Origin of the sequence: Pseudomonas spartinae (genome assembly GCF_965197125.1) — a bacterium.
Taxonomy (GTDB): Bacteria; Pseudomonadota; Gammaproteobacteria; order Pseudomonadales; family Pseudomonadaceae; genus Aquipseudomonas; species Aquipseudomonas composti_A.
The window spans coordinates 447,948-502,282 of sequence record NZ_CBDAMB010000003.1; the positions used below are offsets into that span (position 1 = coordinate 447,948).

Consider the following 54,335-nt stretch of genomic DNA (forward strand, 5'->3'; position numbering starts at 1 on the left):
TCGAGATCATCAGCCGCTACATCGACCGCAACCAGCCAATCGAGCAGTTGCATTTCGGTGGTGGCACACCGACCTTCCTCAGCCACGATGAACTGCGTCGGCTGATGCAGCACCTGCGCCAGCATTTCAAGCTGCTGGACGACGACTCTGGCGACTACAGCATCGAGATCGACCCGCGCGAAGCCGACTGGTCGACCATGGGCCTGTTGCGTGAGCTGGGCTTCAATCGCGTCAGCCTCGGCGTACAGGACCTCGACCCCGAGGTACAGCGCGCGGTCAACCGCTTGCAGACCCTGGAAGAAACCCGCGCCATCGTCGAGGCCGCTCGCACCCTGCAGTTCCGCTCGGTGAACATCGACCTGATCTACGGCCTGCCCAAACAGACGCCGGAACGCTTCGCCCGCACCGTGGCCGAGATCATCGCCCTGCAGCCGGATCGCCTGTCGCTGTTCAACTACGCGCACTTGCCGGAACGCTTCATGCCGCAACGGCGTATCAGCGCCGATGATCTGCCGACTCCGGCAGACAAACTGAGCATGCTGCAGAGCAGCATCGAGCAACTGACCCGCGCCGGGTATCGCTACATCGGCATGGACCATTTCGCCCTGCCCGACGATGAACTGGCCATTGCCCAGGAAGAAGGCACCCTGCAACGCAACTTCCAGGGCTACACCACCCACGGCCATTGCGACCTGATCGGCCTGGGCGTCTCCGCCATCAGCCAGGTCGGCGATCTGTACAGCCAGAACGACAGCGATATCACCAGCTATCAGCAGACCCTGGGCAACGGCCAGTTGGCAACGCGCCGCGGCTTGCACTGCAATGCCGACGACCGCCTGCGCCGCGCCGTGATCCAGCAGTTGATCTGTCATTTCGAACTGCGCTTCGCCGACATCGAGCGCGCGCATGGCGTGGTGCTGCGCGATTACTTTGCCGCCCTCTGGCCCGAACTCGAGCAACTCGCCCGTGACGGCCTGATCGTGCTCGACGAACAGGGCATCCAGGTGCGCCCGGCCGGGCGCCTGCTGGTGCGCTCGCTGTGCATGCTGTTCGACCGTTATCTCAACGATCAGGTACGCCAGCGCTTCTCTCGGGTGATCTGAAAAAACGGGCGTCGCCGCCGGCGGCGGGAAACCCCGCCGCCGGGCGACGCCTCACCCCATAGCCAGCGTGGCAGCGGTCTGCATCTGCTCACTCGACAGACCGTTCTCGCGCATTACTTTGATCAGGTTGGCATTGGCCGAGCTCAGTGCGCTGTTGAGCGACGCAAGCTCGGTTTGCAGCCCTTCCAGCTGCTGGCGCTTGGTTTCCGCATCGAGACTCTGATCGCTCATGATCGCCTCGACCTGCGCCTGTTTCTCGACGATCTGCGCACGCAGTTCACGGATCATCTTGAGCAGGTCCTTGATCGCCTGAGGCAAATCGCTGTTGTCGATGTCCTCGTTCTTTTCAGGCTTGGCCGACATGCTCTTGCCCAGTTCGGAGAGGCTCACTCGCAACCCCTCGCGCACCTCCTCCGGGCTCCGCTCACCTGCGGTAAATTGTCGCTGAACGCCCTGAACCAGATTATTCAGTGGCCCCGTGGATGGTATGCGCATCGCGCTGCTCCCTGCTTTGGACTATGGTTCTACCTTCTTGATCGGCACCTCAAGGCCAAACTTGAGCATTCGGTCAGTCCTGATATGGCTGGCCGCCACCCGAGCCCTGCGGTACCCTTACGAACATTGCGTGTATATCCCCGGGAAGCCCAACGATGTCCGAGAGCATCAAGCTGCACAAGCAGCATCAAGCCCATTGCAAGGATTGCAGCCTGGCTGCCCTGTGCCTGCCCATCTCCCTGAACATGGAGGACATGGACGCGCTTGACGACATCGTCAAACGCGGTCGCCCGCTGAAAAAGGGCGAGTTCCTGTTCCGTCAGGGCGATACCTTCGGCTCGGTGTTCGCCGTACGCTCCGGCGCGCTGAAGACCTTCAGCCTCAGCGATGGTGGGGAGGAACAGATCACCGGTTTCCACCTGCCCAGCGAACTGGTCGGCCTGTCTGGTGTGGACGGCGAGCGCTACCCGGTTTCCGCGCAGGCGCTGGAGACCACCTCGGTCTGCGAAATCCCCTTCGAGCGTCTCGACGATCTGGCCCTGCAGCTGCCACAGCTGCGTCGCCAGTTGATGCGCATCATGAGCCGCGAGATCCGCGACGATCAACAGATGATGCTGCTGTTGTCGAAGAAGACCGCCGACGAACGCATCGCCACCTTCCTGGTCAACCTCTCCGCCCGCTTCCGCGCACGCGGCTTCTCGGCCAACCAGTTCCGCCTGGCCATGTCGCGCAACGAAATTGGTAACTATTTGGGCCTTGCGGTAGAGACGGTGTCTCGCGTATTTACCCGTTTCCAACAGAACAAACTGCTCGAAGCCGAAGGCAAGGAAGTGCACATTCTCGACCCGATCGAGCTATGCGCCCTGGCCGGCGGCAATCTCGACGTTTGAGTTCGCAGGTCATTCGCGGGCTCAATGCATTAGGACCCCACGATGATCTTTGACGAATTCAGCATCAAGACCCTGATCCGCCCGGTACCGGACTTCCCCAAACCGGGCGTCATCTTTCGCGACATCACCCCGTTGTTCCAGTCACCGCGCGCCTTGCGCATGGTCGCCGACAGTTTCATCCAGCGTTACGTGGAAGCCGAGTTCAGCCATATCGGTGCCATGGACGCACGCGGTTTTCTCATCGGCTCGATCATCGCCTATGAACTGAACAAGCCCCTGGTGCTGTTCCGCAAGCAGGGCAAGCTGCCGGCGGACGTCCTCAGCGAGGGCTACCAGACCGAGTACGGCGAAGCCTTTCTCGAAGTCCACAGCGACAGCCTCTGCGAAGGCGACTCGGTACTGATCTTCGATGACCTGATCGCCACCGGCGGTACCCTGATCGCCGCAGCCAATCTGGTTCGGCGCATGCGCGCGAGCATCTTCGAGGCAGCCGCGATCATCGACCTGCCGGAGCTGGGCGGCTCGCAGAAACTGCAGGACGCCGGCATCCCCACCTTCACCCTGACCGCCTTCGCCCTCGACGATCGCTGAGCAGACACGCCCGCCGACCGGTCAGCCGCAGGCGGGCTCCTGATTCAGCCGGGCGCGCCCGGCATCACCGACAAGCGTAAATCAGACCCCATGCAAGAACTCCAACTGAACCCATCCAGCGATTGGCGTCAGCGCCTGGGCGCCGTCATGGACGGCACGTCCGTACAACGCCTGATCACCCTGCTGATCATCGTCAACGCCGCCATTCTCGGGCTGCAGACCTCACCCGCGATCATGAACGAATGGGGCAAGCCGCTGCTGCTGCTGGACGGTCTGATCCTCGCCTGCTTCGTGATCGAATTGGCGCTGCGCTTCACCGCGCGAGGCGTCAGCCTGCTGCGCGACCCCTGGGCCATATTCGACTGCGTGGTCGTCGGCATCGCCCTGGTACCGGCCAGCGGCCCATTCGCCGTGCTGCGTGCGTTGCGCGTGCTGCGTGTCCTGCGGCTGGTGTCGATCAACCCGAGCATGCGCAAGGTGGTGCAGGCGCTGCTCGCCTCGCTGCCAGGCATGGGCAGCATCGTCATGCTGATGGGGCTGGTGTTCTACGTCGCCGCGGTGATGGCCACCCAGCTGTTCGGCGCGAGCTTTCCAGAGTGGTTCGGTAACATCGGCGCCAGCCTGTACACCCTGTTCCAGGTGATGACACTGGAAAGCTGGTCGATGGGCATCGTGCGTCCGGTGATGGAGCAGCATCCGCTGGCCTGGCTGTTCTTCGTGCCCTACATCCTCATCGCCACCTTCATGATGCTCAACCTGTTCATCGCGGTCATCGTCAACGCGATGCAGAGTACCCACGAGCCCAACGCCGAGGAACTGGCCGCCGCCGCACGCGAACAGGCGATTCTCGACGAGCTGCGTGCACTGCGCAGCGAAGTGGCCGAACTCCGCCGCAGCGCGCCGTAAACCCCGCCACTGACCCAGCCCGTAGCCTCTAGCGCTGCGGGTTGTCGCCCTCCCCCCAACAACACCCGCCTTAAGTTGGCAGCGCACAACGCGCTCACGTCCGATAGTTACATCGTTCAATGACACAGTTGGTCTGTCGAGATTAGCCACCCACGACCCCGAATGCTGTCAGCCGGAGTCGCACAACAATCGGGAGCACCAACTCCCCAGAAGAGGACTCGAACGATGAGCGCCAGCGCCACCCTGCCCCAGCCGAAATCCAGCTTTCCGGTCCGCCGCATGGACTTCAGTTTCAGCGAGACACCAAAATACTGGTTCTACGACGACCCCTTCATGAGCCAGTTCATGAACAACCTGTCGTCGCTGTTTCCCTACGGCGAGAAGTTCTTCGTCGACAGCGTGCGCGCCGTACGTGACCAAGTCACCGAGCCGCAACTGAAGAAGGACATCAGCGCCTTCATCGGCCAGGAAGCCATGCACTCCAAGGAGCACGCGGCGTACAACGACTACGCCAATGCCCACGATATCGATCTGGAACGCCTGGAGCTGCGGATCAAGGTGCTGCTGGAATGGACGACTCGCTTCAGCACCAAGAAGCACCGCCTGGCGGCCACCTGTGCCCTCGAGCACTTCACCGCGACCATGGCCGAGCAACTGCTCAAGCGCGAAGACCTCACCACGCAGATGAACGACCCCAAGCTGTATCAGCTGTGGATGTGGCACGCGATCGAGGAGAACGAGCACAAGGCCGTCTGCTATGACGTCTACCAGCAGGTCTACGGCGGCTACTTCACCCGTGTGCTGGTGATGATGCTGACCACCCTGATGTTTCTCGGCGTGATCGGCTGGTTCCAGATCCATCTGCTGCGCAAGGATGGCCAGCTGTTCAACTGGCGCAGCTGGGGCTTCGGTCTGAAGAAGCTGTTCGGCCCGCGCAACGGTTTCTTCACCAAGCTGATCGGCCCGTATCTGGATTACTACCGCCCGGGCTTCCATCCCAAGGACCACGATACCGAGACGCTGGAAAACCGCTGGCGCGAGCGCCTCGGCTTCAGCAACTGATCTCAGGGCGGCGCAAGCCGCCCTTTTCGCTCAAGTAGATTGCCCAGATGCAACTGTAGGAACGGCTTCAGCCGCGAAAGGCATCGCGGCTGAAGCCGTTCCTACACAAGCGCCCATGCCTGCACATCCCGCAGCACCGCAAGACGCCCTCAGCCCAACCGCAGCTGCCCCATGCTCTGCAGCACGCTGGCACCGGTGAAGAGCATGACGATCTGCTCCTCGGCCAGTGCACAGATCGCCTCGCGCCGCTGTGGCTGGCCGATGTAGTCCAGCGACTGCTCGAACAGGCTGCGGCTGATCAGCCCTGAAACCTGGCGCACCGCAGCCGCGCTGACGATGCCCGGCAACAGCTTGAACTCGACGATGTCTGCGGCCATGTCATCGGCGAAATCGTCCATCACCTGGCGCAGGGCCTCGCGCAGCACCGGCGAGGCCCCATGCAGTTCGCGCACGCCGAGGATGAATGCTTCGGGGTGCTCGGCGACGAAGTCGAAGAACAGCTGCACCGTCTCATGGCAGACCCGCCGCCCACGCCCCAGGTCGATACCGAGCAACTTGGGCAGCATCGGCCCTTCATCCTTCACGGCACGCTGCGCAGCCTCGCGGCGCAGATCACGTAACGGCTGACGCAGCAAGGTGGTGATCTCGCCGATCACGGTCAGACCGAGGTCGTCGACATCACGGAAATGCCGGTAGAAGGTGTTGGGGTTGAGCCCGGCCTCGCGCGCCAACTCCCGCAATCCCAGGCTGCTGAGGCTGCGACTGGTTGAGGTGAGACGTAACGCCGCCTCCATCAACAGGCGCTTGCCAGGCGCTGAACCGGCCTTGTCGCGTACCTGCGCGTCGTCGTTTTGCATCCTTACCCCTACCTAAAGTTGGCTTGTTGATCGGGTGGCTTGCCGATGAGTATACACATGTCTACCTTGGTAGACAGATGTAGACACCTACAAGAACGACAAGCAGGAGTTCGGCCATGAATGCGCCCGTGTCACCCCCTACCGCTGCCCGCCATTGCAAGATCGCCATCCTCGGCAGCGGCTTTTCCGGCCTCGGCATGGCCATTCGTCTCAAGCAACAGGGCGAGCAGGACTTCCTGCTGTTCGAGAAAGAGGCAGGCGTCGGCGGCACCTGGCGGGTGAACAACTACCCGGGCTGCGGCTGCGACGTGCAATCGCACCTGTACTCCTTCTCCTTCGAGCCGAACCCGAACTGGACGCGCATGTTCGCCAAGCAACCGGAAATCAAGGCTTACCTGGAAGGTTGCTGGGAGAAGTACCGCCTGCAGGACAAGACCCTGCTGGGCACCGAAGTGGTACAGATACGCTGGGATGAGCACGCCGAGCTGTGGCACCTGCAGGACAGCGCTGGTAACCGCTACAGCGCGCAGTTCGTGGTCTCCGGCATGGGCGCCCTGTCCACGCCTTCGATCCCCAAGCTCAAGGGCCTGGAGAACTTCACTGGCGAGGTGTTCCATTCGCAGCAGTGGAATCACGACTATGACCTGAGCGGCAAACGCGTGGCCGTGATCGGCACCGGCGCCTCGGCCATTCAGTTCGTGCCGCAGATCCAGAAGCAGGTCGAGCATCTCGACCTCTACCAGCGCACCGCGCCGTGGATCATGCCCAAGCCGGATCGCGCCATTCGCGACGGCGAGCGCACCCGTTTCAAGCGTTTCCCGCTGGCGCAGAAACTCTGGCGCGGCGCGCTGTACGGCATCCTCGAAAGCCGGGTCATCGCCTTCGCCTTCGCCCCGCGCCTGCTGCGTATGGCTCAGGGCATCGCCAAGCAGCACATCAAGAAGCAGATCAAGGACCCGGTGCTGCGCGCCAAGGTGACCCCGGACTACACCATGGGCTGCAAGCGCGTGCTGATCTCCAACGATTACTACCCGGCGCTGACCCAGGCCAATGTCGAGGTGATCACCGATGGTGTCGCCGAGATCCTGCCACACGGCGTGCGCACAGCCGACGGTCAGCAGCGCGACGTCGACGCGATCATCTTCGGCACCGGCTTCACCCCCAGCGACCCGTTGCCGCGCGGCACCGTGTTCGGCCGTGGCGGCGTCGACCTGCTCGACACCTGGCCCGAAGGCCCGGAAGCCTACAAGGGCACCATGACCGCCGGCTTCCCCAACCTGTTCTTCCTCATGGGGCCGAATACCGGGCTGGGCCACAACTCCATGGTCTACATGATCGAGTCGCAGATCACCTACGTACTCGGTGCCCTCAAGCAGCTCGAAGAGGGCCGCCTGCAGAGCCTGGAGCCCAAGCGCGAGGCGCAGGACAGCTTCAACAGGAAGATCCAGGGCACCCTCGGCAACACCGTATGGAATGCCGGCGGCTGCATGAGCTGGTACCTGCACCCGGTCAGCGGGCGTAACTGTACGGTGTGGCCGGGCTTCACCTGGCGCTACCGGATGCTGACCCGCAATTTCGATTCGCACGCTTATCACTTCAGCCGCCAACACGCCGCTCACCCGGCACAGAGCAACGCCATCGCCCTCGATGTGCAGGAGGCCACCGCATGAAATCCTTCGAGAACAAAGTAGCCGCCATCACTGGCGCCGGCTCCGGTATCGGCCGCGCCCTCGCCTACCACCTGGCGCGCCAGGGCTGCCATCTGGCGCTGTCCGACGTCAATGTCGAGGGCCTCAAGGAAACCGCCGAACAGGCGCGCAAACTCGGCGTCACCGTCAGCCAGCAGCGTGTCGACGTCGCCGACCGCGCCGCCGTCGAGGCCTGGGCCGAGCAGGTCGTCAGCGAATTCGGCCGGGTCAATGCTATCTTCAACAATGCCGGCGTGGCTCAGGGCGGCACGGTCGAAGGCAACGACTACGCCGACTACGAGTGGATCATGAACATCAACTTCTGGGGTGTGGTCAACGGCACCAAGGCCTTCCTGCCCTACCTCAAGACCGCAGGCCAAGGCCACGTGATCAACGTGTCCAGCGTCTTCGGTCTGTTCTCCCAACCCGGCATGAGCGCCTACAACGCCAGCAAGTTCGCCGTGCGCGGTTTTACCGAGTCGCTGCGCCAGGAACTGGACATGGCCGCGTGCGGGGTTTCCGCCAGTTGCGTACACCCCGGCGGTATTCGCACCAACATCGCCAAGACCGCACGGATGAACGACAGCCTGGCCAAGGTCACCGGCCAGGCCGCCGAGCAGGCACGCCAGCAATTCAACGACCAGTTGCTACGTACCACGCCAGAGCAGGCGGCCAAGGTCATCGTAGGTGGCGTGCTGGCCAACAAGCGACGCATCCTCATCGGCGCTGACGCTCGCACCCTGGACTGGATGCAGCGCAGCATGCCGGCGCTGTATCAACGCCTGGTGACCCTGTCCATGCGCCTGGCCGCCCGCTTTGCCGCAAAGCCAAGAAGCACCGACAAGGTACGTGAAGCGACCGAGTGAAATAGCAGCGGGCGCCCCACAGAGCCGGCGATTGCCGGCTCTGTGCGTTCGTCGGGCAACGCTCACAGTTACAGCATCTGGACTAAGGTAAGGGGACAGACGCACCACTCATCCACACGGCGCCGCTACCGGCTCCCAGCTGGAACCTCGCTGTAGCGTCGACACCGAGGGCGGCGCCTCGATCTACGAGGTGGCCTCATGAGCGCGCTTACCTGCACCCACCGCGACCACACTATCCACGCCAGTGTCATGGAACACCCAGGTTTGCCGACACCCTGGGCTGGCGGTTGCCAAATCACCGACCCTGCCGGCAATACCAGCAAACGGCAGACACTGCCGCTGGATTACGCCTTCATGGATGATTTGACCAAGGCCCAGCACGCCTCCATCGCCCACGGTAAGTGGCTGGTGGACCAGAAGCTGGATCATGGGCGCAACTGGCACTGACGTGAGGGCATTGCCATAGGCTGTCGCGGGGCTGCCAATGCTGTGCGCACCGCAACTCTGCACAGACATGGCCGGTGCGCGCGGCATCCCCGACAAGCCGCGCTTACGTACCCTTGCGCAGCGGATCGAGCAGCGGCTTGAGACCGTTGTGGTCGATCTCCTGCATCAGCGCCAGCAGCTGACCCAGTTCTCCCTTGGGGAATCCCTCGCGGGCGAACCAGTTGAGGTAGTGCCCCGGCAGATCGGCAATCAGCCGATCCTTGTACTTGCCATAAGGCATGCGGCGGGTCACCAGGAGTTTCAGCGCTTCGGGGTTCATCGGGTGCTCGAACGGCCGGACAATAATCCGGCCATTGTGCCAGGCATAGGGCTCGGAACGGAAAGCGCCTAGGCGCGAAGAGCTTCGCGAACGAAATCCAGGCGATCCTGGCCAAAGAACATCGCGTCACCGACGAAGCAGGTCGGCGCGCCGAATACACCGCGCTTGACGGCCTCCTCGGTGGCGGCCTTGAGCGCATCCTTGACCGCTGCTTCAGCGATCTGCGCCTGCAGCTGCGCCGTGTCGAAACCGGCCGCCACCAGCACGCCAGCCACCTTGGCCGGATCGCCCATGTTCACCCCATCGACCCAGATCGCCCGAAACAGCGCCTGCAAAACATCATCGAAGCGTTCCGGCTGATGCAGCTGCACGGCTACCAGCAAGCGCATCAGCGTCAGGGTATTGATCGGAAAATGCGGGTTGAAGCGCATCGGTACGCCGTAGCGCTCGGCAAAACGCGCCAGGTCGCGAATCATGTAGCGGCCCTTGGCCGGAATCATCGCTGGTGAGGCATTGCCCGTCGCCTGGAATACAGCGCCAAGCAGCATCGGCCGATAAATCAATTCGGCACCGGCCTCGCGACACAGATCGGGCAGCTGGGTATGGGCCAGGTAGGAGGCCGGGCTGCCCAGGTCGAAGAAGAACTCCACCGTCTTGCTCATCAGTTTCACTCGCTCGCTAGGGGGATTGTGGGCTCAGCACAGATTACCAGCGCTCCATCCAGGGCCGCAGGTCCAGCTCGAAGGTCCAGGCATCGCGCGGCTGGCTGTGCAGGAACCAGTAGCTGTCAGCGATGTGCTCGGGGTCGAGGATGCCATCCTGATCCTTCCTGGCATAGACCTCAGGAAAGCTGTCACGGATGAACGCGGTATCGATGGCGCCATCCACCACCACATGGGCCACATGCACGTTCAACGGCCCCAGCTCTCGCGCCATGCTCTGCGCCAGCGCACGAATGCCATGCTTGGCACCGGCGAACGCGGCGAATCCGGCCGCGCCGCGTAAACCGGCAGTGGCGCCAGTGAACAGGATGCTGCCACGGCCACGGGCGACCATGCGCCTGGCCACGGCCTGACTGGTGAGAAAGCCGGAGAAGCAAGCCATCTCCCAGATCTTGAAGTACTTGCGTGCGGTCTCTTCGAGGATGCTGCATGGGACGTTGGCGCCGATATTGAACACCATCACCTCGATCGGCCCGATGTCACGCTCGATGTTCTCGACCAACTCAGCCACCTGCTCTTCGCGCCGCGCGTCGGACGCGAAACCGTGCGCCTCACCGCCCTCGTCGCGGATCTGCTCCAGCAATGGCTGCAGCTTGTCCAGGCTGCGCCGGGTGACGCAGGCGACATACCCCTCGCGGGCAAAACGTCGAGCGATGGCGCCGCCGGTGGCATCCCCGGCGCCAATGATCAAAGCGACTTTCTTGTTCTCGTTCATGGCTTTCTCCATTAGCTAACGACCGTTAGATTAACGAACGTTATGCTACGCTTTCGGGCAGGTCAATCCAGCCTAGAAGGGAGTCAAGCATGCGCTACAGCGCCGAACACAAGGCCGAAACCCGCGAACGCCTGCTCGCCAGCAGTGGCGCGCTGGCCAAGCAGCAAGGTTTTGCCGTAACGGGCGTGGATGCGCTGATGAAGACCATCGGCCTGACCGGCGCAGCGTTCTACAGCCACTTCCCGAGCAAGGACGACCTGTTCGCCGAACTGATCGAACGCGAGTTGCATAACAGCCTGAGCCGACTCGGTGGCGAAGCGGGTGATGCCGGACGCGAGAAACTGCAGCGCTGCCTGAACGCCTATCTCAGCCTGGCGCATGTCGAGCAACCGGACAAAGGCTGCGTACTGCCAACGCTGGGCGCGGAGATCGCCCGTGCCGATGAGCCGGTGCGGCTGCGTACCGAACAGCAGATTCTGCAATTGCAGAGCACCTGGGCCCAGATCATCGGCAACCCGCAAATGGCCTGGACCATACTCGCGCAATGCCTGGGCAGCCTGCTGCTGGCGCGCATGATGGCCAGTGATGAATCGCGCCGCCAGGTACTCGACGCCAGCCTGGACATGCTCGAACACACATTGAAGCCTGTCAGCTGAACGCGGATGCCGTTAACCTAGACAGGTTCTTTCTGCCAGGATCACCTCATGTCGCACGCCCCGTCCCCGCTGGTTGGTGAAACCCCACTGCACGCCGCCGAGGTGCGCATCCTCGGCTGCCTGATCGAGAAGCAACTGACCACCCCGGAAACCTATCCGCTGACGCTCAATGCGGTGCAACTGGCCTGCAACCAGAAGACCAGCCGCGAACCCTTGATGAATCTGGAAACCGGTGAAGTCGGGCGCTACCTGCGCAGCCTCGAAGGCCGCAAGCTGGTGCGTCTGGTGATGGGCAGCCGTGCCGATCGCTGGGAGCAGCGCTGCGACAAGCAACTGGAGCTGGTCAAGCCGCAGACGGTCTTGCTCGGCCTGCTTCTGCTGCGCGGCCCACAGACGCTCAATGAGCTGCTCACGCGCAGCAATCGCATGCATGATTTCGACGATGTCGCCGAGGTCCAGCACCAACTGGAGCGTCTGATCGGGCGTGGACTGGCCATGCTGCTGCCACGCCAGAGCGGTCAGCGCGAAGATCGCTACATGCATCTGCTCGGCGAACCTGCTGACCTGGAAAACATCCTGGCCAACCGCCCAGCTGCTCGCGCAGAGGCTGCGGCACCTAACGACGATCGACTGGTCGAACTGGAAGCGCGCATCGCAGCGCTGGAAGAACGCCTGGCGCGCCTAGAAGGCGCGCAATGAAAGCCACACCAATGGACAAGGAGCCCAACGCGTTGAACCTCAAGACTCGTTTCAGCCTGATACTCGCCGCCACAGTGCTCGCCGCCGGCTGCAGCAGCACTACCGAGAAACCAGCCTCCAGCACCGCACCGAGCGGCCCGACTCCGGACAGCTGCACCTCGTCCGCTGTCGAGCACTTCAAAGGCCAGAGCGCGACGCCCGAACTGCTCGAACAGGCGCGTCAGCAAGCCGGAGCCAGCACCGCCCGCATTCTCACGCCGAACAGCGTGGTGACCTTGGAATACAATGGTCAACGCCTTAACCTCAACGTCGACGACCAACGAGTGATCACCCGCGTATCCTGCGGCTGATGCCATCGGGGTGCGGGTCACGTCCCGCACCACCTGGCGGACGACGCCAACCACCTTTGCACAGGCCAATGCCATGACCTCCCAAGTGGAACCCTGCGCCGAGCTGATGCTGGATAACCAGCTATGCTTCGCCCTCTATTCCACCTCACTGATGATGACCAAGACCTACAAGCCCCTGCTGCAGGCGCTCGGTCTCACCTATCCGCAATATCTGGCCATGCTGGTGCTGTGGGAAAACGAGGGCATTACCGTCAGTGAAATCAGCGCGCGCATGCTGACCGATCCCGGCTCCTTGACGCCTCTGCTCAAGCGCCTGGAAAGCGAAGGCCTGCTGCAACGCCAACGCAGCAGTCAGGACGAACGCGTGGTTCAGCTGTACCTCACCGACGCAGGTCGCGCCCTGCACGAACAGGCCAAGGCACTGCCGGCCTGCATCCTCAAGGCATCTGCCTTGAATATGGAGCAACTGGGCAAGCTACGTGACGACCTGATCGAACTACGCGGCCATCTGCAAGACGCCCTCTGATCTCTGCGATGCCAATCACCGCCTGCTCCCGCTAGAGCGCAGACGCCCCTCTTCGCGCGACATCCCGTGCGCGCCGCATGCAACGACCTCCGCTGTACCCGAGCGCTTATCCCCGCGTCATGAGCCGTTATTGCCGTTGAGCCTGGCAAGTCACCTCAGCATCTTCTACAGGGCATGGCGGCGCTCCTTGCTACGCACTTATTCCTGAAAAACAGAATCGTATAGCCAAATCTTCCATACATTTATCTTGCGCACTAATGTTTTGCGCAATACAGTTCGCTTCACGGAATTGGTTAGCGCACAAAATACTTGCAAACCAATCCATTCCCCCCAGCCGATAAGGATCAATGCCATGACCATCGAAAACGTTCTCTACCGTGCAACCGCTGAAGCCTTTGGTGGCCGTGAAGGCCGCGCCGTTTCTTCCGACGGCGTGCTCGACATCGCCCTGACTACCCCGCAAGAACTCGGCGGTGCCGGCGGTAACGGCACCAATCCCGAGCAACTGTTCGCTGCCGGTTATTCCGCCTGCTTCCTCGGCGCCCTGAAATTCGTAGCCGCCCGCGACAAGCTGACCATCCCTGCGGACACCTTCATCGAAGGCACCGTGGGCATCGGCGCTATCCCCACCGGTTTCGGCATCGAAGTGGAACTGCGCATCAGCCTGCCGGGCCTGGATCGCAACGCCGCGCAGACCCTGGTGGATCGCGCGCACATCGTCTGCCCGTACTCCAACGCCACCCGCGGCAACATCGACGTCACCCTGACCATCGTCTGACAGATCGCAGCCAGCGCTCGCGGCCATCGCCCGAGCGCGGCCCAGGAGGAAACCGCCATGAAAACCCGCACCCTGTTCGCCAATGCCCTGCCTGCCGGACTGCTCGCTCTGGCCATCAACAGCAGCTTCGCCGCCGGCAGCCCCGGCGTGGAACACAACACTCAAGGCTTCCTCGATGCCCTGGCAGCTGGCGGCGGTCAGCCGCTGGAAACCCTTGCGCCGAAGAACGCCCGCGCCGTGCTGGTGGCCGCCCAGGCCAGCGTAGAGGTGGACCTGTCCGGCATCGTCGTGGACACCAAGGTCATCCAGGTCAACGGCCAGTCGCTCACCCTCAAGGTGGTGCGACCCGAAGGTGCACGCGGCATGCTGCCGGGCTTCATGTTCTTCCACGGCGGTGGCTGGGTGCTGGGCGACTACCCGACCCACGAGCGCCTGATCCGCGACCTGGTAGTGGGCTCTGGCACGGCGGCGATCTACGTCGACTACACGCCATCGCCGGAAGCCAAGTACCCGACCGCGATCAACCAGGCCTATGCCGCGACCAAATGGGTCGCCGACAACGGCAGCCAGATCGGTGTCGACGGTTCGCGCCTGGCGGTGGCCGGCAACAGCGTCGGCGGCAATATGGCCGCCGTGGTCGCCATCAAGGCCAAGGAGGCCGGCACGCCGAAACTGCGCGCCCAGGTGCTGCTGTGGCCGGTGACCGACGCCAATTTCAACAATGCGTCGTACAACCAGTTCGCCGAAGGCCACTTCCTGACGCGCGGCATGATGGAATGGTTCTGGGACAACTACACCACCGATCCGAAGCAACGTAACGAGATCCATGCATCGCCGCTGCGCGCCAGCCTGGAACAACTCAGAGGGCTGCCGCCGGCCCTGGTGCAGACCGCCGAGATGGACGTGCTGCGTGACGAAGGCGAAGCCTACGCCCGCCGCCTGAACGCCGCTGGCGTGCCGGTGACCGCCGTGCGCTACAACGGCATGATCCACGACTACGGCCTGCTCAATGTAGTGGCTGAAGTGCCGGCCGTGCGCACTGCCCTGGATCAGGCAGCGCTGACGCTTAAGAACAGCCTCAAGTAAGTGGCTGAAAAACGAAACCCCGCTACCGTTGCCGGTTGCGGGGTTTTCTTTTGATCATCGTCCTTCGCGGCTAAAGCCGCTCCTACACATGCTGTCTTCGCGTAGGAGCGGCTGGGCGGCATTCCGCTTTAACCGCGAGCTTTGCCCGTCGCGGCTAAAACCCCTCCCACGGTACAGCAGGCTCACACAGCGCTACACACCTGCTCCCAGGTCAGATCCAGGCACTTGCGTGCTTTCTCAATCAGCTCATCCACTTCCGCCTGGGTGATCACCAGAGGCGGCGCGATGATCATGGTGTCGCCCACGGCGCGCATGATCAGGCCATTGTCGAAGCAGTGACCACGACAGACCATGCCCACGCCCACATCAGCGGAGAAGCGCTTGCGCGTGGCCTTGTCCTGCACCAGTTCGATGGCGCCGAGCATACCGACGCCGCGTACTTCGCCCACCAAGGGGTGATCGGCCAGCTCACGCAGGCGCTTTTGCAGGTAGGGTGCAGTTTCTGCCTTGACCCGCTCGACGATGCCTTCTTCCTTGAGAATGCGCAGGTTCTCCAGACCCACTGCCGCCGCCACCGGATGCCCGGAATAGGTGAAGCCGTGGTTGAAGTCGCCGTGCGCCTCGATCACCTCGAACACCTTGTCGCTGACGATCAGCCCACCCATCGGCACGTAACCTGAGGTCAGGCCCTTGGCGATGGTCATCAGGTCAGGCTTGAGGCCGTAATACTGGCTGCCGAACCACTCGCCGGTACGGCCAAAGCCGCAGATCACTTCGTCGGCGACGAAGAGAATGTCGTACTTGGCGAGGATTTCCTTTATGCGCGGCCAGTAGCTCTGCGGCGGGATGATCACGCCGCCCGCGCCTTGGATCGGCTCGGCGATAAAGGCTGCAACGTTGTCTTCGCCCAGCTCGAGAATCTTCTTCTCCAGCTGATCGGCAGCCCAGATGCCGAACTCTTCCGGCGACTGCTCGCCGCCCTCACCGAACCAGTACGGTTGCGGGATATGGGCGATGCCGGGGATCGGCAGGTCGCCCTGCTCGTGCATGAATTTCATGCCACCGAGGCTGGCGCCGGCCACGGTGGAGCCGTGATAGCCATTGTCGCGACCGATGATGATCTTCTTGTTCGGCTGGCCCTTGCACGCCCAGTAGTGGCGTACCAGGCGCAGCATGGTGTCGTTGCCTTCGGAGCCCGAACCGGTGAAGAAAACATGGTTCATGCCGGCCGGCGCCAGCTGGGAGATGGCATGGGCCAGCTCCAGCACCGGCGGATGGGCGGTCTGGAAGAAGGTGTTGTAGAACGGCAGTTGACGCATCTGCGCGCTGGCAGCTTCGACCAGTTCTTCGCGGCCATAACCGACGGCCACGCACCACAGGCCGGCCATGCCATCGAGAATCTTGTTGCCCTCGCTGTCCCACAGGTGCACGCCTTTGGCCTCGGTGATGATGCGCGGGCCTTTCTCGGCCAGCTGCTTGTAATCACTGAACGGCGCCAGGTGGTGGGCCTGGCTTAGGGCTTGCCAATGTGCGGTTTTCGAGTTGTTCATGTCGCCTCCTTCGATCCGGGACATCACAGGTACCAGCGGTATTCGCGCGGGCTGATGTCGTGCATGAAGGCCAGGTGATCCTGGCGTTTGTTCTCGCAATAAACCATGACGAACTCGCTGCCCAGGCCGGCGGCGACGCGCTCGCTGGTCTGCATGCGGCGCACGGCGTCGAGCATGTCCTTGGGAAAGTCGACGCCGCTGGCGCGGTCGTCATTCAGGGGTGCGATGGGCTCGACCTGAGCGTCGAGGCCCTGCTCGATACTCGTCAGCAGCGCCGCCAGCACCAGGTAAGGGTTGGCGTCGGCGCCTGGCAGGCGGAACTCCAGGCGCAGGTTGCGCGCGTCCGACTCGGGAATGCGCACGCAGGCGTCGCGGTCCTCGAAGCCCCAACTGGCCTGGCTGGCCGAGTTCACCTGGGCGCCGAAACGGCGGTAACTGTTGTGGTTCGGCGCGTAGATCGGCATCAGCTCCGGCAACAGCTCCAGGCAACCGGCCACGGCATGGCGCAGCGGGCGCTGCTGGTCGCGGGCCAGCAGGTTGTCACCGGCCTCGTCGTAGAGGCTGACGTGGATATGCATGCCACTGCCCGGATACTGCAGATACGGCTTGGCCATGAAGCTGGCACGATGACCATGCTTGAGCGCCACGCCACGGGTCACCCGGCAGAACAGCGCCGACCAGTCGGCAGCCTGCAGCGGGTCGGCGTTATGACTGAAGTTGATCTCGAACTGCCCCGGGCCGATCTCGGCGGTGATCACCGTGGTATCGATGCCCTGCAGACGTGCGGTCTCGGTGATGTCGTCGAGCACCTCGGCAAAGCGCGAGAGGCGTTCGATGTGCATGTTCGGCTGGTCGTCGGCATCGCCACTCAGGTCATCGCGCGGGTACTGCGGCAAGCCGTCCTTGAGCGCCTTGTCGAACAGGTAGAACTCCAGTTCGAAGGCCACCACCGGACGAATGCCGCGCGCAGCCAGACGCTGCACCACGCGCGCCAGCACCTCGCGTGGCTCGAATTCGATGGGCGCCTCGGTGCCATCGGAGCTGATCAGCATCTGCCCGAGCGGCTGGCGCTCCCAGTTCACCCGCTTGAGCGTGCCGGGAATCAGGCGCCGTGGCGCGTCCGGGTCGCCATCGTGGAAGCAGTAGTTGCCGATCTCGTAAAGCCCGCCCTGGGCGCCGAGCAGCACGCAGTTCTGCGGCAGCTTCAGGGCGCTGCCGGCAGCGACCTTCTCCAGCATCTCGATGGGATAGCGCTTGCCGTAGAAATGTCCGGGGATGTCCAGGCAGATCAGGTCGACGAAGCGCACCTCGGGGTGGGCCTGGCGAAACTGGCGGACTTCGTCGAGCAACTCGACTCGGGTGGCGTTCATTATGGTTAGTTCCGATTCACGGGAGGTCAGGTGTAGATCCACAACACCCGCGCGGGGGTGTCGCCTTGGTTGGCATAACGCAGGTGCGCGTAACTGGGCACCTGAAAGGCATCGCCGGGATGCAGCGTGGCGCTCTCGTCCTCACCCAACCACAACGTCAGTTGGCCTTCAAGCACGTAGCCGGCCTGCTCCGAGCGGTCGCTCATCTGCCGCTCGCCGCTGCTGGCACCGGGTTCGAGCAGGCTCTCGACCACCATGAAGGCGCCCTGCAAGGTGGGTGACGCCATGATGTCGGTGATACCACCGGCCAGATACAGTGTGCGGCGCTCATCTGGCCGGGTGACCCAGTCCAGCGCCTTGGGCTTGGGCAGGCTGTAGAAATAGGTGGTGGGCACATCGAGCGCCTCGGCGATGGCGGTCAGATCCGCCACAGTCGGACGCGACAGGCCGCGCTCGACCTGGGAAAGAAAGCCCACGGAGCGACCGACGCGTTCGGCCAGCTCATTGAGGGTGACTTTCTTGTGCTTGCGCAAGTCGTGGATAAGCACGGCCAGAGCCGCCATTTCCAGATTATTGTCCATGTCAGGGCTGTCCATTTCAGAAGCTGTCTCTCAGTCGGTACCAGGCCTTGCCGACGGCCTCGAGCGGCCCCGCCAGGCGCTCGCCGAACGGAAATTCGGGATTGCGTAGCTGCTGGTACAACGCCAGTTCCTCATCGTGGCCAAGGATGGCATCGCTGACCGCCCGCGCCGCCGCCAGGGTCGGCAGCACGCCGTGACCAGAGAAGCCCTGCAGCCAGTAGCGCCCGTTCTCGCCGCCGATGTCCGGCGTGCGCGCACGGGTGACATCGATATGGCCGCCCCAGGCAAAATCGATGGCCACGCCGGACAGCTGCGGGAAGACGCGCTCGAGGAAAGGCCGCGTCGCTGCCGCCATATCCTTTGGCAAACCGCCGAGGTAGGTGCAGCCGCCGCCGAATAGCAGACGGTGGTCCGGCGTGCGGCGGAAGTAGTCGAGGACGAACTGGTTGTCGGTGACGCAGGTGTTGCGCGGCAACAGTGCCTCGGCGCACTCCGCCCCCAGCGGCGCGGTGGCGATCTGGTAAGTGCCCACCGGCAGAATGCGCCGCGCCAGACGCGGCTCCAGGCGATCGATATAGGTGTTGCAGGCCAGCACCAGTTGATCGGCTTGAACACTGCCTTGCTGAGTACGCACACGGTAGCGGCCGCCATACGCCTCCTGGCTCAGCGCACGGCTCTGCTCGAAGATCTGCCCACCGGCGCGAACGAAGGCCTCAGCCAGACCGAGTGCCAGCTTGAGCGGGTTGAGGTGCCCGGCCTCAGGGTCGTAAAGCCCGGCCTGGTAGCGTTCGCTGGCGACCCACTGCGGCATCTGCTCACGAGAGACGAACTGCAGCGCACGGTGCCCCCACTTATAGGCCGCCTGCTCCTGCCACTCGTGCAGCAACGCTACGCGCCGGGGCAACACCGCCGTCCACAAATGACCACGGCGATAATCGCAATCAAAGCCATGGCGCTGGGGCAGCTCGCGCAGCTCGTTGGCCGCCCAGGCCATGCCACTCCACAGACGCCGCGCGCGCTCGATGCCAAGTGCCTTTTCCAGCGGCGGCATATCGCAGGACCAACCGAGGATCGCCTGCCCGCCGTTGCGTCCCGAAGCCGCCCAGGCCACACGACTGGCTTCCAGCAGAACGACCTGGCGCCCAGCCTCGGCCAGACGCAAGGCGGTATGCAGGCCACTGAAACCGGCACCGACCACCAGCACATCGCACTGCAAATCACCTTGCAGGATCGGATGATGCTTCAGTCGATCACTGCAGCTTTGCGCGTAGTAGCTGTCGACGTGCTCACTGGCGTGGCGAAACATAGACGACTCATGAAATTTAAAATAATTAATTTCATGAAAATCTATAGAGATAAATTCACAAAGGCAAGCCTGAGCGGCCTCAGGCAACCTGTCGCTGCAACTCCATGCTGCATTCGAGATGACTGAACAGCCCCTCGTCTATCGCCGCAGCGATTACCTGACGCAGTCCCTCGCTGCCAAGGAAAGCGTCGCGTGCCGCTGCCGAACTCCACTGCCCCTCGACCTGCCAGGTCAGCGAATCGCCATGCAGAGCAGACACACTCAGGCGTTCGCAGCCCGGAATATCCCGGCCAACCTCGTGCAAGCGCGCCAGGCATTGCCCCAGCCGGATCGAGCGGTCGTGGCGAGCGCGAACGGTCATACGGTGAATGATGCTCATGGCAACCTCCTGGAAGTGAATCAGTACATACCGGCAGCCTCAGGCTGCAAAACATGTGGCGCTGCGTCAGGCTCAGCACGAGCCGCCCCGCCAGAGGCCCTGGAGTCGAGCCAGGCAGTGGCGAGCAACAACAGCGTCAGTGGCGCGATCAGCCATCTGCTGGACAGGGCTCGCTCCCTTGATCAGGCGTTGGGGCACCGCCTGGCGGGCATTCGAGTCGGCGCAGGGAAGCCGCGATGACGACAAGGATCACGCACAAGGTCATCAGGACGTTAGTCGATTACTGGCATATTCTTGCCTAAAACTGTATCCAGCGAATTCGACACAGATCCTGCACGCGCTGCCAAGGCGCCTCTGAAATACTCGCTATTGCTGGAATTTGCCCATTACTGGCAAATATTTGCCTAATCCTGCCGCACCCCATGACTTGCCTGAAAAACCTGGCTAGGCTTCGCTGACTTTCTGGAGGCGCGCCATGCACTCACCCATCCATACCGCCACAAATCTCGACACGCCCCTTGCCGAACTGAGCCATGAAATGGCGCGCCTCGTCGAACGCTTCGTCCCCGAGGACGGCCTGCACCTCACGGCCATTCCCGGTCTGAAACTGGCGCGCGCGACGACGCCGAGCCTGCCGATGCAGACGGTGTACGACCCCTGCCTGTGCATCATCGCCCAGGGGCGCAAGGAGATCCGCCTGGGCGACGAACTCTATGTCTATGACCCGCTGAATTATCTGGTGGCATCGGTGGTGCTCCCGGTGACCGGCCGGGTCATCGAAGCCAGCCCGGAGGCGCCCTACCTGAGCCTGGCGCTGGAGATCGACCCGGCGCTGATCAGCAGCCTGCTCACCGAAATGCCGCCCATCCCGGCGCCGGATGCCGCCTCACAACGCGCCCTGTTTCTCGACCGCCTGGATCCACGCCTGCTGGATGCGGTGATTCGCCTGCTGCGCCTGCTGGAAACCCCGCGCGACATCGCCATGCTGGCGCCGTTGGCCCTGCGCGAGATTTTCTATCGCATGCTGCTCAGCCCGCAGGGCCATCGCCTGCATGAGATCGTGATCGCCGACAGCCAGAGCCAGCGTATCTCCCGCGCCATCGAGTGGTTGCGCAAGAACTTCGACCAGCCGCTGCGTATCGAGGAGCTGGCCCGTGAGGTGAACCTGAGCCCGTCCACCCTGCACCATCGCTTCAAGGCCGTTACCGCCTTCAGCCCGCTGCAGTATCAGAAGCAACTGCGCCTGCAGGAGGCTCGCCGGCTGATGCTGTGCGACAACCTCGAGGCGGCGGCGGCCAGCTACCGCGTGGGCTACGAAAGCCCATCGCAGTTCAGTCGTGAATACAGTCGCCTGTTCGGCGAGCCGCCACAGCGCGACATCGCCCGTCTGCGCCAGGCAGCGCAGAATCAGCAAGCGTCCTGATCACCGCTTTCCGTGGGAGGCGCTTGAGCGGCGAGCTTTACCGCCTCTTTAAGGCTGATCGCGGCTAAAGCCCCTCCCACAGAAGCGGCTACAACCCCATCTGCTTGGCGATGATCTCGTTCATGATTTCCCGCGTACCGCCGCCGATGGAAAGGATGCGGTTGTCGCGGTACAGGCGCTCGACCAGGGATTCGCGCCATAGAGGCCCAAGTACCGCGTCTACAGCCCCATCTGCTTGGCAATGATCTCGTTCATGATCTCCCGCGTGCCGCCGCCGATGGAGAGAATGCGGTTATCACGGTACAGGCGCTCGACCAGGGATTCGCGCATGTACCCCATCCCCCCCATGATCTGCACCGCATCGTAGGTCAGCCGGTCGGCGATATCGGTGGCGAAGTTCTTGGCCATGGAGATTTCCTTGATCACGCTCCTGCCAGCCGCCATCTGCGCAGCCTGGCGATAGGTGAACTCGCGCGATACCTCCAGTTGCGTGGCCATCTCGGCGAGGCGGTGCTTGAGCACCTGGAACTTGCCCACCGGCTTGCCGAACGCCTGGCGCTCGCGCGCCCATTTCAGGGACTCCTCCAGCGCCAGTTGCGCGGTCATGTTGGCCATGATCGCCAGGCTCAGGCGCTCACTCTGAAAGTTGGCCATGATGCAGGCGAAACCGGCGTTCTCCACGCCGATCAGGTTCTCCACCGGCACCTGACAGTCGTCGAAGAACAGCTCGGCGGTGTCCGAGGCCCACCAGCCCATTTTCTTCAACTTGTGCCCGACGCTGAAACCCGGCGTGCCCTTCTCCACCAGCAGCAGGCTGACGCCGCCGAAACCCTCGCCGCCGGTGCGCACCGCCACCGTGTAGTAATCGGCACGTACGCCGCTGGTGATGAAGGTCTTGCTGCCGTTGATGCGGTAGTGATCACCGTCACGCACGGCGCGGGTCTTGAGGTTGGCCACATCGGAGCCACCGGAGGGCTCGGTCACCGCCAGCGCCATGATCTTCTCGCCGGCCAGCACCTGCGGCACCACGCGCTCGCGCACCGTCGGCTTGGCCCACTTGAGGATCGGCGGCAAGCCGATATCCAGCGAGCCGAGCCCGGCCACCAGGCCACCGGAGCCGCTGCGCATCAGTTCCTCGCTGGCTGCCACCTTGGCGAACACGTCACCCTCATGGCTGCCGCCGTACTGCTCGGGGTAGCCGATACCGAGAATGCCCGCCGCGCCAGCCTTGAGGTACAGCTCACGAGGAAACTCCTCGGCCTCCTCCCATTCGTCGATAAACGGCAGGATCTCACGCTCGACGAAACGCCGAACGGAATCACGAACCAATTGATGGGATTCATCGAAATACGACAGAACGGCGGCCATGCGGGTACTCCCGTTATTGTTTTGGTCACCCTAACCTAGCGCTTGCTTGGTTTTCAAGCGAGCGTTTTATTCTGGCTCACGCAATGCCTTTCTCACCCGCTCACCCATCTCGTAGGCCGGCCCTTCCACCGCCTGGAAGTCACGGGTGTAGCGCTGGGCGAAGCCATCGGTGCCCCATTCGCGGTACTGCTGCACATGCCAGAGTTCATGCGCCCACAGCGCAGCATCCTGCGCGGCGGCAGCGGCGTCGCGAAACACCACCACATCGACCAGGGTCACGGCCTGCACGTCCGGGTTCTGCAGCATGACGGTAGCGGCATCCATCTCATCGGTGATACCGACGCGATAGCGCACCTCATCGAGCAAGGCGTCGTCGTAGAACGGTGCAAGCTGGGCGCGAATCATCAAAGGAATGGGCTCGGTGCCGGCGCGTAGCGCCGCCTGGCGAGATTGCAGCAACCAGGCTTCGAGACGAGCCGCGGCCATGTTCAGGCCGCCTTCGCGCACCCGCACGGGATCCGGCACGCACAGGCAGGAGGCCCCGAGACAGACCTGAACCTGCCCGCTCGGGCACTGGCTGGCCTGTACGGCCAGCGGCGCGCCAAGCAGGAGCAGCAGACTCATACGACGCAGAGTGTCAGCGATCACGGGCACTCCGGGTCCGGCGGTTGGGGTAACTACAGACTGATCGGACGGCGGCCAGCCAGGGCGTGCGCCAGAGTCCCGCCATCGACCAGCTCCAGCTCGCCACCCAGCGGCATGCCGTGGGCGATACGCGAGGCCACCAGGCCCTTGCCGACGAGAATCTGCGCGATGTAATGCGCCGTGGCCTCACCTTCCACCGTCGGGTTGGTCGCCAGGATCACCTCACTGAAGGCGCCGGCCTCGATGCGCTCGAGCAACTCGGGAATGCCAATGGCCTCCGGGCCCAGACCATCGAGCGGTGACAGATGGCCCTTGAGCACGAAGTAGCGCCCGCGAAACCCGGTCTGCTCAACCGCGTGCACATCCATCGGCCCTTCCACCACGCACAGCAAACTGTCGTCGCGGCGCTCATCCAGGCACAGCTGGCACAGCTCATCCTCACTCAGGCTGCGGCAGCGCTTGCAGTGCCCCACGCCTTCCATCGCCGCGTTGAGCGCCTGCGCCAGACGCTGACCACCGCTGCGATCACGCTCGAGCAGTTGCAGGGCCATACGCTGCGCGGTCTTCTGCCCCACACCGGGCAGGATGCGCAGGGAGTCGATCAACTGGCGAATCAGGGGACTGAAACTCATGGATGTCCTACAGGTTGGTAGCCCGGAAGCAATCCGGGGAAACAGGGCATACAAGCGCCGCGGATTTCATCCGGGCTACGCGCTCGTCTAATCCGGCGTATGTCATTACCACCACAAGCCCAAGGGGGCGTCCAGACGGAATGCAGTACAAGGCGCGAAAGGCCCCGAGCACCGGAGTTTACGTCTGTAAATGAGGATGCTCGGGGCCTTTCGCTACGCAGTAATGCGTGCCGGCTGGGCGTCACATGCTCAGAAGGGCATTTTGAAGCCCGGGGGGAGCTGCATGCCGGCCGTCATGCCAGACATCTTCTCCTGGCTGTTCTGCTCGACCTTGCGCACCGCGTCGTTGACCGCAGCGGCGATCAGGTCTTCGAGCACTTCCTTGTCTTCCTGCATCAGGCTGTCATCCAGGGAGATGCGCTTGACGTCGTGACGACCGGTCATCACCACGCTGACCAGGCCGGCACCGGACTGGCCGGTGACTTCGGCATTGGCCAGCTCTTCCTGCATCTTCTGCATTTTTTCCTGCATCTGCTGAGCCTGCTTCATCAGGCCTGCCATGCCACCTTTCATCATCTCGGTATCCTCGGTGTTCAGAATTAACTGGGGGTATCGATAGGTTCGATACTGTCATCGCGAATCTTCGCGGCGAACTGCTGAATCATTTGCTGCACCAGCGGATCGGCATGAATGGACGCCTCGGCACTGCGCTGGCGTTCGGCGCGGCGACGGGCAGCCGCCTGCGCCGGGGTTTCCTGCTCCGGCTTGCACAGCTCGATGCGCAGTTTGATGCTGCGCCCCTGCTGCTGGTTCAGCGCATCGTTCAGACGGCGCTGCTGAGTCGGGTTGAACAGCGCGCTGTGCGCGGGATCCAGGTGCAACAGCCAATCGTCGCCGTTGGCCTCGATCAGGGTGCAGTTGGCCGCGATGCTACCGGTCATGCCGCCAAGGCCCAACTGCGGGAACAACGCCAGCCACTCTGCCGCCAGACCGGTTGCCGGCTTGGCGGCCGGCAACGGCTCTTCGACCACAGGTGTCTCGGCTTCGGCGTGGCCAAAATCGTAGTCGAGCGTTTCGGCGTCCATCTCGACATAGTCGTAGTCGCCGGGCGGCGGTTCGTCATCAGCGCCATCGACGTCCACGACAGGCTGCGCAGGCGCGCTAGGCGCTGGCGCGGCCACCGCTGGTGTTTCCGGCGCTTGCGGCTGTGCACTCTCCACCTCAGGCGCAGCAGCGGATTGAACAGCCTCCACCGCAGGCTCTGCAGGCGTGGCAGTTTGCCAAGGCACATCGACAACCAAAGGAGCGACGGGCTCAGGCGCAAAATTCGCTGCCGGCGCGGCTGCGGGCTCAGCCTGCGGCTGCGGCTCGCTCACGACGGGCTCCGGGGCCGGCGGCGGCGCTACCGGGCTTGCTTCAACCGGGACGGGAGCAGGCACAGACGCTGCAGGTATGGCCATCGGCTCTGGAGCTGGAGCTGGAGCTGGAGCTGGAGCTGGCGAGGAGACCACAGGAGCAGGAGCCGGCATAGCGGTGCCGGCCACTGGATTCTGTTGGGAATCAGCAGTGGCCTGGCTGATCCCCAAGGGCTTTAGCGTGACCTTTGGCGCATCGTCGGCTCCCGCCGGGCGGAAGGCCAACATCCGCAGCAGCACCATCTCGAAGCCGCCGCGTGGCTCAGGTGCCAGAGGCAGATCACGACGACCGATCAGGCCCATCTGATAGTAGAACTGCACGTCCTCGGCCGGCAGCGCCTGGGCCAGCTGCAATACCCGCTCACGGTCGCCCTGACCATTGTCCACGGCATCGGGCAGCGCCTGAGCGATAGCGACGCGGTGCAGGACGTTGAGCATTTCCGAGAGCACGCCATTCCAGTCCGGCCCCTGCTCGGCGAGATGGCGAACCGCCTCGATCAGAGCGCGCGCATCGCCTTCAATCAGCGCATGCAGCACGCCGTAGACCTGGCCGTGATCGAGCGTACCGAGCATGGCACGCACATCGGCCGCCAGCACCTTGCCCTCGCCGAACGCGATGGCCTGGTCGGTCAGGCTCATGGCATCGCGCATCGAACCATCGGCAGCACGGCCGAGCAGCCACAGAGCATCGTCCTCGAACGGCACGTTCTCGGCGGTCAGTACGTGGGTCAGATGCTCGACCACCCGCTCCGGCGGCATGTTCTTCAGCGAGAACTGCAGGCAGCGCGACAGCACGGTGACCGGCAATTTCTGCGGGTCGGTGGTGGCAAGGAGGAATTTGACGTGAGGTGGCGGCTCTTCCAGCGTCTTCAACAGCGCGTTGAAGGAACTGGTGGAGAGCATGTGCACTTCGTCAATCAGGTAGACCTTGAAGCGGCCACGACTCGGCGAATACTGCACGTTGTCGAGCAACTCGCGGGTGTCTTCGACCTTGGTACGGCTGGCGGCATCCACTTCGATCAGGTCGACGAAGCGCCCTTCATCGATCTCCCGGCACACCGAGCAGGTGCCACAGGGGGTGGAGCTGATACCCGTTTCGCAGTTCAGGCACTTGGCGATAATGCGCGCGATGGTGGTCTTGCCCACCCCGCGCGTACCGGTAAACAGGTAGGCGTGGTGCAGGCGCTGGCTATCCAGGGCGTTGATCAGGGCTTTGAGCACATGAGTCTGGCCGACCATTTCGCGGAACGAGCGCGGACGCCATTTACGTGCAAGAACCTGATAACTCATGGAAAACCGTCATGTGAGGAAAGCAAAAGTGGGCTAATCCTAGCGGAGCAACCGGCAAATTGCATCCGCCAACCGAACCCGGTAGACGTCGCACGCGAACGCCAACAAATAGAGCTGTTCAATTCTTGAACAACCGCGTATGATCCGCCCCGTTCGTACCACGCTGTAAGTCAAAAAGGCCTTTTGCGCCCCCTCGCTGGTTTCCCGGTTCAACGTCTAGCGCATCTGCGCGCTGCCGCCCTCCCCGATCCCATCTGCTGACTGATCAGGCCGACTCGCCGTTTATCGGTGCAGTTCCTCTGCCTGCCTCCGACGTACCGACCACGACGACGAACCGTAACAATGGAACTTTATCGTGCCAATCAAGCTCCGATCGGTTGACATGCTATGGCCGCTTTTCGGCCAACCACATGGAGCTACACCACGCGCAACGAAGCGCACATGCTTTAAAGGAAAGACCTAGAAAAATGAATACTCAACATCAAGTTCAGAAAGCCATCAGCACCCTGACTCACGCCTTCGCACCGTTCGACTGCCGTATCCAGGCAACGCGCAAGGGCAGCTTTAGCTTCACCCTGGTCGACAAGACCGGTATCGCCCAGTACAGCCAGCGCCTCTACCCTGGCCAGTACAACGACGAATCGCTGCAGCAGGTGATCGAACGCACCCGCCAGTCGCTCATTGCCTGATCGACTGAACCAATCCGCCATCCCGAGGTCAAACTTCATCAACCTCAGGATGGAGTAGGACATGGAACTCACCAACCAACAGCTCGTCGATCACCTGTTCAATCCGCTGCGTGCCAGTTTCAGCTCGCCCCGCCCGGATGGCAGCATCATCCTCGCCCTGCTCGACGATAGCGACAGCACCGTCTACAGCCGCGTCCTGGCCAAGCCACAGATCGCCGACCAGAATGCCTTCGCCCAGAGCCTGGAAGAAATTCGACTGGAACTGGCCGTACGCGCAGGCAACATTCCTGCCGACCTGCGCAAGATGCTCAAGGAGCAGGACAGCGTGCTGAACTACCGCATCGCCTGAGTTCCATTTCGCGCCCAATGCAAACGCCCGATGCCAATGGCATCGGGCGTTTTCGTTTCTACGCCAGCCCTCAGGAACTGCGTAACGCCGCGCTCGGTTGCACGCCTCTGGCGGTGGCGACTTCCTCCTGATGCAGGGCCTTGACCAAGCAATAGCAGATCAGCAATAGGATCACCGAGAACGGCAAGGCCGCCACAATGGTAGCCGCCTGCAGGCCCTGCAGACCGCCGGCCAGCAACAGGGTGCCGGCCAGCGCTCCCAGACCCAGCCCCCAGATCACGCGATAACGCTGCGGCGGATTCTGGTTCCCCATCGACAGGATGGTGCATATCACCAGAGTCGCCGAGTCGGCCGAGGTGACGAACCAGCTGACGATCATCAAGGTCGCCAGGCCAGCCATGGGCAGCGTCGCCCACTCCACACCAAGGCCTTCGATGGTCTTGTACAGCACCATGGTCAGGTCGCTGTTGGCGACGCTGGACAGATCCACGCCATTGAGCTGCAGATGTACGCCGGTACCCCCCATGATCACGATCCACAGGAAGGCGCCGAGAGTCGAGGACAGCATGCCGCCCAGCACCACCTGACGCACCGTGCGACCACGCGAGATGCGCGCGATGAACATGCCCACGAATGGGCCCCAGGACAACCACCAGCCCCAGTAGAAGATGGTCCACCAGCCCTGCCACTGGCGCTCGGGGTCAGGATCGGTCCACAAGCCCATCGGCACGAAGTGCGCCAGGTAGTCGCCGATGCTGGACGCGTAAAGCCCCAGGAGGAATACCGTCGGACCGGCCAGCAGCAGGAACAGGAACAAAATGCTGCTCAGGCGGATATTCCATTCGCTGAGCCAGAGAATACCGCGGCGTACTCCGGAAACCGCCGACAGCGTGGCGACCACGGTGGTACCTGCGATCAACAGCAGCTGATTGGAGGTGGAAATCTCCCAGCCGAACATGTAGTTCAGCCCTGCATTCATCTGCGAGACGCCGAGCCCCATGGTTGTCGCCGTACCGAATAGAGTGCTGAAGATCGCCAGCAGATCCACCGCATGACCAATGGAGCCATGGATGCGCTCGCCCAGCAGCGGATACAACGCCGAGCGAATGGTCAGCGGCAGGTTGTGACGATAGGCGAAATAGGCCAGCACCAGGCCCACCAGGATATAGATGCACCAACCGTGCAGCCCCCAGTGGAACATCGTGATGCGCAAGGCGACCTGGCCTGCCTCGGGCGTACCCGCCTTGACGCCGGCCATCTCCATGAAGGGATTGCCCTGCATATGCATCAGAGGCTCGGCGATGCTCCAGAACAGCAATCCGGTTCCCACCGCCGCGCTGAATAGCATCGCGAACCAGGAAAAATTGCTGAACTCCGGCCGCTCGTCATCCTTGCCCAGGCGCAGGTTGCCGAAACGGCTGAGCCCCACCCAGAAGGTAAAGAACAGCACACCGCTGACCACCGCAACGTAGTACCAACCGAGCGAGCGCTCGATCCAGGCCTTGGCAGCGGTATAGAGACCGTTGGCCAATTCCGTGTTGGTAATGGTGAATAAAACGAAGGCGAACACCATGGCGATAGAGGCAATCGCCATGGTCGGGTTTACTCCTGCGAAGCAGCGTTCGAGGAGGGAATTGGGGCGCACGCTCACAGGCGTCTCCTTGTTCTTGTTTTGCAACCAATGGGACGTCGCAGGCACCACAGGCGATGCCAAAACGGGCCAGGCTCAGCGAGCGACCTGAGCGCCGTGACGCTCACCCATATCGCTCGTTCGAGGCTGGCCAGCCTTGCGATATATTATGGTATACCATCAACCATAATTGAGATTCAACGCCTGCTTGTTGCCAGCTATCACCTTGTCTACCGACTGACAGAAGGCAACTGCGAGTGCTTGACTTGCGCAATCGGTATTATGGTATACCATGATACAAGAACAACGACTCACCCGCCTCAGGAGCGCACCGAACATGAGTTTCGAAATCCGCAAGATCGTCACTTACCTCGAAGAAACCCGCATCGAAGGCGGCAAGGCCACCGACAAGCCGGTGACCATGGTGGGCCTGGCCGTGGTCATCAAGAACCCCTGGCTGGGTCGCGGCTTCGTCGAGGATCTCAAGCCCGAGATCAAGGCCAACTGTTCCGATCTTGGCGCCCTGATGGTCGAGCGCCTGACCGCCGCGATCGGCGGTGCCGACAAGATCGAGGCCTATGGCAAGGCTGCAGTGGTTGGTGCCGAAGGCGAGATCGAACACGCCTCGGCGGTGATCCACACCCTGCGCTTCGGCAACCACTACCGTGAGGCGGTCCAGGCCAAGAGCTACCTGAGCTTCACCAACAAGCGCGGCGGCCCGGGCACCTCGATCCAGATCCCGATGATGCACAAGGACGACGAAGGCCTGCGCTCGCATTACATCACCCTGGAAATGCAGATCGAGGATGCCCCGCGTGCCGACGAGATCATCGTCGTGCTCGGCGCCGCTGACGGCGGACGCCTGCACCCGCGCATCGGTAACCGCTACATCGATCTGGAAGAACTGGCCGCCGAGAAGGCGCAGTGATGCCAACCTTGGGCAGGAGCACGCAATGATTCGGCTCACCGCTGAACGCACGCCAGCCGGCACCAGTTACCTGGCGACCGGCCAGGGTCATCCCGTGGTGCTGATCCACGGGGTTGGCCTCAACAAGGAAATGTGGGGCGGCCAGATCGTTGGCCTGGCGCCACACTTTCGGGTCATCGCCTATGACATGCTCGGCCATGGCGACAGCCCACTGCCGGCGCCCGGCACCAGCCTGGAAGGTTATGCCGAACAACTGCGCGAGCTGGTCGAGCACCTCGAACTGCCGCGCGTCAGCGTCATCGGTTTCTCCATGGGGGGGCTGGTCGCTCGCGCCTTCGCCCTGCACCATGGACAGTTGCTGGACAGCCTGGTGATTCTCAACAGTGTGTTCAACCGCAGCGCCGAACAGCGCGCCGGCGTGATCGAGCGCACCCGCCAGGCGGCCGAGCATGGCCCCGATGCCAATGCCGAGGCGGCACTGTCGCGCTGGTTCAGCCGCGAATACCAGGCGGCCAATCCGGCGCAGATGGCGGCCATTCGCCAGACTCTGGCGGGCAACGATCCGCAGGGCTATCTGACCACCTACGAACTGTTCGCCACTCAGGACATGTACCGTGTCGAGGACCTCGGCAGCATCCAGGCCCCGACCCTGGTCGCCACTGGCGAACTGGACCCCGGCTCGACGCCAGAAATGGCACGCCAGCTGGCCGGGCACATTCCCGGCGCCCAGGTCGCCATACTCGATGAGCAACGGCACATGATGCCGGTGGAATCGCCACGCCTGGTCAACCAGGTGCTGCTGGATTTCCTGCAGCAGGCCCAGGCTTTCCAGAACCAGTCAAAAGGGATCGTCGCATGACACTCGCACGCTTCCAGATGTGCATAGACGGACAGTGGGTCGATGCCCTGTCCGGCAAGACCTTCCAAAGCCTCAATCCGGCCCTGGCCGAAGCCTGGGCAGAGCTGCCCGACGCCGGCGAAGACGATGTCGAGCGTGCCGTGCAGGCCGCCCAGAAAGCCTTCGAAAGCCAGGTGTGGCGCAGCCTCAGCGCCACGGCTCGGGGCAAGCTGCTGCGCCGCCTGGGCGACCTGATTGCCGAGAACAAGGAACACCTGGCGCAGCTGGAAAGCCGCGACAACGGCAAGCTGATCCGCGAAACCCGTGGCCAGGTCGGCTACCTGCCGGAATTCTTCCATTACACCGCCGGCCTGGCCGACAAGCTCGAAGGCGGCACCCTGCCCCTCGACAAGCCGGATATGTTCGCCTACACCACCCACGAGCCGATTGGCGTGGTCGCCGGCATCATCCCCTGGAACAGCCCGCTGTACCTCACCGCGATCAAGCTGGCACCGGCTCTGGCCGCTGGCAACACCATCGTGCTCAAGCCATCCGAACACGCCTCGGCGACCATCCTCGAGCTGGCCCGACTGGCCCTCGAAGCCGGCTTCCCGGCTGGTGTGGTCAACGTGGTCACCGGCTATGGCCCGAGCACCGGGGCCGCCCTCACCCGCCACCCGCTGGTACGCAAGATTGCCTTTACCGGCGGCGCCGCCACCGCTCGCCACGTTGTACGCGCCAGCGCCGAGAACTTCGCCAAGCTGTCGCTGGAGCTGGGCGGCAAGTCGCCGAACATCATCTTCGCCGACGCCGATCTGGACAGCGCCATCAACGGCGCCGTAGCCGGGATCTATGCTGCCTCCGGGCAGAGCTGCGTGGCCGGCTCGCGCCTGCTGGTGCAGGACGAGATCTACGACGAATTCGTCGAGCGTTTGGTCGAACGAGCCAAACGCATCCGCATCGGCAATCCGCAGGACGACGCCAGCGAAATGGGCCCGATGGCCACCGCGCAGCAACTGGCCGTGGTCGAAGGGCTGGTCGCCGACGCCCTGGCCGAGGGTGCCCGGCTGCGCCTGGGCGGCAAGCGCCCCCAAATCGACGGCAACGGCTGGTACTACGAGCCGACACTGTTCGAGTGCGACGACCACTCGATGAAGATCATGCAGGAAGAGGTCTTTGGCCCCGTGGCCTCGGTGATCCGCTTCAAGGACGAGGCCCAGGCACTGGCCATGGCCAACGACTCGCAGTTCGGCCTGGCCGCCGGCATCTGGACGCGCGACCTGGGCCGCGCCCATCGCATGGCCAAGGCCGTGCGCTCGGGCATCATCTGGATCAACACCTACCGCGCGGTATCGGCCATGGCGCCCATCGGCGGCTTCAACAACAGCGGCTACGGCCGCGAGAGCGGCATCGATTCGGTGCTGGCCTATACCGAACTGAAAACGGTGTGGATCAATCTCTCGCAGGCGCCCATGCCCGATCCCTTCGTCATGCGTTGAGAGGCCATCATCATGATCGAACCCGGCATCTATAAAGAAGTGATGGGCTCCTTCCCGTCCGGCGTCACCGTGGTGACCACCCTGGACAGCGACGGAGAGATGGTCGGCATCACTGCCAGCGCCTTCAGCGCTCTGTCCATCGACCCGGCGCTGGTGCTGTTCTGCCCCAACTACGCTTCGGACACCTACCCGATCCTGCGCGACAGCAAGCGTTTCGCCATCCACCTGCTGTGCGCCGACCAGCAGGCCGAAGCCTACGCCTTCGCCAAGAAAGGCAGGGACAAGAGCAAGGGCATCGAGTGGCACCTGAGCGAACTGGGCAACCCGCTGCTGTCGAAGGCCACCGCCATCATCGAGTGCGAACTGTGGCGTGAATACGACGGTGGCGACCACGCCATCATCGTCGGCGCGGTGCAGAACCTGATCCTGCCCGAGCAGGAGGTAACGCCAATGGTCTATCACCGCGGCAAACTGGGCGCCCTGCCGCACATCAGCTGATTTCCTTGGCCGCGCCAGCCCCCCCTCGGTAGCGGCCTTTTTTATTCGATGGCTTATGCCTCGCAGGGCGCGCCATGCGCCCTGCGACAGCTGCCATAGCCTTTGTTCATGCGCCACTTTCACGGAGCTGTCATGACCTCATTGTTCCGCCAACAGGCCTTCATCGACGGTCGCTGGCTCGATGCCGAGGACGCCTCGACCTGCACCATCTTCAACCCGGCCAATGGCCAGAAGATCGGTACGGTGCCGAACATGGGCGCCGCCGAAACCCGCCTGGCCATCGCAGCCGCCAACCGCGCCTGGCCAGCCTGGCGGACGCTGACCGCCAAGCAGCGCAGCAGCCTGCTCAAGCGCTGGCACGAGCTGATCCTCGAAAGTGCCGACGCCCTGGCACAGATCCTCACCCAGGAGCAGGGCAAGCCGCTGGCCGAAGCCAAGGGCGAAATCCTCTATGCAGCGAGCTTCATCGAGTGGTTCGCAGAGGAAGCCAAGCGCATCTACGGCGACACCATTCCCAGCCACAAGGGCGATGCGCGCATCGTCGTGAGCAAGGAGCCGATCGGCGTGGTCGCGGCGATCACACCGTGGAACTTCCCGGCGGCGATGATCACCCGCAAGGTCGGCCCAGCCCTGGCCGCGGGCTGTCCGTGCATCGTCAAACCGGCACCGGAAACGCCCTTCACCGCCCTCGCCCTCGCAGCCCTGGCCGAACAAGCCGGCATACCCGCCGGCATCCTCAATGTGGTCACGGGTGACGCCGTGGCCATCGGTGGCGAGCTGACCGCCAGCGCCCAGGTACGCAAGCTCTCCTTCACCGGCTCCACGCCCATCGGCAAGCTGCTGATGGCGCAGTCGGCCAACACCCTGAAAAAGGTGTCGCTGGAGCTGGGCGGCAACGCGCCGTTCATCGTCTTCGACGATGCCGACCTGGAGAAGGCCGTCGACGGCGCACTGATCGCCAAGTACCGCAACAACGGCCAGACCTGTGTCTGCGTCAACCGCTTCCTGGTTCAGGACGGCATCCACGATGCCTTCGTCGCACGCCTGGCCGAGCGGGTCGGCGAACTGGCGATCGGCGATGGCTTCGCAGCCGGCGTCAAGCTCGGTCCGCTGATCAACGAACGCGCCGTGCAGAAGGTCGAAGATCATGTGGCTGACGCCCTGAGCAAGGGAGCCCGGCTGGTGTGCGGCGGCGAACGTCACCCACTGGGCCACGGCTTCTTCCTGCCGACAGTGCTGGCCGGAGCCACGAGCGAGATGAAGGTCGCCCATGAGGAAACCTTTGGCCCATTGGCAGCGGTGTTTCGCTTCCACGACGAGGACGCAGCGGTTCGACAGGCCAATGACACCGAATACGGCCTGGCTGCCTACTGCTATACCCGCGATCTGGGCCGCGCCTGGCGTATGAGCGAGGCACTGGAATATGGCATGGTCGGCATCAACGAAGGGTTGATCTCCACCGAGGTCGCCCCATTCGGCGGCGTCAAATCGTCAGGCCTGGGCCGCGAAGGCTCGAAGTACGGCATCGACGATTATCTGGAGATCAAATACACCCTCATGGGTGGCCTGTAACCACAGAAGGACGAGCAGATGAGCAACGAGAAGTACGAGAAGGGCCTGGCCATTCGCACTCAGGTGCTGGGCGAGGCCTACGTCAACAAATCCATCGAGAACGCCGACGACTTCAACCGACCGCTGCAGGAGCTGGTCACCGAGTACTGCTGGGGGCATGTCTGGGGCCGCGACGGCTTATCGCTGAAAGAACGCAGCATGATAAACTTGGCCATGATTTCGGCCCTTAATCGCCCGCACGAGCTGAAACTGCACATTCGCGGCGCCCTGCGCAACGGCCTCAGCCGCGAGCAGATCCGCGAGATACTGCTGCAGGTCGGCATCTACTGCGGTGTTCCCGCAGCAGTGGACAGCTTCCGCATCGCTCGGGAAGCCTTCGCCGAAGCGGAGGCAGAAGAACAAGGCCAGCAGAACTGATGAAGGAGCACCCGCGGGTGCTCCTTCGTTGTTTTTCTACGGATAGACACACCAGAGCGGACCCTATGAAACGCCTGCCACTCGACGACAGCTTCAAGGTCAATCGCAACCCCGTCACCCTGCGCGAAATCGTGCTCGACAAGTTGCGTAGCGCCATCATGAACTTCCAATTGCTGCCGGGTGATCGCCTGGTGGAGCGCGACCTCTGCGAGCGCCTGGGAGTAAGCCGTACCTCGGTACGCGAAGCGCTGCGCCATCTGGAGTCCGAAGGCCTGGTGGAATTCGCCGGCAGCAAGGGCCCGCGCGTGGCCATCATCACTCTGGAAGATGCACGCGACATCTACGAGCTGCGCTGCGTGCTCGAAGGCCTGATCGTCCAGCTGTTCACCCTCAATGCCAAGCCCAAGGACATCCGTGCCCTGGAAAAGGCGCTGGAAGACAATCGCAAGACGCTCGAAGGTGGCGACCTGCCGCAGGTGCTCGACTCGGTGCAAGGCTTCTACGACGTGCTCCTGGAGGGCTCCGGCAACCAGATCGCCGCGACTCAGCTACGTCAACTGCAGGCGCGCATCAGCTATCTGCGCGCCACTTCGGTATCGCAGGCCAATCGCCGCGGCACCAGCAACAAGGAAATGGAGCGCATGGTCGAGGCGATCAAGAGCGGTGATCCGCTGGCCGCTCACCAGGCCTCGGTCGATCACGTCCGTGCCGCGGCCAAGGTCGCGCTGGACTACCTGCGTTCCAAACAGGCCGAGCCGGGTGAGCCGCGCGACTTCGTCACCCCCATCGCCCTGCAAGAGCCGCGCATAGGACGCTGATGCCATGCCGGCCCCGCGTTTCTGCCCGCAGTGTGGCTCAGCCGAGCTGAGCCACCGGCAACCGGAAGGGGACACGCATGCGCGACTGATCTGTGGTGGCTGCCACTACGTCCACTACGAAAACCCCAAGATCATTGCCGGCTGCATCATCGAGCGCGACGGCAAATACCTATTGTGCCAGCGCGCCATACCGCCGCGCCCCGGCACCTGGACCTTGCCAGCCGGCTTCATGGAAAACGGCGAAACCACCGAGCAGGCAGCCCTGCGCGAAGTCTGGGAAGAGTCCGGCGTGCGCGCCGAGATCCTCTCGCCCTACTCCATTTTCAGCGTGCCGCGTATCAGCGAGGTCTACATCATCTTTCGCGCCTGCGCGCTGGAGATCACTGGCGAGCACGGGCCGGAAACCATGGACTACCGCTTCTTCGCGCCCGAGGAAATCCCCTGGGATGCCATCTATTACCCGGCCATCCGGCAGATTCTCGAGCGCTACATCGAGGAGCGCCAGGCCGGTGTCTACGGCATCTACATGGGCAATGACGACACCGGCAAGGTGCATTTCATCCGCTGATCCCGCCAGTTGCGGAGTGCGGATCTGAGCCGTAACCGACGCCAGATCCCGCTGCCGGCAAGCGCCCCTCTACCCTGCCGCCGGGCAGACGCGCCAGACCGCGCAGAACCTACGCCTCGACGCCCTCGACGATGATCACTTGTGCGTTCGCCACGCCCTGGCGATGCACGCAAGCCTCCTGATACTCGGCCGAGCGATAGCAAGCCAGCGCCTGTTCATAGGAGTCGAACTCGATGACCACGCTGCGTTGTGGCGTCTCGCCGCCCTCCAGCACCTGCGAACGCCCGCCCCGGGCCAGGAAGCGCCCGCCGTACTGCGCAAAGGCCAGCGGCGCACGGCGGGTGTACTCGCCGTATTGCTGCGCATCCGTCACATCCACATGCGCGATCCAGTAAGCCTTCATCTTCACCTCCGCGGTTTGCGTTGAATATGTATTATGGTATACCACAAACCAACACTCTCCTTCATCAGGTGCCCGCCATGCCGTTCAATTCCATCGAAGAAATCATCGAAGACTACCGCCAGGGCAAGATGGTGCTGCTGGTCGACGACGAGGATCGCGAGAACGAAGGCGACCTGCTGCTGGCCGCTGAAAAATGCACGCCCGCCGCGATCAACTTCATGGCCCGCGAGGCCCGCGGACTGATCTGCCTGACCCTGACCGAAGCGCACTGCCAGCGCCTGGGCCTCGAACAGATGGTGCCCGCCAACGGCAGCGCCTACAGCACGGCGTTCACCATTTCCATCGAAGCGGCGCAGGGCGTGACCACCGGCATTTCCGCCGCCGACCGCTGCCATACGGTACTGACCGCCGTAGCCCCCGGCGCCGTGGCGGACGACCTGGTGCAACCGGGCCATATCTTCCCCCTGCGCGCCCGTGAAGGCGGCGTGCTGACCCGTGCAGGACACACCGAAGCGGGTTGCGACCTGGCCCACCTGGCCGGTTTCAGCCCGGCATCGGTGATCGTCGAAGTCATGAACGACGACGGCAGCATGGCCCGCCGTCCGGACCTGGAAGCGTTCGCTGCCCGGCATGGCATCAAGATCGGCACCATCGCCGACCTCATCCACTACCGGCTGAGTACCGAGCACACGGTCGAGCGCATCGGCGAGCGCGAACTGCCGACGGTGCATGGCACTTTCCGCCTGGTCACCTTCGAGGACCGCATCGAAGGCGGCGTGCACATGGCCATGGTCATGGGCGACATTCAGCGCGACCAACCCACCCTGGTGCGTGTCCACGTAATCGATCCGCTGCGTGACCTGGTCGGCGCCGAGTACAACGGACCGAAGAACTGGACGCTCTGGGCCGCCCTGCAAAAGGTCGCCGAAACCGGTCACGGCGTGGTGGTGGTGCTGGCCAACAGCGAATCCTCGCAGGCACTGCTCGAGCGCGTCCCGCAATTGACGCAGCCGCGTCGCCAGTTCAACCGTTCACAGTCACGCATCTATTCCGAAGTCGGTACCGGTGCCCAGATCTTGCAGGATCTCGGCGTCGGCAAGCTGCGCCACCTCGGCCCACCACTGAAGTACGCGGGCCTGACTGGCTACGATCTGGAAGTGCTGGAGAACGTCCCGTTCGAAGGCTGAACCCATGCGCCATCGATCGGCGCAGCCCAACGCCTGACATCAGGATGCGATTACGGACTTGCAGAAAGTTTGGAATACCATAATATGATATTCCATAGGCCGAGATTGTTGTCTGACGTTCAAGTCAGCAAGAGCAACAAGAAAAAACGCTCGGACACGGCCAAGCTTCAAGAAGCCTCAATGGCTGACTGCTCCCTGAAAAGCGGGCAAAAAAAGTGCCCGCTTGCGTAAAAACACAACAAACGAGGGCAAGCAAGATGGTGTTCAAGAAGACGTTCAACACGGTCATAGGCGCCGCGATCATGGGTCTGGCCGCCACGGCAGCCACGGCCAGCGAAAGCCTCAGCTTCGTCAGTTGGGGTGGTACCACCCAGGATGCACAGAAGAGCGCCTGGGCCGAACCCTTCACCCAGGAAACCGGGATCAAGGTGCTGCAGGATGGTCCCACAGACTATGGCAAGCTCAAAGCCATGGTCGACAGCGGCAACGTACAGTGGGACGTGGTCGACGTAGAAGCGGACTTCGCCCTGCGCGCCGCCCGCGAAGGCCTGCTCGAGCCCCTCGACTTCAGCGTGATCCAGCGCGACCGCATCGACCCGCGCTTCGTCTCCGACCACGGTGTCGGCTCCTTCTTCTTCTCCTTCGTGCTCGGTTACAACGCGCGCCGCCTGGGTAACCAGCAGCCGCAGGACTGGTCCGCTCTGTTCGACACCGCCACCTACCCCGGCAAGCGCGCGCTGTACAAGTGGCCGAGCCCGGGCGTGCTGGAACTTGCCCTGCTGGCAGATGGCGTGACGCCTGACAAGCTCTACCCGCTAGACCTCGACCGCGCCTTCAAGAAACTCGACACCATCAAGAAGGACATCGTCTGGTGGGGCGGTGGCGCCCAGTCGCAGCAACTGCTGGCCTCCGGCGAAGTCAGTCTGGGCCAGTTCTGGAACGGCCGCATCCATGCCCTGGAGCAGGAAGGTGCCTCGGTTGGCGTGAGCTGGAAACAGAACCTGGTCATGGCCGATTTCCTGGTCATCCCCAAGGGCGCCAAGAACAAGGACGCAGCCATGAAGTTCCTGGCCACCGCCAGCGGCGCTGCTGGCCAGGCCGAGTTCGCCAACCTGACCGCCTACGCGCCGGTCAACCTCGACTCGGTCAACCAGTTGGAGCCTGAGCTGGCCCCCAGCCTGCCGACCGCCCATGCCGCCGATCAGGTGACCCTGGACTTCGCCTACTGGGCCGAGCACGGGAACGAGATCGCCGCGCGCTGGAACGAGTGGCTGGTCAAATGAAAATCGCCGCCGCGCCGTTGACTCAGTCACCCGCCGGCGGCGCAAGCCGCCCGGCTCGCCTGCAGCGCTGGCGGGGGGCCTCCCCTCTGCTGCCGGCGCTGCTGTTCCTGATGCTGTGTTTCATCGCCCCGCTGGTCGGGTTGCTGTTGCGCGGCGTGCTGGAACCCGAGCCAGGGCTGGCCAACTACGAAGCTCTGTTCGCCAACTCGGCCTACTCACGGGTACTGCTCAATACCTTCATGGTGGCCGGTCTGGTCACCCTGATCAGCGTGCTGCTGGGCTTCCCGCTGGCCTGGGTGATCACCCTGGTGCCGCGCGGCTGGGGACGCTGGCTGCTGAGCATCGTCCTGCTGTCGATGTGGACCAGCCTGCTGGCACGTACCTATGCCTGGCTGGTGCTGCTGCAGGGCTCGGGCGTCATCAACTCGGTCCTGATGTGGGCCGGGTTGATCGACCAGCCACTGGAAATGGTGCACAACCTGACCGGCGTGGTGATCGGCATGAGCTACATCATGATTCCATTCATCGTGCTGCCGCTGCAGGCCACCATGAGCGCCATCGATCCAATGGTGCTGCAGGCCGGCTCGATCTGCGGCGCCAGCCCGTGGAGCAACTTCTTCCGCGTGTTCCTCCCGCTGTGCCGTCCCGGCCTGTTCTCGGGCGGGCTGATGGTATTCGTAATGTCCCTGGGCTACTACGTGACCCCGGCGCTGCTCGGCGGCGCACAGAACATGATGCTGCCGGAATTCATCATTCAGCAGGTGCAATCCTTCCTCAACTGGGGCCTGGCCAGTGCCGCCGCCGCGTTGCTGATCGCCATCACCCTGTTGCTGTTCTACGCCTATCTGAAGCTGCAGCCGGAATCTCCGGTCGCCTCCAGCACTGCGAGGTAAGTCATGCTGCTTTCACCCAATGCCATGGGACCGCGCCTGCGCGCGGGCCTGTTCCTGACCACAGCTGCCATCGCCGCATTCCTGCTGCTGCCCATCGTCTTCATCGTGCTGCTGTCGTTCGGTTCCTCACAGTGGCTGGTCTTCCCGCCACCAGGCTGGACGCTGAAATGGTACGAACAGTTCTTCTCCAACCCAGACTGGATGCAGGCCGCCTACACCAGCCTCAAGGTCGCGCTGCTGACTACTGTCTGCGCGGTGGCACTGGGTCTGCCCTGCGCCTTCGCCCTGGTACGTGGCAAATTCCCGGGCCGTGAGCTGCTGTACGCACTGTTCACGCTGCCGATGATCGTGCCGCTGGTGATCATCGCCGTGGCCGTGTACGCGCTGTTTCTCAAGCTCGGCTACACCGGCACGCTGCTGGCCTTCGTGATCAGCCACGTGATCGTTGCCCTGCCCTTCACCATCATCTCGATCATCAACTCGCTGAAGCTGTTCGACCAGTCCATCGAGGATGCCGCGGTGATCTGTGGCGCCTCGCGCCTGCAGGCCATCGTCAAGGTCACGTTCCCGGCGATCCGCCCCGGCATGATGGCCGGCGCGCTGTTCGCCTTTCTGGTGTCGTGGGATGAGGTGGTGCTGAGCGTGATGATGGCCAGCCCCAGCCTGCAGACCCTGCCGGTGAAGATGTGGACGACCCTGCGCCAGGACCTGACCCCGGTGATCGCCGTCGCTTCGACGCTGCTGATCGGGCTTTCCCTATTGATCATGATCGTTGCCGCCGTCGTCCGCCGGCGCAGCGAACACCGCGCCTGACCCACGAGGTAAGCGAGATGAGTGCCGTGCTCCAAGAACAATCCCCCCAGGCGCCGCTGGTCAGCCTGCGTGATCTGAACAAGCACTACGGCGACTTCGCCGCCGTCGACAACATCAACCTGGATATTCAGGAAGGCGAGTTCCTTACCTTCCTCGGCTCCAGCGGCTCGGGCAAGAGCACCACGCTGTCGATGCTCGCCGGCTTCGAGACGCCCAGCTCCGGGGAAATCCTGGTGGAAGGCAAATCGCTGATCAACGTGCCGCCGCACAAACGCGGCATCGGCATGGTGTTCCAGCGCTATTCGCTGTTCCCGCACCTCGACGTGCGCGACAACATCGCCTTCCCGCTGACCATCCGCAAACTGGGCGCTGCCGAGATCGCCAAGCGGGTCGACGCCATGCTCAAGCTGGTGCAACTCGAGCCCTTCGCCCACCGTCGCCCGGCGCAGCTCTCCGGCGGTCAGCAACAACGTGTGGCCATCGCCCGCGCGCTGGTCTACGAGCCGCGCATCCTGCTGATGGACGAGCCGCTCGGCGCACTGGACAAGAAGCTGCGCGAGGACCTGCAGGACGAATTGCGCCATCTGCACCGCCGCCTCGGCATCACCATCGTCTACGTCACCCACGACCAGGAAGAAGCCATGCGCCTGTCGCAGCGCATCGCCATCTTCAGCCACGGCAAGATCGTCGGCCTGGGCAGCGGCTACGACCTGTACCAGAACCCGCCGAACGCCTTCGTCGCGTCCTTTCTCGGCAACTCCAACTTCCTCCGGGCCAAGGCGCAAGGCGCGGCGGCGGCCACGTTCGAGAACCAGGCGCTGGCCATCCGCCCGACTGCCAACCTGCATGACGGCCAGGACGTGATAGTGATGGTGCGCCCCGAGAAAGCCACCCTGCTGACCCAGCAGGAAGCGGAACACACGCCACTGCCGGCAGGCTGCAACGAGATCGCTGCACGGGTCGAGGAAATGGTCTTCCTCGGCGACAGCCTGACCTGCAGCGTGATCACCGCAGGCGGCACCCGCATGACGCTCAAGGCGTTGTCCGGCGCAGGCGCCACTCCCCAGCCAGGCAGCCCCATACGAGTACGCTGGCAGGCCGCGGAGAGCTGCGTGTACAGCGAATGGAACGAAAGCGACCTGCTCAAGGGCGCTGGCAGTCACTGATCCACAGGCAAAACTCGGCGCCGTCTGCCAGGGCGGCGCCGATAGTGCTGAAACAGGCTAAACGTCACAAAGATCACATTGGCGTTTGACTTCACGCCGGCGAAGCATGCATTAGACAAGGCGCTGTTGCGCCTGTCCGACAATCGCGGCAAGACCGCACAAATCCAGTGGCTGCAACAGGTAGAGCAATGCAGGAAGGTGTACCGGGATATTTCTGAGCTGTACCCATAGAAAGGGAGGGGTCACATGAACAATAGGCTGTTGGCAGTGGGGGCGCTGATCGCCGCCTGCCAGTTCAATTCGGCACAGGCCGAGCAACAGACCCTGACGTTCGTCAGTTGGGGCGGCTCTACTCAGGACGCTCAGGAACAAGCCTGGGCCGTGCCGTTCGAACGTGAAACCGGCATCCGCATCAAGCAGGCCGGCCCGACGGACTACGAAAGCTTTCGCAAGATGGTCGAGAGCGGCGACGTAACCTGGGACGTGGTCGACGTCGAAGCCGACTTCGCCCTGCGCGCCGGACGTGAAGGCCTGTTGGAGCCTCTGGACCTGAAACAGGTCGCCCAGCGCCAGATCGATCCACGCTTCGTCACCATCTATGGTGTCGGCTCGTTCTACTTCTCCTTCATTCTCGGCTACAACACCCAGTCCCTGAGCGAGACTCCCTCCGGCTGGTCGGCGTTGTTCGACCTCGAACGCCACCCCGGCAAACGCGCCCTGTACAAATGGCCAAGTCCGGGTGTGCTGGAGATGGCCCTGCTGGCCGACGGCGTCGCGCCCGAAGCGCTCTATCCGCTGGATCTCGACCGCGCCTTCAAGAAGCTCGACACCATCAAGAAGGACATCGTCTGGTGGGGCAGCGGCGATCAGTCACAACAATTGTTGGCCTCTGGCCAGGCCAGCCTCGGCATGTTCTGGAACGGTCGGGTCAGCGCTTTGCAACGCGAAGGTGCAAGCGTAGGCATCGACTGGCAGCAGAACCTGGTCACGGGTGACTTCCTGGTCATTCCTCGCGGTTCGCGCAACAAGGACGCCGCCAAGCGTTTCCTTGGCTTTGCCTCCAGCGCCGCGCCTCAGGCCGACTTCGCCACACGCAGCGGCTATGCCCCCGTCAACCTGGGCAGTGCCGCCCTGATCCCGGCCAAGCTCGCCAAGGAGCTGCCGAGCTCACACGAAGCGGGCCAGATCACCCTCAACTTCAAGTACTGGAGCCGCAACGGCGCGTCCATCAGCAAGCGCTGGTACGCGTGGCAGGAGCAATAGCGCCAGCATTCGAGGACTTGCGCGCCCACCTTTTTGGTATACCATATTATCGTAATACCTCAGCAGTTCATTCAGAGGCCACTGCGATGATTCACCCCGATACCTACAAGAAAGTCATGGGCGCCTTCCCCTCCGGCGTTACCGTCATCACCACCCTGGACGAAGACGGCCAGGTCGTCGGTCTGACCGCCAGCGCTTTCAGCGCCCTGTCGCTGGATCCGGCTCTGGTGCTGTTCTGCCCCAACTACAGCTCGGACTCCTACCCGGCACTGATCCGCAGGCAGCGCTTCGCCATCCACCTGCTTTCTGCCGAGCAGCAGCATGAGGCCTACGCCTTCGCCAAGAAGGGCAAGGAGAAGGCTCAGGGTATCGAATGGACGTTGAGCGAACTGGGTAATCCGCTGCTGGCGGGCGCCACGGCGATCATCGAATGCGAGCTGTGGCGTGAGTATGAAGGCGGCGACCATGCCATCCTGGTCGGCGCGGTGAAGAACCTGATCGTCCCCGAGCAAAGCCCGGCACCGATGGTCTATTGCCGCGGCAAGATGGGCGCGCTGGCGGCCATCGCCTGACCCTCTGTGCGACCACCCCGAGGGGTGGTCGCGTCTGTTGCACGAGCGCCCAGGCGCTCGCCCTCCTCAGGTCTTGAAGCGACGCACCAACGCATTCAACTCGTCGGACAGCGCCGTCATGGTCTTCGCCTCGCTGCTGGTGGAGCTGGCCAGCTCGGCGACCTGCTGCGAATCGCCGTGGATCTGGCTGATGTGGCGATTGATGTCCTCGGCCACCTGATGCTGCTCCTCGGCGGCGGTGGCGATCTGCGTACTCATGTCGCGGATGTTGTCCACCGCATCGCGGATCGTCTCGAAACTGGAGCGCGCCTCACCCATGGCGTTGACCGTCTGCCGCGACACATCGAGGCTGGCGTGCATCTGTCGCGCCGTGTCCTGGGTGCGTCGGGCCAGGTTGCCAAGCAGACCGTCGATCTCCTCGGTAGCGTCGGAAGAGCGCTTGGCCAGCGCCCGCACCTCGTCGGCCACCACGGCGAAACCGCGGCCCTGCTCGCCGGCACGTGCCGCCTCGATGGCCGCGTTGAGCGCCAGCAGGTTGGTTTGCTCGGCGATGGCGCGGATGGTGCCCAAAATCGACTGGATCGAGTCGCTGTCCTGCTCCAGTTGCTGCATCGACTGCACCGAACGTGCGATTTCATCGCTCAGACGCGTAACGCTATCGGCCGAGGCCTGAATCTGTTGCTGTCCGGCATGCGCCTGGCGCTGACCGGCATCGGCCGAACCCGCCGCCTCGGAGCAGGCACGCGCCACCTCGTTGGCGGTCATGACCATCTCGTGGAACGCGGTCGACACCATGTCCACGGCCTCGCGCTGGCGCGCCGCCACATCTTCCAGCTCCTGGGCGACCCCGGCCGAGCTGCTCGAACTGCTGTGGATGCTCTTCGCTGCCTGGCCGATGCTGAGAATCATGTCGCGAATGGCCGCAAGGAACTGATTGAACCAGCCCGCGAGCTGCGCGGTTTCATCGCGACCGCGCACCGTCAGTTCGTTGGTCAGGTCGCCCTCACCTTGCGCGATACCTTCGAGGCCCGTGGCCACTGCCTGGATCGGGCGCACGATCATGCCGGCGAACAGTGCACCCAGGGTAGCGAAGGCCAGCGCCACGATGGCCGCCAGGGAGACGATGATCCAGGTCAGGCGTGTGGCGCTGGCCATCACCTCGCTCTTCTTGACCAGACCGACGAACTGCCAGCCCAGGCTGTCCGATGAGTAGACGTTGGCCATGTAAGCCTCGCCATTGAGGACCAGTTCCACCGAACCACTGCGCGTCGCGGCCAGCTCGGCATAACCGGGGCCGAGATCCTTGAGCGCCTTGAAGTTATGCTCGGGCTGGCTCGGATCGACCAGCACGGTGCCGTTGCGCTCCATCAGCATCAGATAGCCACTCTGGCCCAGCTTGATCTGCTTGACGATGTCGGTGAGCTGGCGCAGGGAAACGTCGATGTTGACCACGCCACCCTGCTGCCCCAGACGGTTGGCGAAACTGCGCACGGTGCTGACCAGTACCACATCGTCGGCTGCCCAGTAGTAAGCCTCGGTGCGCAGGGTCTTGTCCGGCTGCGCCATCGCCCGCTGATACCAGGGCCGCGTACGCGGATCGTAACTGCTCAGGTTCGGATCACCCGGCCAAAACGCGTAGCCGCCCTCAGTGGTACCGAGGGAAACATAGGCATAACCCGGATGACTGTTAGCCAGGCCGGCGAACAGCTCGAACACGGCACGATCCTGCGCGCCCTCGGGCTGGCTGGCTGCGTCGGCGGCCAGGTAGCGTTTGAGCCCCGCATCGATGGCGGCAAGCTGCGGATGCTTGGCCAGGTAATCGACATTCTGCTCGATACCTTCGAAGAACAGGCGCATGGCGTTCTCCACCTGCCGAATCTCGCGTCCGCTGCCATCGATGAAATCCTCACTGGCTGCCTGTCGCAGGTTAACGACCACCAGGATCGCGACCAGAATCACCGGAAGGCTGGCGATGGCGGCGAAGATCATCACCAGTTTGTGCTTGATGCTCATGAGCTGTCCTTTGTATTGAGGATCAATCGGAACCCTTGCAGATATTCCGTATTATGGTATACCAATATATAGCGATCGACGCCGCCTTGCATAGCACCCGGCCGACGTAGCGGCCCATCCAACCAGAAGCGCAACGCACGCTTCGACGCCGCCCCCGGCAGCCCAATCACAGACTCGAGGACAGCAGCATGAAATTCTCTTTGTTCGTTCATATGGAGCGCTACGACGAACAGGTCGGCCATCGCCAACTATTCGATGAACTGACCGAGCTGACGCTCATGGCCGAGGCAGGCGGCTTCTCCACCGTATGGATCGGCGAACACCACGCCATGGAGTACACCATCTCCCCCAGCCCCATGCCGCTCCTGGCCTACCTGGCCGCCCGTACCACCACCATCCACCTGGGCGCCGGCACCATCATCGCGCCGTTCTGGCACCCCATCCGCGTGGCCGGTGAATGCGCCCTGCTCGACGTGATCAGTAACGGGCGCATGGAAGTCGGCCTGGCTCGCGGCGCCTACCAGTACGAATTCGATCGCATGATGAACGGCATGCCCGCCACTGACGGCGGCAAGTACCTGCGCGAGATGGTGCCGGTGGTCAAGGCCCTGTGGCAGGGCGACGTCGCCCATGAGGGCGAGATCTGGAAATTCCCCACCGCCACATCCTCGCCTCGCCCGCTGCAGAAACCGACTCCGCCGATGTGGATCGCCGCACGCGACCCCGATTCGCACAACTTTGCCGTCGCCAATGGCTGCAACGTGATGGTCACGCCGTTGATGAAAGGCGACGAAGAAGTCGTGGATCTTAAGAACAAGTTCGAAACTGCCCTGGCCAACAACCCGAGCGTGCCGCGCCCACAACTGATGGTGCTGCGCCATACCCATGTGCACAGCGCAGACGACCCGCAGGGCTGGAAGATCGGCGCCGAAGCCATCTCGCGCTTCTATCGCACCTTCGACGCCTGGTTCGGCAACAAGCAGACGCCGGTCAACGGCCTGTTGCCGCCGAGCCCGGAAGAGAAATTCAAGGAGCGCCCGGAGTTCGAGCTGGAGAATATTCGCAAGAACACCATGATCGGCACCCCAGAGGAAATCATCGCGCGCATCCGCCACTACCAGGAACTGGGCGTCGACGAGTTCAGTTTCTGGGCCGACAACAGCCTGCCCTACGCCGAGAAGAAGAAATCGCTGGAACTGTTCATCAAGCACGTGGTGCCAGCGTTCCGCTGATACCCGCAGCCTTGCCGATCATTGCGCCTGCCGTGGCTCACGCCCGGTGGGCGCAATGCATTCAGGGCCCAGGGAAGCGATGGCAACAGCGAAGAGAACGACACACCGCCTGCCACATAACTGGCTGGAAGCGTCAGAGAAATCGGGAGATGAAAGACTGGAGGTGGACCCTACCAGCCACACCCCGGCACACAATGTTCCCGCTGTGGCTGCTCCCTTCCGGGCCTGACCAGGTTAACGGGTAATCGTTGCGAGGGGACCGGCAGGGCCACCATAACGCTGCCCGTCATTGCGACGGGCCGCGCCATTGTAACGACTAAACGCAAACTTACAACCGCTTCAAACACTTAGATACGTCGCCGCGCACGTCACACCCGAAAACGCCCCACCAACTGGGCCAGGCCAAGGGACAGTTCCGACAGGTGCTGGCTAGCCAGTGTGCTTTGTTCGGAGGTCTGCGCCGCTTCGTTGGACAGGTCGCGAATATCACTGATGTTGCGGGCGATCTCTTCGGTGACGCTGCTCTGCTCCTCGCAGGCAGTGGCGATCTGGGCGGCCATGTCGTTGATGCGCTGCACCGAATCGCCGGTCACGCTCAACGCCTGATCGACACCGGCCGCCTGCTCCACACTCTGCCGCGCTCGGGCACTGCCCGAGTGCGTGGCCTTGACCGCGTTCTGCACTCCGGCTTGCAGGCGCTCGATCATCTGCTGGATATCCTTGGTCGACTCCTGGGTCCGTGCCGCCAGCGCCCTTACCTCGTCAGCGACCACGGCGAAGCCACGCCCTTGCTCGCCGGCCCGAGCCGCCTCGATGGCCGCGTTCAATGCCAACAGGTTGGTCTGGTCCGCGATGCCCTTGATCACCGCCAGCACCGCGCCGATGTTGGCGGTTTCCTGCTCCAGGGTCTGGATCGTGTCGGAGGCACTTTCCACTTCCTGGGCCAACTGGCGAATGGAGTGAATGGTCGCGCCCACCACTCCGGCACCTTCGCGCGACTGCACCTCAGCCTGCCGCGCAGCATCGGCAGCGTTCTGCGCGTTACGCGCCACCTCGTGCACCGCCACGCTCATCTCCGTGGCGGCAGTACTGACCTGATCCACCGCCGCGTGCTCGCTGCTGATCAGCCGATCATTGGCGGCCGCCATGCCTGCCAGACTCTTGGCCGAATCAGCGACCTCGCCGGTCACACGCCCCACTTCCTTGATCAGCGGCTGCAACTTGTCGAGAAAGCGATTGAAGGCATGGCTGAGCTTGCCCAGTTCGTCCTTGGACAGCACATCCAGGCGCACGCGCAGGTCGCCATCGCCATCGGCGATCTGTTCGATGCGGTGCAGCAGGCTGTGCAGCGGACGGGTCACCAGCAGCGGGAAGCCCACCACCAGCAGCAGGCACACCAGCAGGCCGATGGCGATGATCAGCCCCTGCTGCCAGATCAGCGCCTCACCGCGAACGATGGCTTCGCTGCCAACGGCGTTGGCGGCGTTGTCTTCCAGCTCACCCAGCTTGTCGATGGCGCTGCGCGCTTCTTCGAACTGCGCTTCGCTGTCGGAAAAGCTCAGCCGGCTGGCGGCATTGGGATCACTGCTGGCCATGTCCAATACACGTAGCGAGGTCGCCTTCCAGCGTTCGTAGCCACGGTCGAACTCGGCCACCAGCGCCAGCGCCTCGCTGCCCGGTTTCAGGTCAGCGAACTTGTGCACACGGTCATAAGCCTGCTGCAGGTTCTCGGCATGCGCGGCGCGCAGAACCGCAGCGTGCGAACCGGAGTCCTCGTCGAGCAGGCTGCGCTCGGCGACGAAGGCCTGGTACAAGTCGCGGTCGGCATTGAGCAGCAGGCTGATAGCCGGCAGATGCCGATTGGTCAGCGTGGTGCTGGACTCTGCGACCTGGGTAATGCCGCGCATCCCCAGCGTGCCCATGGCCACCAGAAGCGCGGCGAGCAACAGAATGGGTACGGCAATCTTCCAGCGAAAACCCAAATCAGCGAAGACGCGTAACATGGTGGCACTCCAGCATTAGGCAGGTACCTGTAGCTTAGTCCAGCTTCGTCAGGTCGCGCCGAACCTTGCCAGAATGACGCCCCATCGCCCGCCCGTAGCGGGCGAGGTTTTTTGCTCGCGCACCGGAACCACAGGGACCGATGCGACACTAAGCCCTATCGGCAAAACCTGTCAGGCACTGCCGAGCGATCCCTTTTGTGCTAGCTTTCCCACGTTTTCGGCGGTGCAGCCTCATATCTGCCGCGCCGAGCCTCTCACCTGCAAACGGAGTTACATCATGGCAATCACCAAAGACCAACTGATCAGCGACCTGGCCGAGGCCGTTTCCCTGCCGAAAGCCACCGTCCGCACCCTGATCGATCAGCTGGGCGAAATTGTCGGCGACGCGCTGGAAAACGACGGTGAGATCACCCTGCCGGGCGTCGGCAAACTGAAAGTGAGCGAGCGTCCCGCCCGTACCGGCCGCAACCCGCAGACTGGCAAGAGCATCGAAATCGCTGCCAAGAAAGTGGTCAAACTGGTGCCTGCCAAGGCCCTGACCGACGCTCTGAACTGATTCAGAGTGCGGCCGCGACCCCATCTGGGTCGCGGCCTTCCCCTACCCTGTCTTAATCAGCCAGCACCTCGATGCTGCCGCGCATACCAGCCTGATAATGTCCGGCGATCAGGCAGGCGAACTCGAATTCGCCAACTCGGTTGAACGTCCAGATCATCTCGCCCTGTGCCGCTGGCGCCACATGCGCCATATACGCCTCGCCGTGCGCCATGCCCGGCCCCTTGAGCATCTCGGCGGCATGCTCATCCAGCGTCTGCCGCGTTCCCAGGACGAACTCGTGCATCAGCCTGCCATCGTTGTGATGAACGAAGCGGATGGTCTCTCCCTGTCTGACCTGTAACTTCTGCGGCGTGAAGCGCATGTTGTCGCCCATGCGAATCTCCACGGTGCGATCGACCTTGGCGCCCTGCCCGGTGATCCCCCAGGGCTTTTGCTCCGGCCCATGATCCATCATGTTCATCGCGCCGTGCCCGGCGTGGCTGCTCTCATCGGCCTGCACCTGCAACGCAGGCAACAGTGCAGCGAAAAGCAGGGCCGGCAAGGGACTGATACGTCGTTTCATCGGTAAATCTCCAATCATCTGTATCGTTCACGCGCGAGGGTGCGCATACGGCGTGCCGACTGCTGCAGCCGGCATCAGGCTGTGGTTCAAAGGTGTTCGATCAGGAGAAAGACAGACGGGGTGGGCGCTCGGGCATATCCGGCACCACGGAGACAAGGCGCTCGCTCAGCATCAGCGGCGGCTGTGCGCGAAGTGCATCAACGGCCTGGACGACGGGCTGGGCAAACACCACGGCACCAACGCAGAACGCGCAGAGGATGCAGGAAACGGCCTGCGCAGGATGCTGCTGGCCAGGTTGCACATCGACTACCGGCTTCATCGCAGCAGGTCGCTCGCCATGCTCGGGCATGGCATGCAGCGCGGCACCAGGGTGAACCTGCTGGCAAAGCTGCATGCCGAACGCGGCCATCGCCTGCATCGGCAAGGCCAGCATCAAGAGGCAGACTAGAGCGGTACGCAGCCGTTGGAGCATGGGGCAGTCAGTGACCAGTAGGATTGCAGACGCCGATTATCCACCCCGGGGCCGCGATAGTCCAAGCTCAGCTGGCAGCCCAAAATACCATGTTCGGGCGGCAGCGCTGCGCCCAGCGCGCGCAGGCTGCCGCCGAACAGTGATCAGCCCAGCATGGTCACGTGGCGGGGGTGACTGGCGATGCGATCGAGCCAGGCGCGGACCGCGGGGAACGCTTCCAGGCTGAAACCACCCTCATCGGCTACATGGGTGTAGGCGTACAGGGCGATATCGGCGATGGAGTAGTGCTCACCCACCAGATAAGGGGTACGCTCGAGCTGTTTCTCCATCACTTTCAGGGCCTTGTAGCCCAGCCTCAGGCAACGCGCGTGCTCCTCGCGGCGCTCCTCGGGCATCCCCAGATAAAGCTGGATGAAACGCGCCACCGCAACGTATGGCTCGTGGCTGTATTGCTCGAAGAACTGCCACTGCAGCACCTGGGTACGCAGGCGCGGCTCGCTGGGCAGGAAATCGCTGCCATCGGCGAGGAAGTTGAGGATGGCATTGGACTCCCACAGGCAGGTGCCGTCTTCGAGCTCCAGCACCGGAATCTTGCCGTTGGGGTTCTTCGCCAGGAAAGCTTCGCTCTGCGTCTCACCCTTGAGGATATCGACATCGATCCACTGGTACTCCTTGCCCAGCAGATGCAGCATCAGCTTGATCTTGTAGCAGTTGCCCGAACGATAATCGCCGTAGACCTTGAACATCGCGTTGCCCTCCCTATCAATCCTCGCGGCACGCTCGCCGCCGATCACCCTGCTTTTGTAGGAGCGGATCTATCCGCGAAAATCGCGGCTGAAGCGGAATGCCGCCCAGCCGCTCCTACAGCGGTAAAACTCAAATCACGCGCCCTGCGCGTCGCGGATAACCGCCGCCAGCCGGCGCAGCCCCTCGCTCAGACGCTCCGGGGCCACGTGACTGAAGTTCAGTCGCAGGTGCCCGGGGTTGGCGTCCGGATCGATGAAGAACGGTTCGCCCGGCATGAACGCGACGTTCTGCGCCAGCGCCGCGTCGAGCAGTGTGCGGGTATCGAGCGGCTGCTTCAGGGTCAGCCAGAAGAACAGCCCGCCCTGGGGAATTTCCCACTCGGCCAGGTCACCAAAATGCTCGACCAGCGCGCTCTGCATGGCGTCACGGCGGATGCGATAGAAGTCGCGCAGCTCGGCCAGGTGACCACGGTACTGCTCGCTGCCCAGCCACTGCAGCGCCTGCCACTGACCGACGCGGTTGGTGTGCAGGTCAGCCGACTGTTTCAGGCGCAGCAGATGCGGATACAGGTCCTTGGTGGCGATCAGGTAGCCGACGCGCAGGCCCGGCAGCAACGTCTTGGACACGGTACCGGTGTAGATCCAGCTGGCCTGCTTCAGGCGGCTGACGATGGGCGTGGCCTGGCCTTCATCGAACACCAGCTCGCGGTACGGCTCGTCTTCGATCAGGGTCACGCCGAACTCGTCGAGCAGCGCCGCCACGGCTTCACGCTTGGCTTCGCTGTAACGGGTAGCGGACGGATTCTGGAAAGTCGGGATCAGGTAGGCGAAAGCCGGCTTGTGCTTTTCCAGGCGCTCACGCAACGCCGCCAGCTCGGGGCCGTCGGCCTCCTGCGGCACACTGATGCAGTCGGCACCGAACAGCTGGAAGGCCTGCAAGGCCGCCAGGTAGGTCGGCGCTTCTAGCAGCACTTCGGTGCCCGGATCGATGAACAGCTTGGCGGCCAGGTCCAGGGTCTGCTGCGAGCCGCTGACGATCAGCACCTGGCTGGCCTCGCAGGGCACGCCCAGCGCACGCGCCTCGGCGGCAATGGCCTCACGCAGCGCCGGCTCGCCTTCGCTCATGCCGTACTGGCCCATGCTCGCCGGCATTTGCGCCCAGTCCACCTTCGGCAGCATCGGCTCGGCCGGCAGGCCACCAGCAAACGACATCACTTCCGGACGCTGCGCCGCGGCAAGAATTTCACGGATCAGGGAGCTTTTCAGGCGGGCGATGCGTTCGGAGAAGGCCATGGGATGTCCTGGGGTGCAAAAGTCATTGGAATTAAGTCAAACTGCTTGACCGAAACTACGCCGCCAAACAGAGATACGTCAATATGACTGACCTAAAAAATTTCTCCGAGAAATTTTTAACGTCGCCCGCCGAGGGCACGCAGGCCGGCCGTCAGGGCGCGCAGGTGATCAAGAACACCACGGCTCAGCAGGCCGCGATGGAAGCGTTCTTCTTCGGCTACCAGGCCTTTACCGCCAAGCCGGACGAAATGCTCGCCAAACGCGGTCTGTCACGCGTGCACCACCGCATCCTGTTCTTCATCGCCAAGTATCCGGGGCTGAACATGACCGAACTGCTGGGCTATCTGGGCGTGAGCAAGCAGGCGCTGAACATGCCGTTGCGCCAACTGATCGAAATGAATCTGGTGCAGAGCGAAGCGGCCGCTGACGACAAGCGCAAGCGTGTACTCGGCTTCACGCCCGAGGGTGCCAAACTGGAGCAGGCCCTGCGCCGCGAACAGGCGCGCCTTCTGCAGCGCGTGTTTGGCGAGATGGGCGAAGACGCAGTGCAGGGCTGGCTGGCCGTCAACCACGCCCTGGCGCGAGGACGTACCTAGAAGGCGCCGCCGCAGCTCAAGCCACGGCGGCGCGGCAGCCTACTGCGCGCGCAGCTCACTGGCCCCGCGAAAGAACACCAGCCCCTGCGCCACGCAAACCGCCAGTGCCGGCAATATGGCTAGCGGCAACAACAGCACACTGGCGAACATCACACCACTGGCAATAGACAGCCAGGCCAGGATCCGCAGAGAGGCGTACGCCAGCCTCACCTTGAGCAAGCGAATACCGAACCAGACAATGCCAAGTCCCATCAGTACCATCAGGCCCAGGTAGGCGATGGTCAGCACGCCAAGTGTCTTGAACACCTGATCCCCGACCATGAAGTCCATCGCCCCGCTGACCAAGGCCAGCACAACGATGATCCAGACCGGCCAGCTCAACCCCTGCGCCGCAAAACGCTGCTCGATGAAGCTCTTGAGCCGGATCAGCAAGTAGTTGCCCAATAACATCAGCAACAGGCTCAGCCAGCGGGTATAGCGCTCGACTTGTTGCCCTTCTGCCTGGCCCAGCCAGTTGCTGGCGAAAATGACGCCCAGCATCAGCGCACTGCCCAACGCCGACATCAGCGCCAACCAGCCAAGCACCTGCAGCTGACGCACACTCCAGCCTGGAAGCTGCCGCACCGGCAGGTCATCGATCAGTTCGACCTGCGGAGCACTGTAGGGGTTATCCGGTTGCATGGGGCTTCCTTGTCCGCAAAAGCGCAAGGCTAACCAGAGATCAGCCGCTTGCCCAGCCCGACTGTACGGCCCAACCCGGC

The 54,335-nt window shown here is 63.1% G+C and carries 58 protein-coding genes, 1 other RNA gene and 4 pseudogenes (1 of these 63 only partly in view); 35 read left to right on the forward strand and 28 right to left on the reverse strand.

The genetic code is table 11. The features are described from left to right. Window positions 1-1,103: the 3' portion of an oxygen-independent coproporphyrinogen III oxidase gene (gene hemN / locus ACN8M7_RS09470; protein WP_490260577.1), read on the forward strand. It extends 280 nt beyond the left edge of the window; the window shows 1,103 of its 1,383 coding nt (coding positions 281-1,383); its start codon lies off the left edge, out of view; its stop codon occupies window positions 1,101-1,103. Window positions 1,104-1,154: 51 nt separating this feature from the next. Here hemN and ACN8M7_RS09475 read toward each other — a convergent pair whose 3' ends face one another. Beyond that, a complete protein-coding gene (locus ACN8M7_RS09475; RefSeq protein ID WP_490260578.1) occupies window positions 1,155-1,598 on the reverse strand; it encodes a hypothetical protein in 444 nt (147 codons plus the stop codon). 155 nt (window positions 1,599-1,753) lie between these two features. Here ACN8M7_RS09475 and fnr point away from each other — a divergent pair, with 155 nt between their 5' ends. The 4 genes from fnr (at window position 1,754) to ACN8M7_RS09495 (ending at window position 5,047) form a co-directional block, all read left to right on the forward strand. Further along, window positions 1,754-2,488: a fumarate/nitrate reduction transcriptional regulator Fnr gene (gene fnr / locus ACN8M7_RS09480; RefSeq protein WP_061239107.1), complete on the forward strand. Its 735-nt coding sequence runs from the start codon at window positions 1,754-1,756 to the stop codon at window positions 2,486-2,488. A gap of 42 nt (window positions 2,489-2,530) precedes the next feature. Further along, on the forward strand, window positions 2,531-3,079 hold the full coding sequence (locus ACN8M7_RS09485; RefSeq protein ID WP_061239106.1) for an adenine phosphoribosyltransferase: 549 nt from the start codon (window positions 2,531-2,533) through the stop codon (window positions 3,077-3,079). A gap of 90 nt (window positions 3,080-3,169) precedes the next feature. Beyond that, window positions 3,170-3,985: an ion transporter gene (locus ACN8M7_RS09490; protein WP_490260579.1), complete on the forward strand. Its 816-nt coding sequence runs from the start codon at window positions 3,170-3,172 to the stop codon at window positions 3,983-3,985. A 225-nt stretch (window positions 3,986-4,210) separates the two neighbouring features. After that, window positions 4,211-5,047, forward strand: a complete 837-nt coding sequence (locus ACN8M7_RS09495; RefSeq protein WP_490260580.1) for a metal-dependent hydrolase — start codon at window positions 4,211-4,213, stop codon at window positions 5,045-5,047. Between the two features lie 149 nt (window positions 5,048-5,196). Here the strand turns inward: ACN8M7_RS09495 and ACN8M7_RS09500 are convergent, their stop codons facing one another. Continuing rightward, window positions 5,197-5,904 carry a TetR family transcriptional regulator gene (locus ACN8M7_RS09500; protein ID WP_490260581.1) on the reverse strand — a complete coding sequence of 236 codons (708 nt, stop codon included), beginning with the start codon at window positions 5,902-5,904 and terminating at the stop codon, window positions 5,197-5,199. Window positions 5,905-6,020: 116 nt separating this feature from the next. Between ACN8M7_RS09500 and ACN8M7_RS09505 the strand changes: the two genes are divergently transcribed. The 3 genes from ACN8M7_RS09505 (at window position 6,021) to ACN8M7_RS09515 (ending at window position 8,905) form a co-directional block, all read left to right on the forward strand. Next, entirely contained in the window at window positions 6,021-7,574 is a 1,554-nt protein-coding gene (locus ACN8M7_RS09505; RefSeq protein WP_490260582.1) for a flavin-containing monooxygenase, read from the forward strand. Then, window positions 7,571-8,458 (forward strand): SDR family NAD(P)-dependent oxidoreductase, encoded by an 888-nt coding sequence (locus ACN8M7_RS09510; protein WP_490260583.1) that lies wholly within the window; start codon window positions 7,571-7,573, stop codon window positions 8,456-8,458. The genes ACN8M7_RS09505 and ACN8M7_RS09510 overlap by 4 nt, the downstream gene beginning before the upstream one ends. Before the next feature lie 198 nt (window positions 8,459-8,656). Continuing rightward, a complete protein-coding gene (locus ACN8M7_RS09515) occupies window positions 8,657-8,905 on the forward strand; it encodes a hypothetical protein (protein ID WP_061239100.1) in 249 nt (82 codons plus the stop codon). A gap of 103 nt (window positions 8,906-9,008) precedes the next feature. Here the strand turns inward: ACN8M7_RS09515 and ACN8M7_RS09520 are convergent, their stop codons facing one another. From ACN8M7_RS09520 to ACN8M7_RS09530, 3 genes are all read right to left on the reverse strand, one after another. Next, the gene (locus ACN8M7_RS09520; RefSeq protein WP_061239099.1) at window positions 9,009-9,224 is read right to left on the reverse strand and encodes a DUF3820 family protein; all 216 of its coding nucleotides are present in this window, start codon (window positions 9,222-9,224) and stop codon (window positions 9,009-9,011) included. Window positions 9,225-9,292: 68 nt separating this feature from the next. Further along, on the reverse strand, window positions 9,293-9,886 hold the full coding sequence (locus ACN8M7_RS09525) for a 2-hydroxychromene-2-carboxylate isomerase (protein WP_490260584.1): 594 nt from the start codon (window positions 9,884-9,886) through the stop codon (window positions 9,293-9,295). A gap of 43 nt (window positions 9,887-9,929) precedes the next feature. Then, window positions 9,930-10,661: an SDR family oxidoreductase gene (locus tag ACN8M7_RS09530; protein ID WP_490260585.1), complete on the reverse strand. Its 732-nt coding sequence runs from the start codon at window positions 10,659-10,661 to the stop codon at window positions 9,930-9,932. Between the two features lie 89 nt (window positions 10,662-10,750). Here ACN8M7_RS09530 and ACN8M7_RS09535 point away from each other — a divergent pair, with 89 nt between their 5' ends. The 6 genes from ACN8M7_RS09535 to ACN8M7_RS09560 all read left to right on the forward strand — a co-directional run bounded on the left by ACN8M7_RS09535 (window position 10,751) and on the right by ACN8M7_RS09560 (window position 14,756). Then, window positions 10,751-11,317: a TetR/AcrR family transcriptional regulator gene (locus tag ACN8M7_RS09535; RefSeq protein WP_490260586.1), complete on the forward strand. Its 567-nt coding sequence runs from the start codon at window positions 10,751-10,753 to the stop codon at window positions 11,315-11,317. A 48-nt stretch (window positions 11,318-11,365) separates the two neighbouring features. Further along, complete coding sequence (locus tag ACN8M7_RS09540; RefSeq protein ID WP_490260587.1) at window positions 11,366-12,016, forward strand: YceH family protein; 651 nt, start codon at window positions 11,366-11,368, stop codon at window positions 12,014-12,016. Between the two features lie 32 nt (window positions 12,017-12,048). Continuing rightward, window positions 12,049-12,366 carry an I78 family peptidase inhibitor gene (locus tag ACN8M7_RS09545; protein ID WP_490260746.1) on the forward strand — a complete coding sequence of 106 codons (318 nt, stop codon included), beginning with the start codon at window positions 12,049-12,051 and terminating at the stop codon, window positions 12,364-12,366. 73 nt (window positions 12,367-12,439) lie between these two features. Continuing rightward, complete coding sequence (locus ACN8M7_RS09550) at window positions 12,440-12,892, forward strand: MarR family winged helix-turn-helix transcriptional regulator (protein WP_490260588.1); 453 nt, start codon at window positions 12,440-12,442, stop codon at window positions 12,890-12,892. Window positions 12,893-13,244: 352 nt separating this feature from the next. Continuing rightward, a complete protein-coding gene (locus ACN8M7_RS09555; protein WP_490260589.1) occupies window positions 13,245-13,670 on the forward strand; it encodes an organic hydroperoxide resistance protein in 426 nt (141 codons plus the stop codon). A 57-nt stretch (window positions 13,671-13,727) separates the two neighbouring features. Beyond that, entirely contained in the window at window positions 13,728-14,756 is a 1,029-nt protein-coding gene (locus tag ACN8M7_RS09560) for an alpha/beta hydrolase (protein WP_490260590.1), read from the forward strand. Between the two features lie 182 nt (window positions 14,757-14,938). Here ACN8M7_RS09560 and ACN8M7_RS09565 read toward each other — a convergent pair whose 3' ends face one another. From ACN8M7_RS09565 to ACN8M7_RS09585, 5 genes are all read right to left on the reverse strand, one after another. Next, window positions 14,939-16,306 (reverse strand): aspartate aminotransferase family protein, encoded by a 1,368-nt coding sequence (locus tag ACN8M7_RS09565; RefSeq protein ID WP_490260591.1) that lies wholly within the window; start codon window positions 16,304-16,306, stop codon window positions 14,939-14,941. A 23-nt stretch (window positions 16,307-16,329) separates the two neighbouring features. Next, the gene (locus ACN8M7_RS09570) at window positions 16,330-17,676 is read right to left on the reverse strand and encodes a glutamine synthetase family protein (RefSeq protein WP_490260592.1); all 1,347 of its coding nucleotides are present in this window, start codon (window positions 17,674-17,676) and stop codon (window positions 16,330-16,332) included. A gap of 26 nt (window positions 17,677-17,702) precedes the next feature. Next, complete coding sequence (locus ACN8M7_RS09575) at window positions 17,703-18,257, reverse strand: helix-turn-helix domain-containing protein (protein WP_490260593.1); 555 nt, start codon at window positions 18,255-18,257, stop codon at window positions 17,703-17,705. A gap of 16 nt (window positions 18,258-18,273) precedes the next feature. Then, the gene (locus ACN8M7_RS09580; protein WP_490260594.1) at window positions 18,274-19,563 is read right to left on the reverse strand and encodes an NAD(P)/FAD-dependent oxidoreductase; all 1,290 of its coding nucleotides are present in this window, start codon (window positions 19,561-19,563) and stop codon (window positions 18,274-18,276) included. 79 nt (window positions 19,564-19,642) lie between these two features. After that, the gene (locus ACN8M7_RS09585; protein ID WP_490260595.1) at window positions 19,643-19,942 is read right to left on the reverse strand and encodes an antibiotic biosynthesis monooxygenase; all 300 of its coding nucleotides are present in this window, start codon (window positions 19,940-19,942) and stop codon (window positions 19,643-19,645) included. A gap of 475 nt (window positions 19,943-20,417) precedes the next feature. Here ACN8M7_RS09585 and ACN8M7_RS09590 point away from each other — a divergent pair, with 475 nt between their 5' ends. Next, window positions 20,418-21,365, forward strand: a complete 948-nt coding sequence (locus ACN8M7_RS09590; protein ID WP_490260596.1) for an AraC family transcriptional regulator — start codon at window positions 20,418-20,420, stop codon at window positions 21,363-21,365. Between the two features lie 88 nt (window positions 21,366-21,453). Here the strand turns inward: ACN8M7_RS09590 and ACN8M7_RS09595 are convergent. From ACN8M7_RS09595 to dnaX, 6 genes and pseudogenes are all read right to left on the reverse strand, one after another. Next, window positions 21,454-21,561: pseudogene (locus ACN8M7_RS09595) on the reverse strand (acyl-CoA dehydrogenase family protein); the annotation flags it as partial. Window positions 21,562-21,584: 23 nt separating this feature from the next. Next, window positions 21,585-22,733: an acyl-CoA dehydrogenase family protein gene (locus ACN8M7_RS09600; protein WP_490260597.1), complete on the reverse strand. Its 1,149-nt coding sequence runs from the start codon at window positions 22,731-22,733 to the stop codon at window positions 21,585-21,587. A 66-nt stretch (window positions 22,734-22,799) separates the two neighbouring features. Next, a complete protein-coding gene (locus tag ACN8M7_RS09605; protein ID WP_490260598.1) occupies window positions 22,800-23,381 on the reverse strand; it encodes an eCIS core domain-containing protein in 582 nt (193 codons plus the stop codon). A gap of 29 nt (window positions 23,382-23,410) precedes the next feature. Beyond that, window positions 23,411-24,010, reverse strand: coding sequence for a recombination mediator RecR (gene recR, locus ACN8M7_RS09610; RefSeq protein WP_061239083.1), 600 nt, complete (start codon window positions 24,008-24,010; stop codon window positions 23,411-23,413). Window positions 24,011-24,259: 249 nt separating this feature from the next. After that, entirely contained in the window at window positions 24,260-24,586 is a 327-nt protein-coding gene (locus ACN8M7_RS09615; RefSeq protein ID WP_061239082.1) for a YbaB/EbfC family nucleoid-associated protein, read from the reverse strand. Between the two features lie 23 nt (window positions 24,587-24,609). Beyond that, the gene (dnaX, locus tag ACN8M7_RS09620; protein ID WP_490260599.1) at window positions 24,610-26,715 is read right to left on the reverse strand and encodes a DNA polymerase III subunit gamma/tau; all 2,106 of its coding nucleotides are present in this window, start codon (window positions 26,713-26,715) and stop codon (window positions 24,610-24,612) included. Between the two features lie 467 nt (window positions 26,716-27,182). Between dnaX and ACN8M7_RS09625 the strand changes: the two genes are divergently transcribed. Both ACN8M7_RS09625 and ACN8M7_RS09630 read left to right on the forward strand, forming a co-directional pair. Then, window positions 27,183-27,404: a hypothetical protein gene (locus tag ACN8M7_RS09625; RefSeq protein WP_061239080.1), complete on the forward strand. Its 222-nt coding sequence runs from the start codon at window positions 27,183-27,185 to the stop codon at window positions 27,402-27,404. Window positions 27,405-27,465: 61 nt separating this feature from the next. Continuing rightward, window positions 27,466-27,753 carry a DUF3509 domain-containing protein gene (locus ACN8M7_RS09630; RefSeq protein WP_061239079.1) on the forward strand — a complete coding sequence of 96 codons (288 nt, stop codon included), beginning with the start codon at window positions 27,466-27,468 and terminating at the stop codon, window positions 27,751-27,753. Between the two features lie 70 nt (window positions 27,754-27,823). Here the strand turns inward: ACN8M7_RS09630 and ACN8M7_RS09635 are convergent, their stop codons facing one another. Then, window positions 27,824-29,347, reverse strand: coding sequence for a BCCT family transporter (locus ACN8M7_RS09635; RefSeq protein ID WP_490260600.1), 1,524 nt, complete (start codon window positions 29,345-29,347; stop codon window positions 27,824-27,826). 373 nt (window positions 29,348-29,720) lie between these two features. Here ACN8M7_RS09635 and ACN8M7_RS09640 point away from each other — a divergent pair, with 373 nt between their 5' ends. From ACN8M7_RS09640 to ACN8M7_RS09675, 8 genes are all read left to right on the forward strand, one after another. After that, window positions 29,721-30,311, forward strand: a complete 591-nt coding sequence (locus tag ACN8M7_RS09640; protein WP_490260601.1) for an amino acid synthesis family protein — start codon at window positions 29,721-29,723, stop codon at window positions 30,309-30,311. 25 nt (window positions 30,312-30,336) lie between these two features. Then, the gene (locus ACN8M7_RS09645; RefSeq protein ID WP_490260602.1) at window positions 30,337-31,170 is read left to right on the forward strand and encodes an alpha/beta fold hydrolase; all 834 of its coding nucleotides are present in this window, start codon (window positions 30,337-30,339) and stop codon (window positions 31,168-31,170) included. Next, window positions 31,167-32,648, forward strand: coding sequence for an aldehyde dehydrogenase (locus ACN8M7_RS09650; protein ID WP_490260603.1), 1,482 nt, complete (start codon window positions 31,167-31,169; stop codon window positions 32,646-32,648). The genes ACN8M7_RS09645 and ACN8M7_RS09650 overlap by 4 nt, the downstream gene beginning before the upstream one ends. A 12-nt stretch (window positions 32,649-32,660) precedes the next feature. Further along, window positions 32,661-33,146, forward strand: coding sequence for a flavin reductase family protein (locus tag ACN8M7_RS09655; protein WP_061239074.1), 486 nt, complete (start codon window positions 32,661-32,663; stop codon window positions 33,144-33,146). A 132-nt stretch (window positions 33,147-33,278) separates the two neighbouring features. Further along, window positions 33,279-34,718, forward strand: coding sequence for an NAD-dependent succinate-semialdehyde dehydrogenase (locus ACN8M7_RS09660; protein ID WP_061239073.1), 1,440 nt, complete (start codon window positions 33,279-33,281; stop codon window positions 34,716-34,718). An 18-nt stretch (window positions 34,719-34,736) separates the two neighbouring features. Next, window positions 34,737-35,135 carry a carboxymuconolactone decarboxylase family protein gene (locus ACN8M7_RS09665; protein ID WP_061239072.1) on the forward strand — a complete coding sequence of 133 codons (399 nt, stop codon included), beginning with the start codon at window positions 34,737-34,739 and terminating at the stop codon, window positions 35,133-35,135. A gap of 65 nt (window positions 35,136-35,200) precedes the next feature. Further along, window positions 35,201-35,953: a GntR family transcriptional regulator gene (locus ACN8M7_RS09670; RefSeq protein ID WP_061239071.1), complete on the forward strand. Its 753-nt coding sequence runs from the start codon at window positions 35,201-35,203 to the stop codon at window positions 35,951-35,953. 4 nt (window positions 35,954-35,957) lie between these two features. Beyond that, entirely contained in the window at window positions 35,958-36,521 is a 564-nt protein-coding gene (locus tag ACN8M7_RS09675) for an NUDIX hydrolase (protein WP_061239070.1), read from the forward strand. A gap of 109 nt (window positions 36,522-36,630) precedes the next feature. On the opposite strand, the gene ACN8M7_RS09680 is transcribed toward ACN8M7_RS09675, so the two are convergent. Beyond that, window positions 36,631-36,924 (reverse strand): DUF1330 domain-containing protein, encoded by a 294-nt coding sequence (locus ACN8M7_RS09680; RefSeq protein ID WP_490260604.1) that lies wholly within the window; start codon window positions 36,922-36,924, stop codon window positions 36,631-36,633. A gap of 77 nt (window positions 36,925-37,001) precedes the next feature. Here ACN8M7_RS09680 and ribBA point away from each other — a divergent pair, with 77 nt between their 5' ends. The 7 genes from ribBA to ACN8M7_RS09715 all read left to right on the forward strand — a co-directional run bounded on the left by ribBA (window position 37,002) and on the right by ACN8M7_RS09715 (window position 44,101). After that, complete coding sequence (gene ribBA / locus ACN8M7_RS09685; protein ID WP_490260605.1) at window positions 37,002-38,111, forward strand: bifunctional 3,4-dihydroxy-2-butanone-4-phosphate synthase/GTP cyclohydrolase II; 1,110 nt, start codon at window positions 37,002-37,004, stop codon at window positions 38,109-38,111. 257 nt (window positions 38,112-38,368) lie between these two features. Further along, window positions 38,369-39,394 carry an ABC transporter substrate-binding protein gene (locus tag ACN8M7_RS09690; protein WP_061239067.1) on the forward strand — a complete coding sequence of 342 codons (1,026 nt, stop codon included), beginning with the start codon at window positions 38,369-38,371 and terminating at the stop codon, window positions 39,392-39,394. Next, window positions 39,391-40,287 (forward strand): ABC transporter permease, encoded by an 897-nt coding sequence (locus ACN8M7_RS09695; RefSeq protein ID WP_490260606.1) that lies wholly within the window; start codon window positions 39,391-39,393, stop codon window positions 40,285-40,287. The genes ACN8M7_RS09690 and ACN8M7_RS09695 overlap by 4 nt, the downstream gene beginning before the upstream one ends. A gap of 3 nt (window positions 40,288-40,290) precedes the next feature. Further along, on the forward strand, window positions 40,291-41,100 hold the full coding sequence (locus tag ACN8M7_RS09700; RefSeq protein ID WP_061239065.1) for an ABC transporter permease: 810 nt from the start codon (window positions 40,291-40,293) through the stop codon (window positions 41,098-41,100). 17 nt (window positions 41,101-41,117) lie between these two features. Beyond that, window positions 41,118-42,266 (forward strand): ABC transporter ATP-binding protein, encoded by a 1,149-nt coding sequence (locus tag ACN8M7_RS09705; protein WP_490260607.1) that lies wholly within the window; start codon window positions 41,118-41,120, stop codon window positions 42,264-42,266. A gap of 246 nt (window positions 42,267-42,512) precedes the next feature. Next, window positions 42,513-43,529 carry an ABC transporter substrate-binding protein gene (locus tag ACN8M7_RS09710; protein WP_061239063.1) on the forward strand — a complete coding sequence of 339 codons (1,017 nt, stop codon included), beginning with the start codon at window positions 42,513-42,515 and terminating at the stop codon, window positions 43,527-43,529. 86 nt (window positions 43,530-43,615) lie between these two features. Beyond that, window positions 43,616-44,101, forward strand: a complete 486-nt coding sequence (locus ACN8M7_RS09715; protein WP_061239062.1) for a flavin reductase family protein — start codon at window positions 43,616-43,618, stop codon at window positions 44,099-44,101. 66 nt (window positions 44,102-44,167) lie between these two features. Here the strand turns inward: ACN8M7_RS09715 and ACN8M7_RS09720 are convergent. Together ACN8M7_RS09720 and ACN8M7_RS09725 are read right to left on the reverse strand one after the other, a co-directional pair. Continuing rightward, window positions 44,168-44,704 (reverse strand): annotated as a pseudogene (locus tag ACN8M7_RS09720) (methyl-accepting chemotaxis protein); the annotation flags it as partial. A gap of 318 nt (window positions 44,705-45,022) precedes the next feature. Then, window positions 45,023-46,114 (reverse strand): annotated as a pseudogene (locus ACN8M7_RS09725) (cache domain-containing protein); the annotation flags it as partial. Between the two features lie 188 nt (window positions 46,115-46,302). Between ACN8M7_RS09725 and ACN8M7_RS09730 the strand changes: the two are divergent. Continuing rightward, window positions 46,303-47,346, forward strand: a complete 1,044-nt coding sequence (locus ACN8M7_RS09730) for an LLM class flavin-dependent oxidoreductase (RefSeq protein ID WP_490260608.1) — start codon at window positions 46,303-46,305, stop codon at window positions 47,344-47,346. Between the two features lie 168 nt (window positions 47,347-47,514). Here ACN8M7_RS09730 and ffs read toward each other — a convergent pair. The 3 genes and pseudogenes from ffs to ACN8M7_RS09745 form a co-directional block, all read right to left on the reverse strand. Beyond that, window positions 47,515-47,611, reverse strand: an RNA gene (gene ffs / locus ACN8M7_RS09735) — signal recognition particle sRNA small type. Window positions 47,612-47,714: 103 nt separating this feature from the next. Beyond that, entirely contained in the window at window positions 47,715-48,494 is a 780-nt protein-coding gene (locus ACN8M7_RS09740) for a methyl-accepting chemotaxis protein (protein WP_490260747.1), read from the reverse strand. Window positions 48,495-48,620: 126 nt separating this feature from the next. Further along, a pseudogene (locus ACN8M7_RS09745) lies at window positions 48,621-49,349 on the reverse strand (MCP four helix bundle domain-containing protein); the annotation flags it as partial. 277 nt (window positions 49,350-49,626) lie between these two features. On the opposite strand from ACN8M7_RS09745, the gene ACN8M7_RS09750 reads away from it, so the two are divergent. Next, entirely contained in the window at window positions 49,627-49,905 is a 279-nt protein-coding gene (locus tag ACN8M7_RS09750) for an HU family DNA-binding protein (protein WP_037004832.1), read from the forward strand. 52 nt (window positions 49,906-49,957) lie between these two features. Here the strand turns inward: ACN8M7_RS09750 and ACN8M7_RS09755 are convergent, their stop codons facing one another. The 4 genes from ACN8M7_RS09755 to ACN8M7_RS09770 form a co-directional block, all read right to left on the reverse strand. Beyond that, complete coding sequence (locus ACN8M7_RS09755) at window positions 49,958-50,467, reverse strand: cupredoxin domain-containing protein (RefSeq protein ID WP_490260609.1); 510 nt, start codon at window positions 50,465-50,467, stop codon at window positions 49,958-49,960. Window positions 50,468-50,567: 100 nt separating this feature from the next. Then, on the reverse strand, window positions 50,568-50,939 hold the full coding sequence (locus ACN8M7_RS09760) for a hypothetical protein (protein WP_490260610.1): 372 nt from the start codon (window positions 50,937-50,939) through the stop codon (window positions 50,568-50,570). A gap of 143 nt (window positions 50,940-51,082) precedes the next feature. Then, the gene (locus ACN8M7_RS09765) at window positions 51,083-51,685 is read right to left on the reverse strand and encodes a glutathione S-transferase family protein (RefSeq protein WP_490260611.1); all 603 of its coding nucleotides are present in this window, start codon (window positions 51,683-51,685) and stop codon (window positions 51,083-51,085) included. A gap of 135 nt (window positions 51,686-51,820) precedes the next feature. Further along, window positions 51,821-52,978 (reverse strand): aminotransferase-like domain-containing protein, encoded by a 1,158-nt coding sequence (locus tag ACN8M7_RS09770; protein ID WP_061239055.1) that lies wholly within the window; start codon window positions 52,976-52,978, stop codon window positions 51,821-51,823. An 83-nt stretch (window positions 52,979-53,061) separates the two neighbouring features. Here ACN8M7_RS09770 and ACN8M7_RS09775 point away from each other — a divergent pair, with 83 nt between their 5' ends. Continuing rightward, entirely contained in the window at window positions 53,062-53,574 is a 513-nt protein-coding gene (locus ACN8M7_RS09775; protein ID WP_061239054.1) for a MarR family winged helix-turn-helix transcriptional regulator, read from the forward strand. A 39-nt stretch (window positions 53,575-53,613) separates the two neighbouring features. Here ACN8M7_RS09775 and ACN8M7_RS09780 read toward each other — a convergent pair whose 3' ends face one another. Further along, on the reverse strand, window positions 53,614-54,255 hold the full coding sequence (locus tag ACN8M7_RS09780) for a hypothetical protein (protein WP_490260612.1): 642 nt from the start codon (window positions 54,253-54,255) through the stop codon (window positions 53,614-53,616). Window positions 54,256-54,335 lie beyond the last annotated feature (80 nt).

Coding starts and splice junctions, on each gene's coding strand:
- ACN8M7_RS09475 (WP_490260578.1), bottom strand. CDS start 1,598: ATGCGCATACCATCCACGGGGCCACTGAATAATCTGGTTCAGGGCGTT.
- fnr (WP_061239107.1), top strand. CDS start 1,754: ATGTCCGAGAGCATCAAGCTGCACAAGCAGCATCAAGCCCATTGCAAG.
- ACN8M7_RS09485 (WP_061239106.1), top strand. CDS start 2,531: ATGATCTTTGACGAATTCAGCATCAAGACCCTGATCCGCCCGGTACCG.
- ACN8M7_RS09490 (WP_490260579.1), top strand. CDS start 3,170: ATGCAAGAACTCCAACTGAACCCATCCAGCGATTGGCGTCAGCGCCTG.
- ACN8M7_RS09495 (WP_490260580.1), top strand. CDS start 4,211: ATGAGCGCCAGCGCCACCCTGCCCCAGCCGAAATCCAGCTTTCCGGTC.
- ACN8M7_RS09500 (WP_490260581.1), bottom strand. CDS start 5,904: ATGCAAAACGACGACGCGCAGGTACGCGACAAGGCCGGTTCAGCGCCT.
- ACN8M7_RS09505 (WP_490260582.1), top strand. CDS start 6,021: ATGAATGCGCCCGTGTCACCCCCTACCGCTGCCCGCCATTGCAAGATC.
- ACN8M7_RS09510 (WP_490260583.1), top strand. CDS start 7,571: ATGAAATCCTTCGAGAACAAAGTAGCCGCCATCACTGGCGCCGGCTCC.
- ACN8M7_RS09515 (WP_061239100.1), top strand. CDS start 8,657: ATGAGCGCGCTTACCTGCACCCACCGCGACCACACTATCCACGCCAGT.
- ACN8M7_RS09520 (WP_061239099.1), bottom strand. CDS start 9,224: ATGAACCCCGAAGCGCTGAAACTCCTGGTGACCCGCCGCATGCCTTAT.
- ACN8M7_RS09525 (WP_490260584.1), bottom strand. CDS start 9,886: ATGAGCAAGACGGTGGAGTTCTTCTTCGACCTGGGCAGCCCGGCCTCC.
- ACN8M7_RS09530 (WP_490260585.1), bottom strand. CDS start 10,661: ATGAACGAGAACAAGAAAGTCGCTTTGATCATTGGCGCCGGGGATGCC.
- ACN8M7_RS09535 (WP_490260586.1), top strand. CDS start 10,751: ATGCGCTACAGCGCCGAACACAAGGCCGAAACCCGCGAACGCCTGCTC.
- ACN8M7_RS09540 (WP_490260587.1), top strand. CDS start 11,366: ATGTCGCACGCCCCGTCCCCGCTGGTTGGTGAAACCCCACTGCACGCC.
- ACN8M7_RS09550 (WP_490260588.1), top strand. CDS start 12,440: ATGACCTCCCAAGTGGAACCCTGCGCCGAGCTGATGCTGGATAACCAG.
- ACN8M7_RS09555 (WP_490260589.1), top strand. CDS start 13,245: ATGACCATCGAAAACGTTCTCTACCGTGCAACCGCTGAAGCCTTTGGT.
- ACN8M7_RS09560 (WP_490260590.1), top strand. CDS start 13,728: ATGAAAACCCGCACCCTGTTCGCCAATGCCCTGCCTGCCGGACTGCTC.
- ACN8M7_RS09565 (WP_490260591.1), bottom strand. CDS start 16,306: ATGAACAACTCGAAAACCGCACATTGGCAAGCCCTAAGCCAGGCCCAC.
- ACN8M7_RS09570 (WP_490260592.1), bottom strand. CDS start 17,676: ATGAACGCCACCCGAGTCGAGTTGCTCGACGAAGTCCGCCAGTTTCGC.
- ACN8M7_RS09575 (WP_490260593.1), bottom strand. CDS start 18,257: ATGGACAATAATCTGGAAATGGCGGCTCTGGCCGTGCTTATCCACGAC.
- ACN8M7_RS09580 (WP_490260594.1), bottom strand. CDS start 19,563: ATGTTTCGCCACGCCAGTGAGCACGTCGACAGCTACTACGCGCAAAGC.
- ACN8M7_RS09585 (WP_490260595.1), bottom strand. CDS start 19,942: ATGAGCATCATTCACCGTATGACCGTTCGCGCTCGCCACGACCGCTCG.
- ACN8M7_RS09590 (WP_490260596.1), top strand. CDS start 20,418: ATGCACTCACCCATCCATACCGCCACAAATCTCGACACGCCCCTTGCC.
- ACN8M7_RS09600 (WP_490260597.1), bottom strand. CDS start 22,733: ATGGCCGCCGTTCTGTCGTATTTCGATGAATCCCATCAATTGGTTCGT.
- recR (WP_061239083.1), bottom strand. CDS start 24,010: ATGAGTTTCAGTCCCCTGATTCGCCAGTTGATCGACTCCCTGCGCATC.
- ACN8M7_RS09615 (WP_061239082.1), bottom strand. CDS start 24,586: ATGATGAAAGGTGGCATGGCAGGCCTGATGAAGCAGGCTCAGCAGATG.
- dnaX (WP_490260599.1), bottom strand. CDS start 26,715: ATGAGTTATCAGGTTCTTGCACGTAAATGGCGTCCGCGCTCGTTCCGC.
- ACN8M7_RS09625 (WP_061239080.1), top strand. CDS start 27,183: ATGAATACTCAACATCAAGTTCAGAAAGCCATCAGCACCCTGACTCAC.
- ACN8M7_RS09630 (WP_061239079.1), top strand. CDS start 27,466: ATGGAACTCACCAACCAACAGCTCGTCGATCACCTGTTCAATCCGCTG.
- ACN8M7_RS09635 (WP_490260600.1), bottom strand. CDS start 29,347: ATGGCGATTGCCTCTATCGCCATGGTGTTCGCCTTCGTTTTATTCACC.
- ACN8M7_RS09640 (WP_490260601.1), top strand. CDS start 29,721: ATGAGTTTCGAAATCCGCAAGATCGTCACTTACCTCGAAGAAACCCGC.
- ACN8M7_RS09645 (WP_490260602.1), top strand. CDS start 30,337: ATGATTCGGCTCACCGCTGAACGCACGCCAGCCGGCACCAGTTACCTG.
- ACN8M7_RS09650 (WP_490260603.1), top strand. CDS start 31,167: ATGACACTCGCACGCTTCCAGATGTGCATAGACGGACAGTGGGTCGAT.
- ACN8M7_RS09655 (WP_061239074.1), top strand. CDS start 32,661: ATGATCGAACCCGGCATCTATAAAGAAGTGATGGGCTCCTTCCCGTCC.
- ACN8M7_RS09660 (WP_061239073.1), top strand. CDS start 33,279: ATGACCTCATTGTTCCGCCAACAGGCCTTCATCGACGGTCGCTGGCTC.
- ACN8M7_RS09665 (WP_061239072.1), top strand. CDS start 34,737: ATGAGCAACGAGAAGTACGAGAAGGGCCTGGCCATTCGCACTCAGGTG.
- ACN8M7_RS09670 (WP_061239071.1), top strand. CDS start 35,201: ATGAAACGCCTGCCACTCGACGACAGCTTCAAGGTCAATCGCAACCCC.
- ACN8M7_RS09675 (WP_061239070.1), top strand. CDS start 35,958: ATGCCGGCCCCGCGTTTCTGCCCGCAGTGTGGCTCAGCCGAGCTGAGC.
- ACN8M7_RS09680 (WP_490260604.1), bottom strand. CDS start 36,924: ATGAAGGCTTACTGGATCGCGCATGTGGATGTGACGGATGCGCAGCAA.
- ribBA (WP_490260605.1), top strand. CDS start 37,002: ATGCCGTTCAATTCCATCGAAGAAATCATCGAAGACTACCGCCAGGGC.
- ACN8M7_RS09690 (WP_061239067.1), top strand. CDS start 38,369: ATGGTGTTCAAGAAGACGTTCAACACGGTCATAGGCGCCGCGATCATG.
- ACN8M7_RS09695 (WP_490260606.1), top strand. CDS start 39,391: ATGAAAATCGCCGCCGCGCCGTTGACTCAGTCACCCGCCGGCGGCGCA.
- ACN8M7_RS09700 (WP_061239065.1), top strand. CDS start 40,291: ATGCTGCTTTCACCCAATGCCATGGGACCGCGCCTGCGCGCGGGCCTG.
- ACN8M7_RS09705 (WP_490260607.1), top strand. CDS start 41,118: ATGAGTGCCGTGCTCCAAGAACAATCCCCCCAGGCGCCGCTGGTCAGC.
- ACN8M7_RS09710 (WP_061239063.1), top strand. CDS start 42,513: ATGAACAATAGGCTGTTGGCAGTGGGGGCGCTGATCGCCGCCTGCCAG.
- ACN8M7_RS09715 (WP_061239062.1), top strand. CDS start 43,616: ATGATTCACCCCGATACCTACAAGAAAGTCATGGGCGCCTTCCCCTCC.
- ACN8M7_RS09730 (WP_490260608.1), top strand. CDS start 46,303: ATGAAATTCTCTTTGTTCGTTCATATGGAGCGCTACGACGAACAGGTC.
- ACN8M7_RS09740 (WP_490260747.1), bottom strand. CDS start 48,494: ATGGCGGCCGCCAATGATCGGCTGATCAGCAGCGAGCACGCGGCGGTG.
- ACN8M7_RS09750 (WP_037004832.1), top strand. CDS start 49,627: ATGGCAATCACCAAAGACCAACTGATCAGCGACCTGGCCGAGGCCGTT.
- ACN8M7_RS09755 (WP_490260609.1), bottom strand. CDS start 50,467: ATGAAACGACGTATCAGTCCCTTGCCGGCCCTGCTTTTCGCTGCACTG.
- ACN8M7_RS09760 (WP_490260610.1), bottom strand. CDS start 50,939: ATGCTCCAACGGCTGCGTACCGCTCTAGTCTGCCTCTTGATGCTGGCC.
- ACN8M7_RS09765 (WP_490260611.1), bottom strand. CDS start 51,685: ATGTTCAAGGTCTACGGCGATTATCGTTCGGGCAACTGCTACAAGATC.
- ACN8M7_RS09770 (WP_061239055.1), bottom strand. CDS start 52,978: ATGGCCTTCTCCGAACGCATCGCCCGCCTGAAAAGCTCCCTGATCCGT.
- ACN8M7_RS09775 (WP_061239054.1), top strand. CDS start 53,062: ATGACTGACCTAAAAAATTTCTCCGAGAAATTTTTAACGTCGCCCGCC.
- ACN8M7_RS09780 (WP_490260612.1), bottom strand. CDS start 54,255: ATGCAACCGGATAACCCCTACAGTGCTCCGCAGGTCGAACTGATCGAT.